This is a genomic window from Leclercia sp. W17 (assembly GCF_003336325.1).
Taxonomy (GTDB): domain Bacteria; phylum Pseudomonadota; class Gammaproteobacteria; order Enterobacterales; family Enterobacteriaceae; genus Enterobacter.
On record NZ_CP031101.1, the window covers coordinates 1205246 to 1262916 of the forward strand.

Sequence of the window (57671 nt, forward strand, 5' to 3'; positions counted from 1 at the left end):
AGTCTGGCTGGGCGATGAGTTCCGCCCTGGTGGGCTGTATCTTCGGGGCGTTGATCTCCGGCTGGTGTGCCGATAAATTTGGCCGCAAGCGTCCGCTTATCCTCTCGGCGGTGCTGTTCAGCGCCTCAGCGTGGGGCACGGCGGTGGCGGGAAGTTTTGATATGTTTGTGGTCTGGCGCATCGTCGGCGGCCTCGGCATTGGCCTGGCCTCCGCCCTCAGTCCACTCTATATCGCTGAAGTCAGCCCGGCGGAAAAGCGCGGTCGCTTCGTAGCCATTAACCAACTGACCATCGTGGTGGGCGTGCTGGCCGCACAGCTGATTAACCTGATGATTGCCGAGCCGGTAGCGGCAGGTGCCACCCAGGAGGCCATCGTTCAGACCTGGAACGGGCAGACCGGCTGGCGCTGGATGTTTGGCGCTGAGCTGGTGCCGGCCCTGGCATTCCTGGTGCTGATGTTCTTTGTCCCGGAATCGCCGCGCTGGCTGATGAAGGCGGGCAAGCCAGAGCGTGCCCGCGCCATGCTGGAGCGTATTGGCACCCCGGCGTACGCCAGTCAAACCTTAAAAGAGATCGCCCACACCCTGGAGAAAGACACCCAGAAGGTGGCGTTCTCCACGCTCCTGCAACCGCAGGTCAAACCGATTGTCATCATCGGCATCGTGCTGGCGATGTTCCAGCAGTGGTGCGGGATCAACGTGATCTTCAACTATGCCCAGGAGATCTTCGCCTCCGCCGGGTTTGATATCAACGACACCCTGAAATCGATCGTGGCGACCGGCATCATTAATCTGGTCTTTACCCTCGCCGCGCTGCCGCTGGTGGATAAGATTGGCCGCCGCAAGCTGATGCTGCTCGGCGCCTCAGGCTTAACCATTATCTACGTGCTGATTGCCAGCGCCTACGCCATGAACATCATGGGCTGGCCGGTGCTGCTGCTGGTGCTGGCGGCGATTGCCATCTACGCCGTGACGCTGGCGCCGGTCACCTGGGTACTACTGTCGGAGATCTTCCCCAACCGCGTGCGCGGCCTGGCGATGTCCGTGGGCACGCTGGCGCTGTGGATCGCCTGCTTCCTGCTAACCTACACCTTCCCGCTGCTCAATGCCGGGCTGGGTGCGGCCGGGAGCTTCCTGCTCTACGGTGTGATCTGCGCGGCGGGCTATCTCTACATCCTGCGTAAAGTGCCGGAAACCAAAGGCGTGACGCTGGAGGCGCTGGAGGCGCAGCTGGAAAAACAGCACGGCAAGGTTGCCTCCGCAAATCATGCTGAGCGCGTGCACTAATGGAAACGCTGTTGATTGAAAACGCGCATCTACGGATGCGCGTCAACCCGCAGGGCGGCGGGTTACAGGAACTCTTTTCCCTGACCTGCGGGCAGCCGGTGTTATGGGATGGGGGCGACAGCGCGCTGTTTCCGATGGTGCCGCTGGCAAACCGGGTGGCGGGGAATCGCTTCCGGTTTCAGGGGCGGGAGGTGGTGCTGCCGCATAGTCCGGTTGATGAGCGCTTCTTCCTGCACGGTGACGGCTGGCAGTCGCGTTGGCAGATAGCTTCCCATTCCGACACGGCGTGTGTCCTCACCTTGCGCAGCCAGCATCAGTGCGGTTTTGATTATCAGGCCTGGCTGCGCTACCAGCTGCGCGGGAACGTTCTGCGGGCGGAGCTGACGCTCACCCATCTTGGTCAGGCGCCAATGCTGTACGGCCTGGGCTTTCACCCGTGGTTCTGTTTTGATGCGCAAAGCCGCCTGCGCTTCTCCGCCAGCGGCTACTGGCCGGAAGGTGAACACCATTTACCGCAAGCCTGGCAGAGCGATATCCCGGCGGATATCGATTTCAGCACGCCACGCCATGGCGGCAATCGCTGGCTGAATGTCGGCTATTCCGGCTGGAAGGGGGTGGCGACGCTGGAACATGATGTGATGAATATCACAATTACAGCGCAAACTCCGTGGCTGATGCTGTTCAGAATGTCGGGGCAATCGTTCTTATGCCTTGAGCCCCAGAGCCATCCGGTCAATGCCCACCATATGGCCGGGCAGCCTGGCCTGGTGGCGTTAGGCCGGAGAGAAAGCAGCCATTTTGCGATGGAAATTGCCGTCGAAAAGGCGCTCTGAAACTGTTAAACCGCGGTTAATACTCCCTTGCGCCAGCCCGTTTTTGCCGCCAGACTATCGCCTCCAAAACGGGAGGGATTCATGGTTTTGCATTCCACACGCTGGCTGGCGCTCAGCTACTTCACCTACTTTTTTAGCTACGGTATTTTTCTGCCTTTCTGGAGCGTCTGGCTCAAGGGGATTGGCCTTACGCCGGAGATGATTGGCCTTCTGCTGGGCTCGGGCCTGGTGGCTCGTTTTCTCGGTAGCCTGCTTATTGCGCCGCGCGTCAGCGATCCCTCCCTGTTAATCAAAGCCGTACGCGTGCTGGCGCTGCTCACCCTGGTGTTTATGGCCGGTTTCTGGGTCAGCCAGCAGTTTGCCTGGCTGATGGTGGTGATGGTGGGCTTTAACCTCTTCTTCTCGCCGCTGGTTCCGCTGACCGACGCTCTCGCCAATACCTGGCAAAAGCAGATCACTATGGACTATGGCCGGGTTCGGCTGTGGGGCTCGATTGCCTTTGTGATTGGCTCGGCGCTGGTGGGCAAACTGGTGAGCCTTTACGACTATCGCGCGATTCTGGCGCTGCTGAGCGTGGGGATCCTGTCGATGCTGCTCGGCATGCTGTTACGCCCGTCGGTGATGCCGCAGGGGGAGAGCCGTCAGCAGGAGAGCGCAGGCTGGCCCGCCTGGCGATCGCTTGTCACCCAGAGCTGGCGTTTTCTGGCCTGCGTCTGTCTGCTGCAGGGGGCGCACGCCGCCTACTATGGCTTCAGCGCTATCTACTGGCAGGGAGCTGGGTATTCGGCCTCCGCTGTCGGCTATCTCTGGTCGCTGGGCGTGGTGGCGGAAGTGATCATCTTCGCCCTCAGCAACAAACTGTTTCGCCGCTTTAGCGCCCGGGACCTGCTGCTGTTATCGGCTGTCTGCGGGATTGTACGCTGGGGTCTGATGGGCTGGACCACGGCGCTGCCGTGGCTGATTTTGGCGCAGATCCTGCACTGCGGCACCTTTACGGTGTGCCACCTGGCGGCGATGCGCTATATCGCGGCGCGCGAAGGCAGCGACGTGATCCGCCTGCAGGCGGTCTACTCCGCCGTGGCGATGGGGGGCAGTATTGCCATCATGACCGTGTTTGCCGGTTTCCTTTACCAGCATCTGGGTCACGGGGTCTTCTGGGTGATGGCGCTGGTGGCGCTGCCCGCGGTTCTCCTGCGTCCGCGCGTGGCAGCGCACTAAGTTTCCAGCATGGCGCGAATATGTTCCTGCTGCTGCGCATTCAACGCCTCGACGGCATGGATGAGCGGCGGCGAGAACAGCGGCAGGGCGGTGGTATAAGGTGTGACTACCAGGGCCGCTTCGCGCGGGGCACCATCCTTTTGAAAAGACTGTAACGTCACATAGCGAATGTTCAGCGGCAGCAGGGTCAGTTCCCGGAGCTGCTGTTCAATCAGCTCCTCGCACGCTTTATCCTCACCGGTCAGTAACACCACCTGCTTTTCATGCAGATCGGTCTCCTGCATCAGCCAGGCGCCAAAGATCACCGCCACCAGGCTCGCCTCTTCCTCGGAGAAACGCAGGCCGAATTCGGACTCCAGCTCAAACAGCACCTCCCGGGTGGTACGCATCAGGCGCGGATAGAGGCGGTGGATCTCCTCCGGCAGGCTGTTGTCGATGCCAATGCCAAACAGAGAGCGGTCCAGCGCCTGGGCAAGGTGGATATAGAGCTGAGCGGTCAGTCCCTGCTCGTCACTGAAATGCATTCCCGTTTGCCCGCGGAAGCGGTCGATCATCCGGGTAATGGCGCGGCGCAGGCGCTCATCTTCCTGGTGCGCATCGCGCAGCGGATCGGGGGTACGCAACATCATAAACAGCAGAGCCAGAAACAGCTGTTCATCCGCGTGGGGAACCTGCACCACGCGGCGCTGCCAGTGGCGTACAATCTCCTGCGCCATCAGATATTCGTTACGCGACTGGGTCCAGTTACGCTGAACCATAGTAAACTGCGGCGTCTGGCCCAGATGGTGCTGGAGCAGGCAGTATTGCAGGTAGAGCTGTAAAAACTGCGCGTCACGGCATTCAAACTGCCGTTGCAGGCGGCGGGAACAGAAATTGACCAGCGCCTGCAGGTTAGTGTCGTCATATAACGTGCGGGCAATGCCGAGCTGCTTTAGCGCGATCTTCAGAGATGGGGTAAACTGCTGCGCGATGAAGTGGGGGCAGAGGCGTAACGCCCGGCGCAACCAGTGCAGCAGGCATAAGCGTTGATTAAGGTGGCTACCTTCCAGCAGGTAGCAGCCATCATGCTGTGTCGCAATGTCGAGCTGGTGATAGCGCTGGATCTCCATGCGCATCTCGTCGATATCCTGCCGGCAGAGGGCATCATCGACGCCATTGATTTCACCGATGCTTTGCAGGGTGGCGCGAAAGCCTGGCACATAGAGCATCAACAGAACCTGGCAACGGCGCTGCGAACTGGAAAGTGCAGATGGCATTTCGAGAGTCGTCATCATCTGTCGGGTTCCAGTGAGTGTGTTTGATAAGAATAGCTAAAGGATGTACGCCATAGCACGGGATGCCGGGCTTTCCTTCAGGAATGCGGGTGAACATCACAGAATTTTTGACGTGAGGATGAGATGCAAATAGTTAAACGCAGCGCAACTGCGCTTTTTTTGGCGGTTTTGTCTTTTTCCGCCGTCGCGCACCCTCACAGCTTTATCACCCTGAAAACGCAAATCATGGTGAAGGATGAGCAGGTAACCGGCCTGAAAATGCGCTGGGTGATGGACGAGCTAACATCCGCCGATCTGCTTTATGATGCCGGGAACGCAAAGCCCGGGGATAAAATCTGGAAAAAACTGGCGGCGGAGGTCATGGCCAACGTGCTCGGCCAGCACTACTTTACCGAGTTCTGGCATAACGGGGAGAAGGTGAAATTTCTTAACCGCCCCACCCAGTACGGTATGAGCCGCGTGGATCACCAGGCGGTGCTGACCTTTATTCTGCCGCTGGCGGAGCCCCAGCCGCTGGCCGGACAAAAGTACACCTTCTCGACCTTCGATCCCTCTTATTACGTCGACATGAGCTATGCCGAGGATAATGACGTGACGCTGCCTGACGGCCTGAAAAGTCAATGCGCCCTGACTATCGATACCCCGGAGCCCAGCGACGAGACGCTCAACTTTGCCAGCTCGCTGGATAAAGACGATGCCCCGCCGGAAGATATGAATCTCGGCAAACAGTTTGCCCAGACGGTGACCTTACAATGTCAGTAATGCGCGCGCGACGTGGATGGGATCTCTGGCCGCTGGCGCTGTTCCTCGTTGTGGCAGCGGCGGGGGCCGTGTGGTTATGGCAGGCGTGGCCGCAGGTGATGCGTCAGAGCATTCTCTGGCAGCGGGAGGTCAACCAGCAGATGAGCGGTTTGCTGAAAGCGGTGGCCGACAACCCGACGGCAGCAGGCGGGTCGCTGCTGATCTTCAGCTTCCTCTATGGCGTGCTGCACGCGCTGGGGCCGGGGCATGGCAAAATTGTTATCACCACCTGGCTTGCCACTCATCCTTCAAAACTGAAATCGAGTATCGGCTTAACCCTGGCCTCCTCCTTATTACAGGGGGGCGTGGCGATCGCCCTGGTGGTGGGGGTATTAATGCTGCTGCGGCTCCCGGCGCGGGATCTGCACATGAGCAGCTTCTGGCTGGAGAAGGGCAGCTACGCCCTGGTGGGCGTGCTGGGGATGATGCTCTGCTGGCGGGCGCTGAAAAAACTACGCGCCTTGCTGCGCAAACCGACCTTCAAAGCCTTTACCCCGCACCACGTTCATGACGCAAACTGCGGCTGCGGCCATCAACATTTGCCTACGCCGGGGCAGATGCAGGGCGCGGATGACTGGCGGGCGCGGCTGATGATTATCCTGTCGATGGGGATGCGGCCCTGCTCCGGGGCCATTATGGTGCTGCTGTTCAGTAAGGTGATCGGCGTATTCAGCTGGGGTGTGGCCTCGGCGCTGGCGATGGCGGCAGGAACGGGGTTAACCATCTCTTCACTGGCACTGCTGGTGCACGGCTTTCGTCATCTGGCGGTCAGGCTCAGCGGCAATAAAACGCCGGTGCTGTGGCGACAGGTCGGATGGACGACGCTGGCATTAGCGGGCGGTGTGGTGTTGCTGGTGGCGGCGGTCATCATGTGGCTGAGCGCGGTGCCGGTGGGAAGGGGGCTAAGGCCGTTTTAGTCGTCCCTGCCGGGCAAAAATCCCAAAATGGCGGGACATGATTGTCGCTTCGACAGGGATGTTTTAGTTTGCAGCTTTGCTTTGGGGTCATGACAAGGAGTCACGATGACCGATCATAATGTTACTGTTTCAACGCGCTATCTCTGGTTCGCCGCTGGGTCCGGCCTGCTGCTCGGTCTGGTTATCGTCTTCTTCTGGCCCGAACTGGCAAGCTGGTGGCCTGAAGATCTTCCCCGCATCTATTCCATTTTCTATTTTCTTATCGGTATGGGGCAAACCAGCATCGACACGCTTCCGCTCGCGATGTACGGCAAGCTGCTGGTGGCCGGTTTTGTGCTGGCGTTTCTGCATCCCGGCTACAGCAAAATACCACTCGTCGCCTGGATGCTGCATAACCAGCCTTCGGCCAGGCAATTTTTTGACTGGATAGTGCGCAGCTGGATCCTGCAGTGCGGTTTTTTTGTCATCGTTTTCTGGCGCATCGGATTTACGCAGAATCTCTCCCACGAGGCATTGCTGCGCTTTGGCGCAGCGTTCAACTATGTATGCTATTTCGCCACGCTGGTACTGGGCGTGTTACTGGTGCGCGATGCCCTGTGCTGGCGGAAAAGCGCTGAAAGTCCGCGAAGCAATATTCGCCTGCCGCTTATTTTCGCGCTGAGCTTCTATATGCCGTCACAGATCGTATGGCTACTGCTGGGCGCGCGGGAGTATGATTTGATCCTGACAGGATGGCTATTGTTTGTGCCCGTCATGATTGGCGTGCTGTTAGCCAGACTGGCGACAGGCGGTATCGCCTGTTTGCTGCATCAGTGGCTGGGGGAGGTGCGGTGTCAAAAAGGGTGGCGGTATTTTGCGCTGTTTAACGGCATGGTGGTGCTGGTGATGGTCACCAATACCTTCATTCGTATTCTGCTGCCACTGCTGAAGTAATCGTTAATGGCCTGAGGGCGGGGCGGGGCAGGAAAAGAGGCGGGTGAAGGAGCTTCACCCGCCCGCTGAGATTAACGCTTCAGCGCTTCGCTCAGTTCGTCACGCATGTTCGCCAGCATCGCTTTCACAACGCGTGGGTTACCCGCAACGATGTTGCCGGACAGCATGTAGTTGTGGCCACCGGTGAAATCGCACACCAGCGCGCCCGCTTCACGCGCGATCAGTTCGCCAGCGGCGAAGTCCCACGGCTTGAGGCCAATCTCGAAGTAACCATCAACGCGGCCAGCGGCAACGTAGGCCAGATCCAGCGCAGCGGAGCCGGTGCGGCGGAAGTCGGCGCACTCGGTGAACAGTTTGCCCAGAATTTTCATGTAGGCAGGGGCGTGCTGTTTGGCTTTGAACGGGAAGCCGGTCGCCAGGATGGTGCCGTCGAGGTCGCGAGCGTTGGTGCCGCGCAGACGGTAGCCGTTCAGCTGTGCACCCTGACCGCGGGTGGCGGTGAAGAGTTCGTTACGCATTGGATCGTAAACCACGGCCACTTCGGTACGGCCTTTGATGCGTACGGCGATAGAAACAGCGAAGTGTGGGAGACGTTTAACGAAGTTGGTGGTGCCATCCAGTGGATCGATAACCCATTGAACATCCTGATCTTCGCCTGCATGCTCACCGCTTTCTTCGGTGATGATGGTGTGCTGCGGGTAAGATTTGCGAATGGTGTCGATAATTACAGCTTCTGCCGCTTTATCAACGTTGGTCACAAAGTCATTGCTGCCTTTCTGGCTGGTTTCTACGGAATCAGGTGTTTCGTAGTGTTTGGCAATTACATTACCCGCCTTGCGCGCTGCGCGCACGGCGATGGTCAACATTGGATGTTGCATCGGTTACTCTCACTGGATGTTAAAGAACGGGGAAACGAAAACGGCGCAGAGTATAGCAGCGGGATCGGCATATGTCTTCCGTTTATGATAACATCATCGAATATTCTCCATACTCAGAAAAATTATGCTGCAAAATATCCGAATCGTGCTGGTCGAAACATCGCATACCGGCAACATGGGCTCCGTGGCCCGCGCTATGAAAACCATGGGCTTAACCAATCTCTGGCTGGTTAACCCGCTGGTCAAACCCGACTCCCAGGCCATTGCCCTCGCGGCAGGCGCCAGCGACGTAATTGGCAATGCCCAGATCGTCGACACCCTGGATGAAGCCTTAGCGGGGTGTAGCCTGGTGGTGGGCACCAGCGCGCGTTCCCGCACCCTGCCGTGGCCGATGCTCGACCCGCGTGAATGCGGGCTGAAAAGCATCAGCGAAGGCCAGCATGCGCCGGTGGCGCTGGTGTTTGGTCGCGAGCGCGTGGGGCTGACCAACGATGAGCTGCAGAAGTGCCACTATCACGTTGCCATTGCCGCCAACCCGGAGTACAGCTCGCTGAACCTGGCGATGGCTGTGCAGGTTATCGCCTATGAGGTGCGTATGGCCTGGCTGGCAACCCAGGAAAAAGATGTTCCGGCTACGCAGGAAGAGACGCCTTATCCGCTGGTGGACGATCTGGAGCGGTTCTACGGCCATCTGGAGCAGACCCTGCTCGCTACTGGCTTTATCCGCGCCGGTCATCCGGGTCAGGTGATGAACCGTCTGCGCCGCCTCTTTACTCGCGCCCGTCCGGAGAGCCAGGAGCTGAACATCCTGCGCGGTATTCTGGCGTCGATTGAGCAGAAGAATAAAGAGTAGCGCTTGCACGGGCCTACAGACCTGTAGGCCGGGTAAGCGAAGCGCCACCCGGCAAAAACAGATGAACGCACAGAAGGTTAAATACCTGACTAAATCAGTCAAGTAAATAGTTGACCATTTTAGTCAGGAATGTCAGACTTGGCCCTGCTATGCAATACCCCCACTTTACAATAAAAAACCCCGGGCAGGGGCGAGTTTGAGGTTAAGTAAGACATGAGACTGACATCTAAAGGGCGTTATGCCGTGACCGCGATGCTGGACGTTGCGCTCAACTCCGAAGCGGGCCCGGTTCCATTGGCTGATATTTCTGAACGTCAGGGAATCTCCCTCTCTTATCTGGAACAGCTTTTTTCCCGACTGCGTAAAAATGGCCTGGTTTCCAGCGTTCGCGGTCCTGGCGGTGGTTATCTGTTAGGTAAAGACGCGGGCAGTATTGCGGTTGGTGAAGTGATTAGCGCAGTTGACGAATCCGTCGACGCGACCCGTTGCCAGGGTAAAGGCGGCTGTCAGGGCGGCGACAAATGCCTGACGCACGCGCTGTGGCGCGATCTGAGCGACCGTCTGACCGGTTTCCTGAACAATATCACCCTCGGTGAGCTGGTAAATAACCAGGAAGTTCTGGACGTATCAGGCCGTCAGCACAGCCACGATTCCCATCGTAATACCCGCGCGCAGGACGCTATCGACGTCAAATTACGCGCGTAATAAAAAGATAAGTATTTCAGAATCAGGCCGGGGCGTAACGCCCCGTGTACTCGGTCGTACATCCAGCCGGTTGCCTGATTCCTTGCATTGAAGCGATGTACGGAGTTTATAGAGCAATGAAATTACCGATTTATCTCGACTACTCCGCAACCACGCCGGTGGACCCGCGTGTTGCCGAGAAAATGATGCAGTGTCTAACCCTGGACGGAAACTTTGGTAACCCAGCTTCCCGTTCACACCGTTTTGGCTGGCATGCTGAAGAGGCGGTAGATATCGCCCGTAATCAGATTGCCGAGCTGGTTGGTGCCGACCCGCGTGAAATTGTTTTCACCTCTGGCGCAACCGAATCCGATAACCTGGCGATTAAAGGTGCGGCTAATTTCTACCAGAAAAAAGGCAAGCACATCATCACCAGCAAAACTGAACACAAAGCCGTGCTGGATACCTGCCGTCAGCTGGAGCGTGAAGGGTTTGAAGTAACCTACCTCGCCCCGCAGCGCAACGGTATCATCGACCTGAAAGAGCTCGAAGCGGCAATGCGTGACGACACCATTATGGTCTCCATCATGCACGTTAACAACGAAATCGGCGTGGTGCAGGATATCGCGACAATCGGCGAGCTGTGCCGTGCGCGCGGCATTATCTATCACGTGGATGCGACCCAGAGCGTGGGCAAACTGCCTATCGATCTGAGCCAGCTGAAAGTGGATCTGATGTCCTTCTCCGGCCACAAAATCTATGGCCCGAAAGGTATCGGCGCGCTGTACGTGCGTCGTAAGCCACGTATCCGCATCGAATCCCAGATGCACGGCGGTGGTCACGAGCGCGGCATGCGTTCCGGTACGCTGCCTGTTCACCAGATCGTGGGTATGGGTGAAGCTTACCGTATCGCCAAAGAAGAGATGGAAACCGAGATGGCGCGCCTGCGTACGCTGCGCAACCGTCTGTGGGAAGGCGTGAAGGATATGGAAGAGGTCTACCTGAACGGCGATCTCGAGCAGGGCGCACCAAACATTCTCAACGTCAGCTTCAACTATGTTGAAGGCGAGTCGCTGATCATGGCCCTGAAAGACCTGGCCGTCTCTTCCGGTTCTGCGTGTACTTCCGCAAGCCTGGAGCCGTCCTACGTACTGCGTGCGCTGGGCATGACCGATGAACTGGCACACAGCTCTATCCGCTTCTCTTTAGGTCGTTTTACTACCGATGAAGAGATTGACTACACCATCCAACTGGTTCGCAACTCCATTGGCCGTCTGCGTGACCTTTCTCCACTGTGGGAAATGTACAAAGAAGGCGTGGATCTGAACAGCATTGAATGGTCACATCACTAATCGGTTTGTAAGGAGAATTCAGCATGGCATACAGCGAAAAAGTTATCGATCATTACGAGAATCCACGTAACGTGGGCTCCTTCGACAACAGCGACGACAGCGTGGGCAGCGGCATGGTGGGTGCACCAGCGTGTGGCGACGTGATGAAGTTGCAGATTAAAGTCAACAATGAAGGTATCATTGAAGACGCGCGCTTCAAGACCTACGGTTGCGGTTCCGCAATCGCGTCCAGCTCCTTGGTCACCGAGTGGGTGAAGGGCAAGTCTCTGGACGAAGCGCAGGCGATTAAAAATACCGATATTGCTGACGAACTCGAACTGCCGCCGGTGAAAATCCACTGCTCTATCCTGGCGGAAGATGCGATCAAAGCCGCAATTGCGGATTACAAAAGCAAACGTGAAGCAAAATAATTAGTTGAGGTTGTTATGTCGATTACCCTTAGCGACAGCGCTGCCGCGCGAGTAAGCGCCTTCCTGGCAAACCGTGGCAAAGGCTTTGGCCTGCGACTGGGTGTACGCACCTCCGGTTGTTCCGGTATGGCATATGTACTGGAATTTGTTGACGAACCTGCGGCGGAAGACACCGTGTTCGAAGACAAAGGCGTGAAGGTGGTGGTCGATGGTAAAAGCCTGCAGTTCCTGAACGGCACTCAGCTAGACTTTGTTAAAGAAGGTCTTAACGAAGGGTTTAAGTTCACCAACCCGAACGTGAAAGACGAGTGCGGCTGCGGCGAAAGCTTCCACGTATAATTGCGCATCACCTGTTAACCCCACCGCAGCCAGGCTGTGTGTGGGGTTTGCTTTAATCAGCTAACCCTGAGATTGTTATGGATTACTTCACCCTCTTTGGGTTACCAGCCGGGTATGAAATTGATACTCAGGCGCTGGCGGCCCGTTTCCAGGATCTGCAACGTCAGTATCACCCGGATAAATTCGCCAGCGGCACGCAGGCGGAACAACTGGCGGCGGTGCAGCACTCTGCGACCATCAATCAGGCGTGGCAAACCCTGCGCAATCCGCTGAGCCGGGCAGAATATCTGCTTTCGCGCCACGGGTTTGATCTCTCCAGTGAGCAACACACCGTCCGCGACACCGCGTTCCTGATGGAACAGCTGGAGCTGCGTGAAGAGCTGGATGAGATTGAACAGGCCAAAGATGAAGCCCGTCTGGAGCGCTTTATCAAGCGCGTAAAAGGGATGTTCGATACCCGCCATCAGCAGATGGTTGACCAATTGAATAACGAGACGTGGGACGTGGCGGCGGACAGCGTTCGCAAGCTGCGTTTTCTCGATAAACTGCGAAGCAGTGCTGAACAACTCGAAGAAAAGCTGCTCGATTTTTAATTTCGGAAGCGATTATGGCCTTATTACAAATTAGTGAGCCAGGTTTAAGTGCCGCACCGCACCAGCGTCGTCTGGCGGTGGGCATCGACTTAGGCACCACAAACTCGCTGGTGGCGACCGTGCGCAGCGGCCAGGCTGAGACGCTGGCGGATGCGCAGGGTCAACATCTGTTGCCTTCTGTGGTCCACTATCAGCCTCAGGGCCACAGCGTGGGCTTCGATGCCCGCGCCAATGCCGCGCAGGATCCTGCCAACACCATCAGCTCGGTAAAACGCATGATGGGCCGCTCGCTGGCGGACATCCAGAACCGTTATCCCCATCTGCCGTATCAGCTGCAAGCAAGTGAAAATGGCCTGCCGATGATCGCCACTGCCGCAGGGTTACTGAACCCGATCCGCGTCTCTGCCGATATCCTCAAGGCGCTGGCCGCCCGCGCTACCGCGACCCTTTCAGGCGAGCTGGATGGCGTGGTGATCACCGTGCCGGCCTATTTCGATGACGCCCAGCGTCAGGGCACCAAAGATGCCGCGCGTCTGGCGGGCCTGCATGTGCTGCGCCTGCTCAACGAGCCGACCGCGGCCGCCATTGCCTATGGTCTGGACTCCGGCCAGGAAGGGGTGATCGCGGTATTCGATCTCGGCGGCGGGACTTTTGATATCTCCATTCTGCGCCTGAGCCGCGGGGTGTTTGAAGTGCTGGCGACCGGCGGCGACTCTGCCCTCGGCGGCGACGACTTCGACCATCTGCTGGCGGATCATATCCGTGAGCAGGCGGGGATTGCCGACCGCAGCGACCTGCGCGTCCAGCGCGAGCTGCTGGATGCGGCCATCGCCGCCAAAATCGCCCTCAGCGATGCCTCCTCCGTGACCGTTGAAGTGGCGGGCTGGAAAGGCGACATCAGCCGCGAGCAGTTCAATGAACTGATTGCCCCGCTGGTGAAACGCACCCTGCTGGCCTGTCGCCGCGCGCTGAAAGATGCGGGCGTGGAAGCCGAAGAGGTGCTGGAAGTGGTGATGGTTGGCGGTTCAACCCGTGTGCCGCTGGTGCGTGAGCGCGTGGGCGAGTTCTTTGGCCGCACGCCATTAACCTCTATCGATCCGGATAAAGTGGTCGCTATCGGTGCCGCAATCCAGGCCGATATTCTGGTTGGCAACAAGCCGGACAGCGAAATGCTGCTGCTGGACGTCATCCCGCTCTCCCTCGGGTTAGAAACCATGGGCGGCCTGGTGGAGAAAGTGATCCCGCGTAACACCACCATTCCGGTGGCCCGCGCGCAGGAGTTCACCACCTTTAAAGATGGCCAGACTGCAATGTCCATCCACGTGCTGCAGGGCGAGCGCGAGCTGGTTCAGAACTGCCGTTCGCTGGCGCGTTTCGCCCTGCGCGGCATTCCGGCGCTGCCTGCAGGCGGGGCGCATATCCGTGTCACCTTCCAGGTGGATGCGGATGGCCTGCTGAGCGTCACGGCGATGGAAAAATCGACCGGTGTCGAATCCTCCATTCAGGTGAAACCGTCCTACGGTCTGACCGATAATGAGATCGCCACCATGATTCAGGACTCAATGAGTTTCGCTGAGCAGGATGTGAAGGCGCGTATGCTGGCTGAACAGAAAGTCGAAGCCGCACGCGTGCTGGAAAGCCTGAACAGCGCACTCACTGCTGATGCCGCGCTGCTAAGCGCCGCTGAACGTCAGGCCATTGACGATGCTGTCGCACAGTTGATTGCGGTGGCGGAAGGCAATGACGCTGACGCCATAGAACAAGCGATTAAAAACGTTGATAAACAAACCCAGGAGTTTGCCGCTCGTCGTATGGACCAGTCTGTCCGTACTGCGCTGAAAGGCCACTCCGTGGACGAGGTTTAATATGCCAAAGATTGTTTTTCTGCCACATGCGGACCTCTGTCCGGATGGCGCAGTTCTGGAAGCTGAGACCGGCGAAACCATCCTTAACGTTGCCCTGCGTAACGGTATTGAAGTGGAACACGCCTGTGAAAAATCCTGTGCCTGCACAACCTGCCACTGCATCGTCCGCGAGGGGTTTGACTCCCTGGCGGAGAGCACAGAGGATGAAGACGACATGCTCGATAAAGCATGGGGTCTGGAGCCGGAAAGCCGCCTGAGCTGTCAGGCGCGCGTCACCGATGAAGATCTGGTGGTCGAACTTCCGCGTTATACGCTTAACCACGCACGCGAGCATTAATATGGGACTGAAGTGGACAGACAGCCGTGAAATCGGCGAGGCGCTGTACGACGCCAACCCGGATCTCGATCCGAAGACCGTACGCTTCACCGATATGCATCAGTGGATTTGCGATCTGGAAGAGTTTGACGACGATCCCAACGCATCCAATGAAAAAATTCTGGAGGCGATTCTGTTAGTCTGGCTGGACGAAGCAGAATAAAAACGTAACGGGCTGCCTTCAGGCGGCCCGTTTGCTTGTTGCTAATAAGGAAAAATAAAATGACCGAAGCGATGAAGATTACGCTCTCTACTCAGCCTGCCGATGCGCGCTGGGGTGAAAAAGCCACTTACAGCATCAACAACGACGGTATTACCCTGCACCTGAACGGCAGCGACGATTTAGGCCTGATCCAGCGCGCGGCGCGTAAAATTGACGGCCTGGGCATTAAACATGTGTTACTCGACGGCGAAGGCTGGAACACCGATCGCAGCTGGGCATTCTGGGCCGGTTATAAAGGGCCAAAAGGTAGCCGTAAAATTGAGTGGGCAAGCCTTGACGAAGCCGGCAAGCGCGAGCTGGAAAGCCGTCTGACCATCATCGACTGGGTACGCGACACCATCAACGCCCCGGCGGAAGAGCTGGGTCCGGAGCAGCTGGCGCAGCGCGCCGTCGATCTGCTGAGCAAGGTGGCGGGCGACAACGTCTCTTACCGCATCACCAAAGGCGAAGATCTGCGCGAGCAGAACTACATGGGCATCCACACCGTGGGTCGTGGCTCTGAGCGCCCGCCGGTGCTGCTGGCGCTGGACTACAACCCAACCGGCGATAAAGCGGCCCCGGTATTCGCCTGCCTGGTCGGGAAGGGCATTACCTTTGATACCGGCGGCTACAGCCTGAAGCAGAGCGCGTTCATGGACTCCATGAAGTCCGACATGGGCGGCGCGGCGACCATCACCGGTGCGCTGGCCTTTGCCATCACCCGCGGCCTGAACAAACGCGTGAAGCTCTACCTCTGCTGCGCCGACAACATGGTCAGCGGTAACGCCTTCAAGCTCGGCGACATCATTCGCTACCGCAACGGCAAAAACGTTGAAGTGATGAACACCGACGCCGAAGGCCGTCTGGTGCTGGCGGATGGGCTGATCGATGCCTCGGCGCAAAAACCAGAGCTGATTATCGACATGGCGACCCTGACCGGGGCGGCGAAAACCGCGCTGGGCAACGACTACCACGCGCTGTTCAGCTTCGACGACAAGCTGGCAAACCGCCTGCTGGCGAGCGCCGCCGCCGAGAACGAGCCGTTCTGGCGTCTGCCGCTGGCCGAGTTCCACCGCAGCCAGCTGCCGTCGAACTTTGCCGAGCTGAACAACACCGCCAGCGCGGCCTATCCGGCTGGGGCAAGCACCGCCGCCGGTTTCCTGTCGCACTTTGTCGAGAACTATCGCGAAGGCTGGCTGCACATCGACTGCTCCGCGACCTACCGTAAAGCGGCGGTTGAGCAGTGGTCCGCGGGTGCGACCGGTCTGGGCGTGCGTACCATCGCCAACCTGCTGACGGCTGAGTAATTAGCTTGCCCGGCGGCGCTGCGCTTGCACGGGCCTACGGGTGTTGTAGGCCGGGTAAGCAAAGCGCCACCCGGCGTTTTTTGAAGTAGTGAAACTATGTCAGAAACCAAAAACGAATTAGAAACCCTGCTGGAGAAAGCGGCCACCGAGCCCGCCCATCGTCCGGCATTCTTCCGCACGCTGCTGGAGTCCACCGTCTGGGTGCCCGGTACGGCGGCGGAAGGCGAGCAGGTTGTTGAGGACAGCGCCCTGGATCTGCTGCACTGGGAAAAAGACGACGGCACCTCGGTGATCCCGTTCTTCTCCTCCCTTGAGGCCTTACAGCAAGCCGTTGAAGATGAGCAGGCGTTCGTGGTGATGCCGGTGCGCACCCTGTTTGAGATGACGCTGGGCGAAACCCTGTTTCTGAACGCCAAACTGCCGACCGGAAAAGAGTTCACCCCGCGAGAGATCAGCCATCTGATTGGCGAAGAGGGCAACCCGCTTAGCACCCAGGAGGTGCTGGAGGGCGGCGAGTCGCTGCTGCTGTCGGAAGTGGCCGAGCCACCGGCGCAGATGATCGACTCCCTGACCACCCTTTTCCAGACTATCAAGCCGGTCAAGCGCGCGTTTCTCTGCTCCATCAAAGAGCAGGCTGATGAACAGCCGGTGTTGCTGATTGGCATCGAGGCGGATGGCGAGATCGACGACATCATTCAGGCCGCGGGCAGCGTGGCGACCGACACCCTGCCGGGCGACGAGCCGATCGATATCTGCCGGGTAGTGGCGGGGGAGAAGGGCATCAGCCACTTTATCACCGAGCACATCACGCCATTCTATGAGCGCCGCTGGGGTGGCTTCCTGCGCGATTTCAAAAACAACCGTATTATCTGAGCCCGTACGGGGTGAGTTCTCACCCCGTTGCTTCCAGCAGCAGTAAATCCATCAGCAGCACCAGGTTTGATTCAAACGAGGTCACCCCTGCGGCTTCGGCGGCGAAATGCACCGCTTCGTCGTACAAAGCAAAATGCAGATCCGCCATCCCCGCCAGGCTGTTCGCCGACGCACGGGTAAAAGCCACCACCGTCATCCCCACGTTCTGTGCAATGCGCGCCTTATCCAGCACCTGTTCCGTTTCCCCGCTGCGCGAGACCGCGATGAAGACCTGATAGCGCGAGGCGTTGCTGAGAAAGATATTACGGCTGTCGCCCGGGCCTGAGATAAAGGCCGTCTTGCCCAGCACCTGCAATTTTTTGGTCAGGTACTCGGCAAAAAGATAGGAAAAGCCTGCCCCGTAGAGAAAGAAGCTCTCCTTGTCGCGTAGCAGTTCAGCGAAACGGCGGCGTTTTTCCACCGTCGCCCACTGAAAGGTCTGCTGATAGTTGGCGATAAACTGATTGAATAGCGCGGGCAGCTCCGCAGGCTGACGGCTTTCGGCGGCAATGTGCGGCGTGTCGCTCAACAGCTGCTTGCAGTGCCAGATGAACTCGCTGAAGCCGCTAAACCCCAGCTTGCGGCAGAGACGCATAATGGTGGCGGTCGAGACAAAGGTCGCCTGCGCCAGCTCCCGCACCGTGATCTGGCCCACCAGCAGTGGATGCCCGGTCAGATGGGCCAGCACGCGATATTCCGCGCGGGTCAGGGTCTCCCCGCGCGATAACAATGTCGCCAGGCGATTATCCATTATTGCGCCGGTTCAACCGGCAGATCGTCCCGGGCACCCCATTCACTCCACGCCCCGTCGTAGAGCGTCACGTCGGTTTTGCCGAGGGTAGCCAGCGCCAGGATCACCACACAGGCGGTGACGCCCGAGCCGCAGCTGGCGACGACTGGCTGATGCAGATCCACACCCTGACGGGCAAAAATCTCACGCAGCTCATCGGTGGTTTTCAGCTCGCCTTCAAACACCAGATCGCCCCAGGGCACGTTACGTGCGCCAGGGATATGGCCGCGCTTAAGGCCAGGACGCGGCTCGTCGGCCTCGGCTTTAAAGCGCGGGGCAGGGCGGGCATCGACAATCTGCGCGGTCTGTTCGTGGCTGGCCAGCAGCACGTCGGTGACGCGCTTGATCGCCCCGGCGTCGAAGGTGGCTTCAAAGTCGCTGTCCGGCAGGGAGACATCCCCCTGCTGAAGCGGTAACTCAGCCCGCTGCCACCCGGTAAGCCCGCCCGCCAGAATCGACACTTTTTCCACGCCGAAGGTTTTCAGCATCCACCACGCCCGTGGGGCGGAGAAAAGATTGCCTTCGTCGTAAATCACCAGATGCTTGTCGTGGCTGACGCCCAGCTCGCGCATGGCTACCGCAAAGGCTTCCGGGCGCGGCATCATGTGCGGCAGGGGAGAGGTGTGATCGGAGAGGGCTTCGATATCAAAAAATACCGCCCCCGGCAGATGCCCGGCGCGGTATTCCGCGGGAACGTCACGATGCTCCTGCCCTGGCGGCGCCATGCGCGCGTCGAGGATCTGGACTTCAGGATCGTCACTGTGCTCAATCAGCCAGTCGGCTGCGACAAAATATGAGGTGGACATGGTTGCCTCCATAAATGAATCCAATAATGGATTGTCGGTGTTTTTTCTGACACCGACAAGGGAACCACGTTCAACTCGCGAGCAAGCCCTTATTTTTTCACCGCTTCTCCGTCCTGCCACGCTTTCTGTAATGCAGGCCAGTATTCACGGTTAGCTTCGATCATCTCGTCCAGAATCGCTTTGGCATGCTCCATGGTCGGCACGGTGCGGTTCAGGGTGAACGCCTGCAACGCTTTCTCGTAGCTGCCTTCGATGGTGGCCTCTACCAGCAGCTGCTCCGAGGCCAGCTGCTGTTGCAGCAGGGTCTGGTGGAACAGCGGTACCTGGCCGATGCGGATCGGCTCTGGCCCTTCGCTTGTGATATAGGCCGGCACTTCAACCATGGCGTCATACGGCAGGTTAGTAATCGCCCCGCGGTTTTCCACCATCACCAGATGGCGCTGACGCAGGTTAAACGCCAGTGAGCGGGCCACATCCACGATAAATTCGCCATGCACCCCCACGTGGAACGCATCCGGCAGGATCCCGGTCTGTTTATACTCTTCCGCAGCCGCAAACAGCTTTTTCTCGCGACCGTTCATCACTTCGTTGGCGCGGGTATAGTCCGGGTTCTGGTGCTCCACAATCTGGTTTGGCATCAGGTAGTACTGCAGATAGGGGTTCGGCAGATACTCCGGGAAGTTATCCATGATCGGCTTGATGTTGCGCCAGGTTTTCACCCAGGATGGATCGGAGTGCTGCGGGTCGGTTTTAGCCGCATCTTCCGTCAGCAGGCCAAATCTGGCGACATGGCGACGCAGCTCCGGCAGTTTGTCCTCGCCATCCACCAGCACGCGGGTAAACCAGCCGAAGTGGTTCAGACCGAAGTAATCCACCTCCAGCTTGTGGCGATCCACGCCCAGAATGGCTCCCATATTGCGCATCGCCGCGACCGGCATATCGCAGATGTTCAGCACCCGGGCGTCAGGACGCAGGCGGCGCACCCCTTCCGCAACGATAGCCGCCGGGTTGGAGTAGTTAACGATCCACGCTTTTTCATGCGCATAGCGCTCGACCATGTCGATCAGTTCAACCATCGGCAGGATCGTGCGTAAGCCGTACGCCAGCCCGCCCGGGCCGCAGGTCTCCTGGCCGACCACGCCGTGACGCAGCGGGATCTTCTCATCCTGTTCGCGCATTTTGTACTGACCCACGCGCATCTGGGCGAAGACAAAATGGGCGCCGCTGAAGGCCACTTCCGGGTCGCTGGTGACGGTGAATTTGATGCTCTGACTGTGATCGCGAATCACCTTCTCCACCACCGGCGCGATGGTATCCTGCCGCGCTTCATCGATGTCGTAGAGGCGAATTTCCGCCAGCGGGAATTTGTCCAGCTGCACCATCAGGCTTTTCACAATCCCGGGCGTATAGGTGCTGCCGCCACCGGCGATAGAGAGAATGAATGGGGGTGTAATCATGTTTATCTCCTTCAGAGAACCGTCTCGACCGCTTCTCGCATTTTTTTGACATGCAGCCCGTAGACCACCTGAACGTTGTTACCTTGTTTGATAATGCCTTTCGCGCCCGTTGCCTTGAGCCGCGGCTCGTCGATGACGGCGACATCTTTCACCGTGACGCGCAGGCGGGTGTAGCAGTTATCCACTACCTCGATGTTTTCACGTCCGCCGAGGCCGACCACAATCGCCTCGCCCAGGCCATCATTGCTGCCCTTCGCCTGATACTCCTGCTTGCTGTACAGACGGGTCTCCTGATCTTCCTCCTCGCGTCCTGGCGTTTTCATGCGGAAATGCAGGATCAGAAAGCGGAAGACAACGAAGTAGACGGTGAACATGATCAGCCCGACCACGATGTACATCGGCCAGTTAGACTTCTCCGTGCCCAGCGGCAGGTTATAGAGAATGAAATCGATGATGCCGTTGGCGCCGATGGCGTGAACGCCGAACAGGGAGAAGAGCATCATGCCGATCCCGGTCAGCACCGCATGCACCACAAACAGCAGCGGGGCGACAAACAGGAAGGAGAACTCGATTGGCTCGGTAACGCCTACCAGCAACGAAGTGAGCGCCGCCGGGATCAGAATCGCTTTCGCCGCGGCTTTACGCTCCGGTTTCGCGGTGACATACATCGCCAGCGCGGCGGCAGGCAGGCCAAACATTTTGCTGATGCCGCGAGCATCCCAGACCACGGTGCTGCTGAGCTGTTTCACGTCCGGGCAGGCCATCTCGGCGAAGTAGATATTACGCGCGCCCTGGTAGGTAGCGCCGCAGACCTCCTGCGTACCGCCCAGTTCGGTATAGAGGAAGGGGGTATAAACCAGATGGTGCAGGCCGGTCGGCACCAGGATGCGCTCAAGGAAGCCGTAAATCGCCACCCCAAAAGGTCCGGAACCTTTAATGGCTAAGGCCATCGTGCTGATCCCGTGCTGGGCAAACGGCCACAGCTCGCTCATCACCACCCCCAGTAACATCGAGACCGGCAGCATAATGATGGCGACAAAGCAGTGCCCGGAGTAGATCGCCATCGCGCCGTTAAACTGCACCCCGGAGTATTTGTTATACAGGTAGCCCGACAGCGCCCCGGTGAGGATCCCGGCAAATACGCCCATCTCCAGCACCTGTACGCCGAGCACCATGCTCTGTCCGGCGGCTTTCATCTGCTCCGCTGGCGCCAGCGCCCCCTGCAGCTGCAGCGTGACGTTCATGGCGTTGATAAACACCACAAAGGTGACCAGACCAATCAGCGCCGCGTAACCTTTGTCACGCGTCGCAAGGCCGATGGGGATCCCCACGGCGAACACCAGCGCGAGGTTAACCAGCACCGAGACGGCGGATTTTGAAATCAGCTGGCCGATGCTCTGGATCAGTGGATGACCAAGGAACGGCAGGTAGCCAGCAAGACCACCGTTACCCAGCACGTTTCCAAAGGCAATAAACAGACCGACAATCGGCAGGATAAGTACCGGTCCGTATAATGATTTTCCGAAATTTTGTAGGGCGTTCACGGCTCGTTTCATCATGTTCTCTCTTATTGAACCGCGCACTCAAGGTGCGTCTGAGAGTAAAACTAGCAGTGGGAACGCCTGTTTATCCATATATCTTCTTGTTTTAAAAACAAATGACGTTAAAGGTTACATGTAACCTTATGCGCTGTGATCGCCGTAGCAGCGGAATTTTTAATGCTGATAATTATTTTGCGAGGCGCTGTCCGTAATTGGATTGAGTGCTTTTGTATTAATGAAACTTGCGGATAATACTTACCCCGACGACGACCAACAGGCCCGAGAGGCCAGGGATAAAGGATGAAACCGTTTCGCTTCGCCGCACTTTCATTAGCGCTGCTCACTTCACTGGCGCTTATCGGCTGTGACAACAGTGACGATAAGCCCAAACCCCAGGCGCCCGCTGCGGCGGCTGCATCCACCACACAGCCGACTGTCCCGGCGAAGCCTGACGGCGCCACGCTGGAAAAACTGGCAGCGCAGAGCCAGGGCAAGGCGCTGACCCTTCTGGATGCTTCAGAGCTCCAGCTCGACGGCGCGGCAGCCCTGGTGCTGACCTTCTCGGTTCCCCTCGATCCCGCCCAGGATTTTGCCCGTACCGTGCACGTGGTGGACAAAAAAAGCGGCAAGGTCGATGGGGCATGGGAGCTGGCGCCTAATCTGAAGGAGCTGCGCCTGCGCCATCTGGAGCCAAACCGGAATCTGGTGGTCACCGTCGAGGGCGCGCTGCTTGGGCTGAATAAAGCTACGCTGGGCAGCGATATCGAAAAAACCATCACCACCCGCGATATTGAGCCGACCGTGGGCTTCGCCAGCCGCGGCTCGCTGCTGCCGGGCAAGGTGGTGGAAGGGTTGCCGGTAATGGCGCTGAACGTAAACAATGTCGATGTGAATTTCTACCGGGTCAAACCCGAGTCCCTGGCCGCGTTCGTCAGCCAGTGGGAGTACCGCAGTTCGCTCACCAACTGGGAATCTGACAATCTGCTGAAGATGGCCGATCTGGTCTATACCGGCCGCTTCGACCTTAACCCGGCGCGCAATACCCGCGAGAAACTGCTGCTGCCGCTGGCGGACATCAAGCCGTTACAGCAGGCGGGGGTCTACATCGCGGTGATGAATCAGGCCGGGCACTATAACTACAGCAACGCCGCCACGCTCTTTACCCTCAGCGATATTGGTCTCTCCGCCCACCGCTACCATAACCGGCTGGATATCTTTACCCAGAGTCTGGAGAACGGCGCGGCGCAGTCGGGCATTGAGGTGCTGCTGCTTAACGATAAAGGGCAAACGCTGGCCCAGGCGTCCAGCGATGCCGACGGTCACGCGATGTTGCAGACAGATAAAGCGGCCGTGCTGCTTCTCGCCCGTAAAGATGGGCAGACCACGCTTTTGGATCTCACCCTTCCGGCGCTGGATCTGGCGGAGTTTGCCATCTCCGGCGCGCCAGGTCTGAACAAGCAGTTCTTTATGTTTGGTCCGCGCGATCTCTACCGCCCGGGCGAAACGCTGATCCTCAACGGCCTGCTGCGCGACAGCGACGGCAAACCGCTGCCCGACCAGCCGGTGAAGCTGGAGGTATTACGCCCGGACGGCCAGGTGGCACGTACCGTGGTCAGCCAGCCGGAAAACGGTCTCTATCGTTTTAACTATCCCCTTGATAGCGGGGCGCAGACCGGCATGTGGCATGTGCGCGCCAGTACCGGCGATAACCAGCAGCGGATGTGGGATTTCCATGTCGAAGACTTTATGCCAGAGCGCATGGCGCTGAATCTTACCGGGCAAAAAGCGCCGGTTGCGCCGCAGGATGATGTCGCGTTCGACGTAACGGGGTATTACCTGTACGGTGCTCCCGCCAACGGCAACAGCCTGCAAGGGCAGCTCTTTTTACGCCCGCTGCGTGACGCCGTGGCCGCACTGCCGGGCTTCCAGTTTGGCGATATCGCCGAAGAGAACCTGAGCCGCAGCCTCGACGAAGTGCAGCTGACCCTGGACGAACAAGGACGGGGTCAGGTGACCAGCGAAAGCCAGTGGAAAGAGACGCACTCTCCGCTGCAGGTTATTTTGCAGGCCAGCCTGCTGGAGTCCGGCGGACGTCCGGTGACCCGCCGGGCGGAACAGGCTATCTGGCCTGCGGCCACCCTGCCGGGCATCCGTCCGCAGTTCGCCAGCAAATCGGTCTATGACTACCGCACCGATACCACCGTCAACCAGCCGATTGTGGAGGAGAACAGCCAGGCCGGGTTCGACATTGTCTACGCTGATGCCAGCGGAGCGAAAAAAGCCGTTTCTGGCCTGCAGGTTCGCCTGATCCGCGAACGTCGGGACTACGCCTGGACCTGGTCGGAAAGTGACGGCTGGCAGTCGCAGTTTGATCAAAAAGATCTGATCGAGGGCGAGCAGGCGCTGGATCTGGCCGCGGACGAAACGGGGAAAGTGAGCTTCCCGGTGGAGTGGGGCTCCTACCGTCTGGAGGTGAAAGCCCCGGATGATGCGGTGAGCAGCGTGCGCTTCTGGGCGGGCTACAGCTGGCAGGATAACAGCGACGGCTCCGGCGCAGCGCGACCGGATCGCGTCACCCTGAAGCTGGACAAACCGGCCTATCAGCCAGGGGATACCATCAAGCTGCACATTGCCGCCCCGGCGGCAGGTAAAGGCTATGCGATGATTGAATCCAGCGAAGGGCCGCTGTGGTGGAAAGAGATCGACGTCCCGGCTGAAGGGCTGGATATGACGATCCCGGTAGATAAAGCCTGGAAACGCCACGATCTTTACCTCTCCACGCTGGTGGTTCGCCCTGGCGATAAATCCAAATCGGCTACGCCAAAACGGGCTGTAGGCTTACTGCATCTGCCGATGGGCGATGAGAACCGTCGCCTGAGCATCGCCCTGGAAAATCCGCCCAAAATGCGCCCTGACCAGACGCTGACGGTGAAGGTGAAAGCCAGCGTGAAAGAGGGGACGACCCCGCAGAAAGTTAACGTGCTGGTTTCGGCGGTGGACAGCGGCGTACTCAACATTACCGATTACGTCACCCCGGATCCGTGGCAGGCGTTCTTTGGTCAGAAGCGCTATGGCGCGGACATCTACGATATCTACGGGCAGGTCATTGAAGGCCAGGGGCGTCTGACGTCGCTGCGCTTTGGCGGCGACGGCGATGAGCTCAAGCGTGGTGGCAAACCGCCGGTTAACCACGTCACCATTATCGCCCAGCAGGCGCAGCCGGTAGAGCTGGACGCCAACGGGGAGGGCACTGTTTCGTTGCCGATTGGCGATTTTAACGGCGAGCTGCGTCTGATGGCCCAGGCCTGGACCGATGATGATTTTGGCAGCAGCGAGAGCAAAATCATCGTTGCCGCACCGGTGATCACCGAGCTGAACACGCCGCGCTTCCTGGCCAGCGGCGATAGCGCCAGGCTGACGCTGGATCTGACTAACCTCACCGATCGTCCGCAGACCCTGAACGTCGGCCTGACCGCTGGCGGTAATCTGGCGCTGGAAGGGGCCCAGCCACAGCCGGTTACACTGGCCCCGGGTGAACGCTCGACGCTGTTTATTCCGGTGCGGGCGTTGGAGGGTTACGGCGAGGGCGAAATCGTCGCGCAGGTAAACGGCCTGACGCTGCCCGGCGAAACCTTTGCCCCGCAGCAGAAGAGCTGGAAAATCGGCGTGCGTCCGGCGTTCCCGGCGCAGACGGTGAACACCGGTACCATGCTCAATCCGGGTGAAAGCTGGCATGCGCCGGAACAGCATCTGGCAAATTTCTCCCCGGTGACCTTACAGGGGCAGCTTCTGCTCAGCGGCAAGCCGCCGCTCAACCTGGCCCGCTACATTCGTGAGCTGCAGGCCTATCCGTATGGTTGTCTGGAACAGACCACCAGCGGTCTCTTCCCGTCTCTGTATACCAATGCCGCCCAGCTGAGCGCGTTAGGGATCAAGGGTGACAGCGACGAGAAACGTCGCACGGCCATTGAGATCGGTATCTCCCGCCTGCTGCAGATGCAGCGTGACAACGGTGGCTTTGCCCTGTGGGATAAAAACGGCGAGGAAGAGTACTGGCTTACTGCCTACGTTACTGATTTCCTGGTGCGGGCAGGCGAGCAGGGTTACAGCGTCCCGGCTGAGGCCATTACCAACGCTAACAACCGCCTGCTGCGCTATCTGCAGGACCCGGGCATGATGTCTGTCCGCTACAGCGAGAACACCACCGCCAGCAAATTTGCCATCCAGGCCTATGCCGCGCTGGTGCTGGCTCGTCAGCAAAAAGCGCCGCTGGGGGCGCTGCGTGAAATCTGGGATCGTCATGGTCAGGCCAAATCGGGCCTGCCGCTGATGCAGCTTGGCCTGGCGCTGAAGCTGATGGGGGATGCGCCGCGCAGCCAGCAGGCGCTGGATCTGGCCATCAAAACGCCGCGTAGCGAAACGCAAAGCTGGCTGGCCGATTACGGCAGCCCGCTTCGCGATAACGCCATGATGCTCAGCCTGCTGGAAGAGTACAAACTGCTGCCGAACGCTCAGAATACGCTGCTGAATGTGCTTTCTGAGCAGGCGTACAGCCAGCGCTGGCTCTCAACGCAGGAGAGTAACGCTCTGTTCCTGGCGGGGCGTTCCGTACAGAAACACACCGGAGAGTGGCTGGCCACCACGTCGTTTAAAGAAGGCAATATGCGGGGAGACAAACCGCAGGTGCAAAATCTTAATGCCGATCAACTGGCCGCCCTGCAGGTGACCAATACCGGCACTGCACCGCTGTGGGTGCGTCTGGACAGCAGCGGCTATCCGCAATATGCGCCGCAGCCCGCCTCGAATGTGCTGAAAATTGAACGACAGATTCTGGTCACCGACGGCAGCAGCAAGTCGCTCTCTTCCCTGAAGAGCGGGGAGCTGGTTCTGGTCTGGCTGACCGTGCGCGCCAGCAAGAACGTGCCGGATGCGCTGGTGGTGGATCTGCTGCCTGCGGGGCTGGAGCTGGAAAACCAGAACCTCGCCAGCAGTAGCGCCAGCCTGCAGGAGAGCGGCAGCGAGGTACAAAACCTGCTCAACCAGATGCAGCAGGCGGATATCCAGCATATGGAGTTCCGTGACGATCGCTTTGTCGCCGCCGTGTCGGTGAAAAATTATGAGCCAGTGACGCTGGTCTATCTGGCCCGTGCCGTCACCCCGGGAACCTACGCGGTGCCGGTGCCGATGGTGGAATCCATGTACGTACCGCAGTGGCGGGCAACGGGTGCGGCCAGCGGCCCGCTAACAGTCGTTCCGTAACGTGCAGTGCCGCTCTCTGTTACGCTCCCGCTGGCTGTGGCTGGCGGGAGCGCTTCTTCTGCTATGGGGCGCCGTCGTGGCCGCCGATCGCCTGTGGCCGCTGCCGTTACACGAGGTCAACCCTGCCCGCGTGGTGGTGGATGAAAAGGGCATTCCGTTGTGGCGATTTGCCGATCGCGACGGGATCTGGCGCTATCCGGTCACCATTGAAGAGGTTTCACCCCGCTATCTTGAGGCGCTGATCCAGTATGAAGATCGCTGGTTCTGGGATCATCCCGGCGTTAACCCGTTCTCTGTGCTGCGCGCCGCCTGGCAGGATCTGCTGGCCGGAAAGGTGATCTCGGGCGGCAGCACGCTGACCATGCAGGTGGCGCGACTGCTGGATCCGCATTCCCGTACGCTGGGGGGTAAAGTGCGCCAGCTCTGGCGGGCGCTCCAGCTGGAGTGGCACCTCTCCAAAGCTGAGATCCTGACGCTCTATCTGAACCGCGCCCCGTTTGGCGGCACGCTACAGGGTGTGGGGGCCGCCAGCTGGGCCTATCTGGGAAAATCCCCTGCGCAACTGAGCTACTCCGAAGCCGCCCTGCTTGCCGTTCTGCCGCAGGCGCCGAGCCGTTTGCGACCGGATCGCTGGCCGCAGCGGGCAGAGGCGGCACGTAATAAAGTCCTCAAACGCATGGCATCCCAGGGCGTCTGGTCCCCCCGCCAGGTCAAAGAGTCGCAGGAAGAGCCCGTCTGGCTGGCGCCACGCCAGATGCCGCAGCTGGCGCCGCTGTTCTCACGCATGATGCTGGGCAAAAGCCGCGACAGCAAAGTGGTGACGACGCTGGATGCTACGTTGCAGCGTCAGCTAGAGGATCTGGCCCTGAACTGGAAATCCCGCCTGCCGCCCCGCAGCTCACTGGCGATGATCGTCCTGGATCATACCGATATGAAGGTGCGCGGCTGGGTGGGGTCGGTCGACATCAACGACGACAGCCGCTTCAGTCATGTGGACATGATCAGCGCGATCCGATCCCCGGGATCGGTGCTGAAGCCGTTTGTCTATGGCCTGGCGATGGATGAGGGGCTGATCCATCCCGCCTCGCTGTTGCAGGATGTTCCGCGACGCACCGGCGATTACCGTCCGGGTAACTTTGATAGCGGTTTTCACGGCCCGATCAGCATGAGCGAAGCGCTGGTGCGATCCCTGAACCTGCCCGCTGTCCAGGTGCTGGAGGCCTACGGGCCGAAGAAGTTTGCCGGAATGCTGCGTAACGCCGGTTTACCGCTTCTCCTGCCTGCGGGGGCTCAGCCGAACCTGCCCCTGATTCTCGGAGGCGCCGGGGCACGTCTGGCGGATATCGCCGCGGCATACAGCGCGTTTGCCCGTCAGGGTCGGGCAGGGAAGCTGCGCCTGAAACCCGACGACCCGCTGCTGGAACGGCCTTTACTCTCGCCCGGGTCCGCGTGGATCATCCGACGCATTCTTGCCAATGAGGCGCAGCCGTTACCCGACAGCGCGCTTGCTCAGGTGGTACCGCTGGCAATAAAAACCGGCACCAGCTATGGCTATCGCGATGCGTGGGCGATTGGGCTGAATGCGCGCTACGTTATCGGGGTCTGGACCGGCAGGCCGGACGGTACCCCGGTCGCCGGGCAGTTTGGTTTTGCCAGCGCCGTGCCGGTGTTAAATCAGGTTAATAACCTGCTGCAGTCGCGATCGGCGCTGGATGAGGCGCGTCTGCCGCGCGATCCGCGCCCGGCCTCCGTTAGCCGCGGGGTGATTTGCTGGCCGGGCGGGCAGTCGCTGCCAGACGGGGACAGCAACTGCCGCCGTCGACTCGCGACGTGGCTGCTCGAAGGGAGCCAGCCGCCGACGCTGTTACTGCCGGAGCAGGAGGGCATCCGCGGCATTCATTTTCCGATCTGGCTGGATAACAGCGGTAAGCGGGTGGCGGCAGACTGCCCGCAGGCGCAGGAAAAAAGCGTCGACGTCTGGCCGCTGCCGCTGGAGCCGTGGCTGCCTCAGGCAGAGCGGCGATCTGCCCGCATCCCGCCCGCGTCTGCAACCTGTCCACCGCTCGATCAGACCTTCCCGGCGCCGCTGCTGCTCTCCGGTATTCGTCAGGGGGCTGTGATTAAGCGTCTGCCGGGCGAGTCGCGCGTCTCGTTACCTCTGCAGGTCAGCGGCAGTGACGGACCGCGCTGGTGGTTTCTGAATGGCGAACCGCTGAACGTCCAGGGGCGAATGTATACGTTGCAGCTTGAAAATGCAGGAGATTATCAGCTACTGGTATTGGATGAGGCGGGGCAGGTGGCGACCGTAGATTTTACGCTGCAATAGATAAAAGGCATTTTGAAGAGGATCTGTTGTTAATACTCGTCTTATTTTAAAAAAATGTTACATGCATCCATAGGCAATGGCGCTAATGCTCATTATAATCCGCGCCACATATTACGCATGAATGCATAACAACAGAACAAATCACAGAGGTAATCATGGCTATTGAACGTACTTTTTCCATCATCAAACCAAACGCGGTGGCAAAAAACGTTATTGGCAGCATCTTTGCGCGCTTTGAAGCGGCAGGGTTCAAAATTGTTGGTACCAAAATGCTGCATCTGACCGTTGAGCAGGCTCGCGGTTTCTATGCTGAGCACGAAGGTCGCCCATTCTTCGACGGCCTGGTTGAATTTATGACCTCTGGCCCAATCGTGGTTTCCGTTCTGGAAGGCGAAAATGCCGTTCAGCGTCACCGCGATCTGCTGGGTGCGACTAACCCGGACAACGCGCTGGCAGGTACGCTGCGTGCAGACTACGCTGACAGCTTCACCGAGAACGGCACCCACGGTTCCGACTCCGTAGAATCTGCTAAACGCGAAATCGCCTACTTCTTCGCTGAAGGCGAAGTGTGTCCACGTACCCGTTAATATAACGGTTTCGTTTACACATTATTTTCGTAAATGCCGCGTGCAAACGTGGCATCCCTGCACCAGACTTTGTACAATGTAACGCCCCGGATGAGCACACCGCTTTCCGGGGCGTTTCTTTTCAACCCTCCACGGGCCATAACGTGTAACAACGAGGCCGGAATATATTATGTCTGAATTAGTTAACACCTCCGAAGTCGCCATTCCTGCGGTTCCGAATAAAAATGGAAAAATCAACCTGCTGGATTTGAACCGTCAGCAGATGCGCGAGTTCTTCAAAGAGATGGGCGAGAAACCGTTTCGTGCCGACCAGGTCATGAAGTGGATGTATCACTATTGCAGCGACAACTTTGATGACATGACAGACATCAACAAAGTCCTGCGCAATAAACTCAAAGAAGTGGCTGAAATCCGCGCGCCGGAAGTGGTGGAAGAACAGCGTTCCGCTGACGGCACCATCAAATGGGCCATTGCGGTTGGCGATCAGCGTGTTGAAACGGTTTACATCCCGGAAGACGATCGCGCTACCCTCTGCGTCTCCTCCCAGGTGGGTTGTGCGCTGGAGTGTAAATTCTGCTCCACGGCGCAGCAGGGCTTTAACCGTAACCTGCGCGTGTCAGAAATTATCGGCCAGGTGTGGCGTGCGGCGAAAATCGTCGGTGCGGCAAAAATCACCGGCACCCGTCCAATCACCAACGTGGTGATGATGGGGATGGGCGAGCCGCTGCTGAACCTGACCAACGTGGTTCCGGCGATGGAAATCATGCTCGACGACTTCGGTTTTGGCCTGTCCAAACGTCGCGTTACGCTCTCTACCTCAGGCGTTGTTCCCGCGCTGGATAAGCTCGGCGATATGATTGACGTGGCGCTGGCGATTTCGCTGCACGCGCCAAACGATACCATCCGCGATGAGATCGTGCCCATCAACAAGAAGTACAACATTGAGACCTTCCTGAACTCGGTTCGTGGCTACATTTCGAAGTCCAACGCCAACCAGGGTCGCGTCACCATTGAGTACGTCATGCTGGATCATGTCAACGACGGTACTGAGCACGCCCACGAGCTGGCGGCACTGTTGAAAGACACGCCGTGCAAGATCAACCTGATCCCATGGAACCCGTTCCCGGGCGCGCCGTATGGCCGTAGCTCAAACAGCCGTATCGACCGCTTCTCCAAGGTTCTGATGGAGTATGGCTTTACCACTATTGTGCGTAAAACCCGCGGTGATGATATTGATGCCGCCTGTGGCCAGCTGGCTGGCGACGTTATCGACCGCACCAAGCGTACGCTGCGTAAACGCATGCAGGGCGACGCCATCGCGATCAAGTCCGTGTAATTATTATGCAGTCACGGCGCAGGAATTGCGCCGTGGCGGCTACGGATGCGAATAAACAGTCATTGCGCCGGCATATGGGTAATAATTACGGTGCGTTTTATATGACTTTGAGGCAGTATGTAACGACGCAACAACAGTTTAGCCTCACTGCCAGGCCGCCTCTGTCAACGATAACCTGACAGCGTTGGGCGGGGTCATTAGGTTAACTGACCAGAAGTTTCGCGGTGCGGGTGGCATTGTGACTCACCGGCGCCAGGATCCTCACTTTTCACGTACCAGTAGTTGTAGCGAATGAATACTGAAGCCACTCACGACCAAAATGCAGCACTTTCCACTGGCGTACGTCTTCGTAACGCCCGTGAACAACTCGGACTAAGCCAGCAAGCTGTTGCGGAGCGCTTATGTCTGAAGGTTTCCACGGTCCGCGATATTGAAGAAGATAAGGCTCCTGCCGATCTTGCTTCAACGTTTCTGCGTGGTTATATCCGCTCCTATGCGAAACTGGTTCATATCCCTGAAAACGAACTGCTGCCAATGATGGAAAAACAGGCACCGGTCAGAGCGGCGAAAGTCGCGCCGATGCAGAGTTTTTCGCTGGGCAAACGCCGTAAAAAACGTGATGGCTGGCTGATGAGTTTCACCTGGCTGGTGCTGTTTGTGGTCATTGGCCTGACAGGCGCGTGGTGGTGGCAGAACCACAAAGCGCAGCAGGAAGAGATCACCACCATGGCCGATCAAACTTCCGCCGAACTCAATAACTCAGCGGGCGACGGTGCCCAGAGCATCCCTCTGAATACCGATGCCTCTGCAAGCGCCAGCGATTCACAGACGCCAGCGACCGGCACCCAGGAGATGGCAACGGCGCAAACTGCTGCGCCAGCCGCGGATCAGACGGCGCAGGCACCGGCAGACAATGCGGTGGTGTCGCCTTCTCAGGCTAACGTCGAGACTGCGCCTGCAACCGCACCTGCAGCGACGGCGGATGCCACTCAGACCTTACCTGCCGATCCGGCAGGCGTGTCGGCAGCACCTGTTGACCCGAACGCGCTGGTGATGAACTTCACCGCCGACTGCTGGCTGGAAGTGACCGATGCGACGGGCAAAAAGCTGTTCAGCGGTCTGCAGCGTAAAGACGGTAATTTAAACCTGACAGGCCAGGCGCCGTACAAACTCAAGATTGGTGCTCCGGCTGCGGTCCAGATCCAGTTCCAGGGTAAACCTGTCGATCTGAGCCGTTTTATCAGAACTAACCAGGTTGCGCGTCTGACCGTAAATGCCGAACAATCAGCAGCACAGTAAGTAACGGACAGGCAACGCGGGAGATTTTTCATGCATAACCAGGCTCCTATTCCACGTAGAAAATCGAAACGTATTTACGTCGGGAATGTGCCAATCGGCGATGGTGCGCCCATCGCCGTTCAGTCGATGACCAACACCCGCACCACGGATGTGGAAGCGACGGTCAATCAGATCAAAGCGTTAGAACGCGTAGGCGCGGACATTGTTCGCGTTTCCGTGCCAACGATGGATGCGGCAGAAGCATTCAAACTCATCAAGCAGCAGGTCTCTGTTCCGCTGGTTGCCGATATTCACTTCGATTACCGCATCGCGCTGAAAGTGGCGGAATACGGTGTCGATTGTCTGCGTATCAACCCTGGCAATATCGGCAGCGAAGAGCGTATTCGTGCGGTGGTGGACTGCGCCCGCGATAAAAACATCCCCATCCGTATCGGCGTGAACGCCGGTTCTCTGGAAAAAGATTTGCAGGAAAAGTATGGCGAACCGACGCCGCAGGCGCTGCTGGAATCGGCCATGCGTCATGTGGATCATCTCGATCGCCTGAACTTCGATCAGTTCAAAGTCAGCGTGAAAGCCTCTGACGTTTTCCTTGCCGTTGAATCCTATCGTCTGCTGGCGAAGCAGATCGATCAGCCGCTGCACCTGGGGATCACCGAAGCCGGTGGCGCGCGCAGTGGGGCGGTGAAGTCAGCCATTGGCCTCGGCCTGCTGCTGAACGAAGGCATTGGCGATACCCTGCGCGTCTCGCTGGCCGCCGATCCGGTTGAAGAGATCAAAGTCGGTTTCGATATTTTGAAATCCCTGCGTATCCGTTCCCGTGGCATCAACTTTATCGCCTGCCCGACCTGTTCGCGTCAGGAGTTCGATGTCATCGGTACCGTGAATGCCCTTGAGCAGCGTCTGGAAGATATCATCACCCCAATGGACGTCTCGATTATCGGCTGTGTGGTAAACGGTCCGGGTGAAGCGCTGGTGTCAACGCTTGGCGTAACGGGCGGCAACAAGAAAAGTGGTCTCTATGAAGATGGCGTTCGCAAAGATCGTCTGGATAATAGCGACATGATCGATCAGCTTGAAGCCCGAATCCGCGCCAAAGCGACCATGCTTGATGAAGCGCAGCGCATCAGCGTGCACCAGGTCGAAAAATAACGTGATGGGAAGCGGTATGCTTCCTGTGTATGATTGAACCCTTCGGTTATGAACCCCAGGGTTCATTTTTGTCTATAGAAAGAGAACAAACGTGGCAAAGAATATTCAAGCCATTCGCGGCATGAACGATTATCTGCCTGCCGAGACCGCCATCTGGCAGCGCATTGAAGGCACCCTGAAGCAGGTGCTCGGCAGCTACGGTTACAGCGAAATCCGTTTGCCGATTGTAGAGCAGACCCCGTTATTCAAACGCGCTATCGGCGAAGTGACCGATGTGGTTGAAAAAGAGATGTACACCTTTGAGGATCGTAACGGCGACAGCCTGACTTTACGTCCGGAAGGTACGGCGGGCTGTGTTCGCGCCGGCATCGAGCATGGTCTCCTGTACAATCAGGAGCAACGCCTGTGGTATATCGGCCCAATGTTCCGCCACGAACGTCCGCAGAAGGGCCGCTACCGCCAGTTTAACCAGCTGGGTGTCGAAGCCTTTGGCCTGCAGGGGCCGGATATCGACGCTGAGCTGATCATGCTTACCGCGCGCTGGTGGCGTGCGCTGGGCATCGCTGAACACGTTACGCTGGAGCTGAACTCTATCGGTTCTCTTGAAGCGCGCGCCAACTACCGCGATGCGCTGGTGGCGTTCCTGGAACTGCACAAAGAGAAGCTGGACGAAGACTGCAAGCGTCGTATGTACAGCAACCCGCTGCGCGTGCTGGACTCCAAGAACCCGGACGTACAGGCGCTGCTGAACGATGCGCCTGCGCTGGGTGATTACCTGGATGACGACTCCCGCGAACACTTTGCCGGTCTGTGCAAACTGCTGGAAGCTGCTGGTATTGCTTACACCGTAAACCAGCGCCTGGTACGCGGTCTGGACTACTATAACCGCACCGTCTTTGAGTGGGTCACCACCAGCCTGGGTTCCCAGGGGACTGTCTGTGCCGGCGGTCGTTATGACGGTCTGGTTGAGCAGTTAGGCGGTCGCCCAGCACCTGCCGTTGGCTTCGCCATGGGCCTTGAGCGACTTGTTTTGTTAGTTCAGGCAGTTAATCCGGAATTTAAAGCCGATCCTGTTGTCGATATATACCTGGTAGCCTCAGGTGCGGAAACGCAGTCTGCGGCAATGCAGCTTGCCGAACGCGTGCGCGATGCGCTCCCGGAGGCTAAGCTGATGACCAACCACGGCGGCGGCAACTTTAAAAAACAGTTCGCCCGTGCCGATAAGTGGGGCGCGCGTATCGCACTGGTACTTGGCGAGTCAGAAGTGGCTAACGGCGAAGTGGTAGTGAAAGATCTGCGCTCTGGTGAACAAACAACGGTAACGCAGGACGGCGTTGCGGCGCACTTGCGCACTCTACTGGGCTAAGGAGAAGGACTGCGTGGAAATTTACGAGAACGAAAACGACCAGGTTGATGCACTTAAACGCTTCTTTGCTGAAAACGGCAAAGCCCTGGCTGTTGGGGTTATTTTAGGTATAGGCGCGCTGGTGGGCTGGCGTTACTGGAACAATCATCAGGTCGACTCTGCCCGTGGTTCTTCCTTACAGTATGAAAATACCGTGAGCGCAATCCGCGCCGATCAGCCACAAACGCTGGCAGCGGCAGAGAAATTTGCCGCAGACAACAAAAACACCTACGGTGCGCTGGCTTCCCTGGAAGTGGCTCAGCAGTTTGTTGATAAAAATGAACTGGACAAAGCGGCAGCCCAGCTGCAGCAGGGTCTGGCATCAGCAAGCGACGATAATCTGAAAGCGGTTATCAACCTGCGTCTCGCCCGTATTCAGGTTCAGCAGAAGAAAACTGACGACGCGCTGAAAACGCTGGACAGCGTTAAAGGTGAAGGTTACGCCGCCATTGTTGCCGACCTGCGTGGCGAAGCATTGCTGAGCAAAGGTGACAAACAGGGCGCGCGCAGCGCGTGGGAAGCGGGTGTGAAAAGCAACGCCTCGCCAGCGCTGAGCGAAATGATGCAGATGAAAATAAATAATTTGTCCGTCTGAGAGGGACCCGATGCAATTGCGTAAATTACTTCTGCCAGGACTGCTTTCCGTTACGTTATTGAGCGGCTGTTCACTGTTCAGCGGTGAAGAAGATGTCGTGACCATGTCGCCACTGCCGACGGTTGAAAACCAGTTTGAACCTTCTACCGCCTGGAGCACCTCCGTGGGCGACGGGATTGGTGATTTCTACTCTAACCTGCATCCGGCTTCTGCGGATGGCATTGTCTATGCGGCTGACCGCAAAGGCACGGTTAAAGCCCTGAATGCCGACGACGGCAAAGAAGTGTGGTCGGTCAACCTCGCAGAAAAAAGCGGCTGGCTGTCACGCACGCCTGCGCTGCTCTCCGGTGGTGTAACGGTTGCCGGTGGCCATGTCTATATCGGCAGCGAGAAGGCGCAGGTCTATGCTCTTAACGCCAGCGATGGTTCCATTGCCTGGCAGACCCGTGTGGCGGGCGAAACGCTCTCTCGTCCGGTCGTCAGCGACGGGATGGTGCTGGTGCATACCGCAAACGGTCAACTGCAGGCGCTGAATGAAACTGACGGCGCGGTGAAATGGACCGTGAACCTGGATATGCCTGCGCTCTCCCTGCGCGGCGAATCGGCTCCGGCTACCGCGTTTGGTGCTGCCATTGTCGGCGGCGATAACGGTCGCGTTAGCGCCGTACTGATGCAGCAAGGTCAGCTGATCTGGCAGCAGCGTATCTCTCAGGCTACCGGTCCGACCGAAATCGACCGTCTGAGCGACGTCGATACCACGCCGGTTATCGTGAATGGCGTTGTGTATGCGCTGGCCTATAACGGCAACCTGACCGCGATGGATCTGCGTAGTGGTCAGATCATGTGGAAACGTGAGCTGGGCTCGGTGAACGATTTCATCGTTGACGGCAACCGCATCTATCTGGTCGATCAGAACGATCGCGTGCTGGCCCTGAGCACCGAAGGCGGCGTGACGCTGTGGACGCAAAGCGATCTGCTGCACCGTCTGCTGACCGCGCCAGCACTCTATAACGGCAGCCTGGTGGTGGGTGATAGCGAAGGCTATATGCACTGGATTGATCCGAGCAACGGTCGTTTTGTCGCGCAGGCGAAGGTCGACAGTTCCGGATTCCTGACCGAGCCGGTATCGGTTGACGGTAAACTGCTGATCCAGGCAAAAGACGGTACGCTGTACGCGATCACGCGTTAATCACCGCGGTTGTAGTATACTCAACGGCTCCTGTTGCTTCAGGGGCCGTTTTGATTTTTTAAAAAACGCCGCAAACGCGACGTGATATCGAATTTTATGAGGCTTTAAACATGGTACCTGTGGTCGCGCTTGTCGGGCGCCCGAACGTTGGAAAATCCACTCTTTTTAACCGTTTAACACGCACCCGTGATGCGCTGGTTGCGGATTTCCCGGGGCTCACGCGTGACCGTAAGTACGGTCGTGCAGAAGTGGAAGGTCGTGAGTTTATCTGTATCGATACCGGTGGTATCGACGGTACAGAGGACGGCGTGGAAACCCGCATGGCGGAGCAATCCCTGCTGGCGATCGAAGAGGCCGATATCGTGCTGTTTATGGTTGATGCGCGCGCGGGCCTGATGCCTGCCGACTCTGCCATCGCCAAGCACCTGCGCTCGCGTGAAAAAGCAACTTTCCTGGTGGCGAACAAAACTGACGGTATCGATCCCGATCAGGCGATGGCCGATTTCTGGTCATTAGGCTTGGGCGATATCTACCCGATTGCTGCCTCTCACGGTCGTGGCGTGACCAGCCTGCTGGAAACCGCGCTGCTGCCGTTCGTTGACGAGATCAACCCGCCGGAAGAGGTCGACGAAGACGCCGAATACTGGGCACAGTTTGAAGAAGGCGAAGAGGGCGAAGAAGAAGAGCCTGAAGATGACTTCAACCCGCAGGATCTGCCGATCAAGCTGGCGATTGTGGGCCGCCCAAACGTCGGTAAGTCAACGCTTACTAACCGTATTCTCGGTGAAGACCGCGTGGTGGTGTACGACATGCCGGGCACGACCCGTGACAGCATCTACATCCCGATGCAGCGCGACGAGCGTGAATATGTGCTGATCGACACCGCGGGCGTGCGTAAGCGCGGCAAAATCACCGATGTGGTGGAAAAATTCTCGGTAATCAAAACCTTGCAGGCGATTGAAGACGCCAACGTGGTGATGCTGGTTATCGATGCCCGCGAAGGTATCTCCGATCAGGATCTCTCCCTGCTCGGCTTTATTCTCAACAGTGGGCGCTCACTGGTTATCGTCGTCAACAAGTGGGATGGCCTGAGCAATGAAGTGCGTGAGCAGGTGAAAGAGACCCTCGACTTCCGTCTGGGCTTTATCGACTTTGCTCGTGTGCATTTCATCTCTGCCCTGCACGGTAGCGGCGTCGGCAACCTGTTTGAATCCGTACGCGAAGCCTACGACAGCTCCACCCGCCGTGTCGGTACCGCGATGCTGACCCGCATCATGACCATGGCGGCAGAAGACCACCAGCCACCGCTGGTGCGTGGTCGTCGCGTGAAGCTGAAGTATGCGCACGCCGGTGGTTATAACCCACCGATCGTGGTTATCCACGGTAACCAGGTGAAGGATCTGCCGGACTCCTACAAACGTTACCTGATGAACTACTTCCGCAAATCGCTGGACGTAATGGGTACGCCGATCCGTATCCAGTTCAAGGAAGGGGATAACCCGTTTGCTAACAAACGCAACACCCTGACGCCGAACCAGATGCGTAAACGTAAGCGTTTGATTAAACACATCAAGAAAAGCAAATAATCCTTGCTGCTCTGCCAAAAAACCCGCGCCCGTCGCGGGTTTTTTTATGCCTGACAGGGACGAATAAATATTGATGTGATGTCAATCACTATTCATGTTTATCCAACATAAAATCTAAGAAATAAGACAATTGTCGAACTTTCATCTTTTGAGGGTGGGGTGGGGGCTGGACAAAAGTTGCTTCAGGTTATCAAATGGTTAAATAACATTTCGCCGGATGTAAAAAAGCCACCCGAATGCTGATGGGGCGGCTGACTTCCGGTGCTAACAAGTACGACGACACATCATCTCGGGAGAATTATGCAATCCTCTGTTAATAAAAACGAAAGCCGAACTTTCTTCGGCCATCCTTATCCGCTCGGCGCGCTGTTCTTCACGGAGATGTGGGAGCGCTTCTCGTTTTACGGTATTCGTCCGCTGCTAATTCTGTTTATGGCGGCCACCGTCTATGACGGCGGCATGGGGCTGGCGCGTGAGAATGCCTCCGCTATCGTCGGTATCTTCGCCGGAACCATGTACCTGGCCGCGCTGCCGGGCGGCTGGCTGGCGGATAACTGGCTCGGCCAGCAGAGAGCGGTCTGGTACGGCTCGATCCTGATTGCGCTCGGCCACCTGTCGATTGCGCTGTCGGCGGTGATGGGTAACAACCTGTTCTTTATCGGCCTGATGTTTATTGTCCTTGGCTCTGGCCTGTTCAAAACCTGTATCTCGGTAATGGTCGGCACCCTGTATAAGAAAGGCGATGCGCGTCGTGACGGCGGCTTCTCGCTGTTCTATATGGGCATCAACATGGGGTCGTTTATCGCGCCGCTGATCTCCGGCTGGTTGATTAAATCCCACGGCTGGCACTGGGGCTTTGGTATCGGCGGCATCGGGATGCTGGTGGCGCTGGTCATCTTCCGCCTCTTTGCCGTGCCGTCGATGAAGCGCTACGACAGCGAAGTGGGGCTGGACTCCACCTGGAACAGCCCGGTAGCGAAGAAAAAGGGTGTCGGCGGCTGGTTGCTGGCGCTGGCGGCGGGTATTGCAATTATTGTCACCCTGATTGCCCAGGGCGTGATTGTCATTAACCCGGTCGCCGTGGCCAGCGTGCTGGTGTATGTGATTGCTGCCTCCGTGGCGCTCTACTTCATCTGGCTGTTTGCCTTTGCCGGCCTGAACCGGAAAGAGCGCGCCAGACTACTGGTCTGCTTCATCCTGCTGGTCTCTGCGGCCTTCTTCTGGTCTGCGTTCGAGCAAAAGCCGACCTCGTTCAACCTGTTTGCCAATGACTACACCAATCGCATGATCGGCGATTTTGAAATCCCGGCCGTATGGTTCCAGTCGATTAACGCCCTGTTTATTATTCTGCTGGCGCCGGTCTTTAGCTGGGCGTGGCCTAAACTTGCGAAAAACAACATTCGCCCGAGCAGCATCACCAAGTTCGTGATCGGTATTCTGTGCGCGGCAGGGGGCTTTGGCCTGATGATGCTGGCGGCGCAGAATGTCCTCAGTAACGGTGGGGCGGGTGTCTCCCCGTTCTGGCTAGTGGGCAGTATTCTGATGCTGACCCTCGGTGAACTGTGCCTGAGCCCGATTGGTCTGGCGACCATGACCCTGCTGGCCCCAGAAAGAATGCGCGGTCAGATGATGGGGCTGTGGTTCTGCGCCAGTGCGCTGGGTAACCTGGCGGCGGGCCTGATTGGCGGGCACGTGAAGGCCGACCAGCTGGATATGCTGCCGGACCTCTTCGCGCGCTGCTCCATCGCCCTGCTGATTTGTGCTGCCGTTCTGACGGTGCTCATTGTTCCGGTGCGTCGTATGCTGGAAAATGCGCAAACGAAAAGTGAGCCGAAACCCGTAACCAACGCCTGAATCTGACCTTTCCTGGCCGGGGCGGGGTTTCGCCCCGGCAATGCAACGAAAGAGGTAGCAGATGCAGATTGGATTTGTTGGGCTTGGCGCGGTGGTTGAAACCGCCTACCTGCCCGCACTACAAAATACCTTTGGTGATTCACTCCACTCTCTGGGGTTTGATATCCAGCCCGCAAAGACCCTTGCTGGCATCACGCGATCTCCTGCGCTCGACAACCTCCTTGCCCGCCCCCTCGATACACTTTTTATCACGACCTCATCACTACACCATCTGGACGTGCTTGAGCAGGCGCTGGCCTCCTCCATATCGAGGATTGTGGTCGAAAAACCAATTGTCGCCACGCTTGCCCAAGCCGAAAAACTGACATCGCTGCTGGCGAGGCCGGAGGCGGCCTCCCGCGTGCTGGCGCTCGATCACTGGATGGCGCGCATTCATCTGGTACGTCTGGGGCTGATCGGCTCCTTCTCTGACATCGTCAGGATCGAGGGCTTTTTGCAGGAGCCGAGCGGGTTTAACGCGGCGGGGGAACCTGTCGCGCTTAACTTTGCCACCGGCGAGCCGGATACCCGGACGCTTCGCCACCCGGATGGGGTGATCCTCGATATTGGCACGCACGTGCTGGCGATGATGCGCGAAACGGTGCGCTATCTGGGCGGTAGTGGCGATCTGGCCTTGCAGGTGGTGACCGCCAGAGATCGGCTGGGGCGCGATATCGCTAAAGGCGACCTGACCACCGCAGAAGGCGAGGCGCATCTGCAGGGTCAGATTAGCGGCGTGCCGGTGGATATCTGGCTCAATAAGTATGCCGGGCCGTCCGGCGGGCAGAAAGGGCTGCGGCTCTATCTGCGTGACGGCCGTATCCTCAGCCACGACCGGCGCGGAGCGGAAGATGTGCTGGAGCTGATTGATAAGGGGCAGGTTGTTCAGTGCTGGCGTTTTGACGGCACGATTTACGCCCACTGTCTGGCGGAGCATATCCTGGGGGAGCAGAGCCTGTTTGTACGTGACCCGCAGGAGGTGAGCCGCACAACGCAACGTCGGCTGGAGGAAGTGACATGCCTGCTGGCATTACAGCAACAGCTACGTGGCCCCCACTGAGCGCATCGTGTTAACATCGGTGCAGAACTGAATATCCTTCAAAGGAGTCATCATGTCGATTACCTGCCCGGATTGCCATGCGGAGATTGAACCGCAAAACGGCGTGGCGCATTGTGAACACTGCAATAAAGATATTGCCCTGGAAGCGCGCTGTCCCGAGTGCCATAAGCCGCTTGAGGTATTAAAAGCCTGCGGTGCGGTGGACTATTTCTGTCAGAACGGCCATGGCCTGATCTCGAAAAAGCGCGTTGAGTTCGTCCTGCCCGGCGCTTAATCGCAGACGCAGTCTTCGCCCTTACGCCATAAATCCACCAGCGAGGGCGGGGCTTCCTGTTCCGGCACCAGCAGGATCACGTCGGTATACTGCGCCTGGTTGTGCCGGGTCCAGATGATCTGGATGCGAAAATAGCGCTGATCCCCGCGCCCCGGCGATGACGCCTGGCCTGGCGGCTGGCCGAGGTTCAGCGCCTGGTCGAGGATCGCTACCACCCGCTGGCGCTGCTGCTCGTTCAGTTCCGAGAGGGCAATACGCCGCAGGCCGCTCAGCTTAGGAATAAAAGCAACGCCGCCCTCGCGGGCCAGCTCAACCACGGCGTCATCCGTCAGTTCCGGGATCTGCATTTACAGTACTCCTGTGCTCTTCCAGGCCTGTTCAATGGCTGCCGCCACGTCGCCGCCGGCGCGTTTCTCTCCGTGATAGATGGTCAGCCGTGCAAAGGCAGCAAAATCTGCGTCCTGCGCCAGGTTGCGATCGCACACCGTATCGTACCAGGCGTAGCCAGCCTTTTCCCAGGCATAGCCCCCAATGGCGGTGGCCGCCAGGTAAAAGGCCCGGTTAGGGATGCCGGAGTTCAGATGAACGCCGCCGTTGTCCTCACGGGTTTTAATGAAATCATCCATATGCCCCGGCTGCGGATCTTTGCCCAGCAACGGATCGTCGTAGGCGCTGCCCGGCTCGGACATGGAACGCAGAGCCTTGCCGTTAACGCCCTCTGCCAGCAGGCCTTCGCCAATCAGCCAGTCGGCCTTATCGGCGGTTTGCTTAAGGTGATATTGCTTCACCAGCGCACCAAACACGTCTGATAACGACTCGTTCAGCGCCCCGGACTGTTCAAAGTAGATAAGCCCGGCTTCGGTCTCGGTGACGCCGTGGCTCAGCTCGTGGGCGACCACGTCGATGGCGATGGTAAAGCGGTTAAAAATCTCGCCGTCCCCGTCGCCAAACACCATCTGCTGCCCGTTCCAGAAGGCGTTCTGATACTCCCGGCCATAATGCACGGTACCGGTGAGGATTAGCCCTTTGTTATCGAGGGAGTCACGCTGATAGTTTTTCCAGAAAAAATCATGGGTGATGCCCAGATAATCGTAGGCTTCGTCCACCGCCACGTCGCCGTTAGAGCGCTGCCCCTCATAGCGCACCTGGGTGCCCGGCAGCTCCTGGGTCTGCCTGGCGTCGTAAATGTCCCGCTCCAGCTGCCCGGGTCTGTTCACGTGCGGCGCGACGGGTTTACCCGGCATGTGGGCCATCAGCGTCTGGACATGGGTCAGGGTCTGACGGGCGCAGCGCTGCTGCGGCTCAGAGCCGCTCTCGATAATACGGCGAAGGATATAGGGCGGGATCACGCTATAGGTTCGGGTCATGCGTCTCTCCTGTTATGGCAATGCCGAAAAAAGCAACAGCTTAAGTGTATGCCATCGCAGCAAAACGGCAGGCAAGTCGGACAAATCGCGGGGCGAAAAAGTGGCGCACCCGGCGTGCAGGGTTTAGGTTTTAACGACCCAACGCGAGGAACGGCATGAAGAAAAACCTGGCTCTGGCCATCACAGGATTTACCTTGATCGCTATCACCTATGGGATGGCGCGCTTTTCATGGGGCATCATGCTGCCGGATATCCGGCAGGCTATCCCTTTCTCGCCGCAGGCCGCGGGCCTGATTGCCGCCTGCAGCTACGGGGCCTATTGCCTGTCGGTTTTTTTCGCCTCATCTCTGACTGAGCGCTTCGGGCCGCGCTTGCCGGCGGCTCTGGCGGCCTTAACGGCGGCGGCCGGGCTGCTGATTCTGGCGTTCGCTCCTTCGCCGCCGGTGCTGGCCGCGGGCCTGTTCATTGCTGGCCTGAGTTCGGGGCTGGCGTCTCCCGCCCTGGCAGGGGCCGTAAGCCTCGGGGTTAACCCCGAGCGGCAAACTCAGGTGAACACCATTATCAATGCCGGGACCAGCGGCGGCATCATTCTGTCGGTGCCAGTGCTGTTTTTTGTGCCGGGAGGCTGGCGGATTGCCTGCGCCATCTTTGCCCTTATGGCGTTAGTCTCTCTTATTCCCGTCTGGCGCTATCTGCCCCGCGCGGGAAGGGCGGGTGAAGCGGTACCGGGCTGGCGCAGCCTGATGCATAAACCGGGGATGATTCGGCTCTCCGCTATTGCGCTGGTCAGCGGTATCGCCAGCGCCGCCTGGTGGAGCTTCGGCCCTGAGCTTTTGCAGCGCCATACCGGGCTGGATGACGCCGCCACCAACATCCTGTGGCTGGTGAGCGGCGGGGCAGGGGTGGCCGCCGTGTTTACCGGCAGCCTGGCGAAACGCATCGGCATGCGCGGGGTTTATCGCGGATCGCAGATCTTTATGGCGGGGTCGCTGATTGCCCTGGCCTTCAGCAAGGGCTTTGCCTTGTGGCTGGTGCCGGTGGTGGCGATGAGCGGAGCGGGGTATGTGATTTTATCTGGCGTGCTGCTGGTTCAGGGGGCGCGGGTCGCGGAGCCTTCGCCTGCGGCCGGGGTCAGCGTCGCCTTCCTGATGCTGGCGGTCGGGCAGATTATCGGCTCGGTGCTCTTTGGCCAGCTGTATGGATTTGTCGGCGCGGCGTGGGCGCTGCTGGCCTTCTCCGCGCTATCGCTGGCGATGCTGGCGGTGATGCCCGACGCCCGGAATTAATCGCGTCAGGCCTTTTTGCGGGCGCGGGTTTTTCTGGCTGGCGTCACGCCTTTCACTTCGCTTTCCACCCAGCCATCTGACAGCCGGGTAGTAAGCACATCACCCGCTTTAACCTGTTTCGTCTGCTTCAGCACTTTGCCGTCGGTAGCCGTGGTCACGCTGTAGCCGCGCGCCAGGGTTGAGAGCGGACTGACGGCTTCCAGGTGGGTGACCGCGTTACCAAAACGTTCGCGGGTGCTGCTCAGGCGGGCACGCAGATTCTCTGCAAGGCGATATTCCAGCTGCTGAATGCGGGTTTGTGCGCGGTAAATACGCGGCTGCGGGTTGTGCTGGTTCAGGCGCTGGGTAACGCGCTGCTGGCGCTGCACCGCCCGTTTAAGCTGGCTATCCACCGCCACGTTCATCCGCTGGCGCAGACGTTCCAGCACCGTTTGCTGGCGCGCCAGACGCAGCTGCGGGTGCTGCTGCTGCAGACGATGATGAAGCTGGGTAAAGCGGCGGGTGCGGTTGGCGAGGAAATAGTCCATCGCCATCTCCAGGCGCTGCTGGCCGTTTTGCAGCTGGCGCAGCAGCTCAAGCTGATTACGGCTCACCATCTCTGCCGCAGCGGACGGCGTCGGTGCCCGCAGGTCAGCAACAAAATCGGCGATAGTGACGTCAGTTTCGTGCCCGACGGCGCTCACTATCGGGATCCGGCTGGCAAAAATTGCCCGCGCCACCCGCTCGTCGTTAAAGCTCCAGAGATCTTCCAGCGAGCCGCCGCCGCGCCCGACAATCAGCACATCACACTCCTGACGGGCGTTAGCAAGCTCAATGGCGCGGACAATCTGCCCCGGCGCATCATCGCCCTGCACCGCGGTCGGATAGATAACGACCGGCAGGGAGGGGTCGCGGCGTTTCAGCACGTGCAGAATGTCATGCAGCGCGGCGCCGGTTTTCGAGGTGATCACCCCCACGCAGTGGGCGGGGGAGGGGAGCGGTTGTTTGTACTGCTGATCGAACAGACCCTCAGCGGAAAGCGCGGCTTTCAGCTGCTCATATTTTTGCTGAAGAAGCCCTTCACCCGCAGGCTGCATGCTCTCAACGATAATCTGATAATCACCGCGCGGCTCGTACAGCGTGATACTGGCGCGAACCAGCACCTGCTGCCCGTGCTGCGGACGGAAGGTCACCCGGCGGTTGCTGTTGCGGAACATCGCGCAGCGCACCTGGGCGGTATTGTCCTTCAGGGTGAAGTACCAGTGACCGGACGCCGGCTGGGTGAAATTGGAGATCTCTCCGCTGATCCACACCTGGCCTATTTCCTGCTCAAGCAGCAAGCGGACCGTCTGATTCAGGCGGCTGACAGTATAAATTGAGGGGGATTGGGAGGATAACATGTGAGCGGGATCAAATTCTAAATCAGCAGGTTATTCAGTCGATAGTAACCTGATAAGAGGCAATCGCAAGCATTATTTATAAAAAAGTGTGGATGCAATCGGTTACGCTCTGTATAATGCCACGGCAATATTTAACCACCCAGGTCAGAGATATTGCCCATGCTACGTATCGCTAAAGAAGCACTGACGTTTGACGACGTCCTCCTCGTTCCCGCTCATTCCACCGTTCTGCCGAATACTGCCGACCTCAGCACGCAGTTAACCAAAACCATTCGCCTGAACATTCCTATGCTCTCCGCGGCAATGGACACCGTGACTGAAGCGCGCCTGGCTATCGCCCTGGCTCAGGAAGGCGGCATTGGCTTTATTCATAAAAACATGTCTATCGAGCGTCAGGCGGAAGAAGTTCGCCGCGTGAAGAAGCATGAATCTGGCATCGTTACCGACCCACAAACCGTTCTGCCAACCACCACCCTGCGCGAAGTGAAAGAGCTGACCGAGCGTAACGGTTTTGCTGGCTATCCGGTTGTCACCTCCGATAACGAACTGGTGGGCATCATCACTGACCGTGACGTGCGTTTCGTCACCGACCTGAACCAGCCAGTCAGCGTTTATATGACCCCTAAAGAGCGTCTGGTCACCGTACGTGAAGGTGAATCCCGCGACGTGGTCTTCGCCAAAATGCACGAAAAACGTGTTGAAAAAGCGCTGGTTGTGGACGACAGCTTCCACCTGCGCGGCATGATCACCGTTAAAGACTTCCAGAAAGCAGAACGTAAACCGAACGCCTGTAAAGATGAGCATGGCCGTCTGCGCGTTGGCGCGGCGGTGGGCGCTGGTGCGGGCAACGAAGAGCGTGTTGATGCGCTGGTTGCGGCGGGCGTTGACGTGCTGCTGATCGACTCTTCTCACGGCCACTCCGAGGGCGTGCTCCAGCGTATTCGTGAGACCCGTGCTAAATACCCTGACCTGCAGATCATCGGCGGTAACGTGGCAACCGGCGCGGGCGCGCGTGCCCTGGCTGAAGCGGGCTGTAGCGCAGTGAAAGTGGGTATCGGCCCAGGCTCCATCTGTACCACCCGTATTGTGACCGGCGTGGGCGTTCCGCAGATCACTGCGGTATCCGACGCGGTAGAAGCGCTGGAAGGCACCGGTATTCCGGTTATCGCTGACGGCGGTATCCGTTTCTCTGGCGATATCGCGAAAGCGATCGCGGCCGGTGCGGCAGCGGTAATGGTGGGCTCCATGCTGGCCGGTACCGAAGAGTCTCCGGGCGAAATCGAACTGTTCCAGGGCCGTTCTTACAAATCTTACCGTGGGATGGGTTCTCTGGGCGCGATGTCCAAAGGCTCCTCCGACCGCTACTTCCAGACCGACAACGCTGCTGACAAACTGGTGCCGGAAGGTATCGAAGGCCGCGTGGCCTATAAAGGCTACCTGAAAGAGATCATCCATCAGCAGATGGGCGGCCTGCGCTCCTGTATGGGCCTGACCGGCTGTGGTACTATCGACCTGTTACGTACCAAAGCGGAGTTTGTACGTATCAGCGGTGCGGGTATCCAGGAAAGCCACGTTCACGACGTGACCATCACCAAAGAGTCCCCGAACTACCGCATGGGCTCCTGATAAATTTCCACGCCCGGCTATAAGCCGGGCGATTTTGTTTCACTTGCCTCGGAATTAGCGTCAATGACGGAAAATATTCATAAACATCGCATTCTCATTCTGGATTTCGGTTCGCAGTACACTCAGCTGGTGGCACGTCGCGTACGTGAGCTGGGCGTTTACTGTGAACTGTGGGCGTGGGATGTCACGGAAGCACAGATTCGCGAATTCAACCCAAGCGGTATCATTCTCTCTGGCGGCCCGGAAAGCACCACCGAAGATAACAGCCCGCGCGCGCCGCAGTATGTGTTCGAAGCCGGTGTGCCGGTGTTCGGCGTCTGCTACGGCATGCAGACCATGGCGATGCAGTTGGGTGGCCATGTAGAAGGTTCCAACGAACGTGAGTTCGGCTATGCACAGGTTGAAGTACAGACCGACAGCGCCCTGATCCGCGGTATCGAAGACTCCCTGACCGCCGACGGCAAAGCGCTGCTGGATGTCTGGATGAGCCACGGCGATAAAGTCACCGCTATCCCGTCCGACTTCGTGACCGTTGCCAGCACCGAAAGCTGCCCGTTTGCCATCATGGCGAACGAAGAGAAGCGCTTCTACGGCGTACAGTTCCACCCGGAAGTGACCCATACCCGTCAGGGCCTGCGCATGCTGGAGCGTTTTGTCATCGACATCTGCCAGTGTGAAGCGCTGTGGACGCCAGCAAAAATCATCGACGACGCCGTGGAACGTATCCGCCAGCAGGTGGGTGACGACAAAGTGATCCTCGGTCTGTCCGGCGGCGTTGACTCCTCCGTGACCGCGATGCTGCTGCACCGCGCTATCGGCAAAAACCTGACCTGTGTCTTCGTCGACAATGGACTGCTGCGCCTGAACGAAGCCCAGCAGGTGATGGACATGTTCGGCGACCACTTCGGTCTGAACATCGTTCACGTGGAAGGCGAACAGCGCTTCCTGGACGCGCTGGCGGGTGAAAACGATCCGGAAGCCAAACGTAAAATCATTGGCCGCGTCTTCGTTGAAGTGTTCGACGAAGAAGCGCTGAAGCTGGAAGAGGTGAAGTGGCTGGCGCAGGGCACCATCTACCCTGACGTGATCGAATCCGCGGCATCCGCCACCGGTAAAGCACACGTCATCAAATCTCACCACAACGTGGGCGGCCTGCCGAAAGAGATGAAGATGGGTCTGGTTGAACCGCTGCGTGAGCTGTTCAAAGACGAAGTGCGTAAGATCGGCCTAGAGCTTGGCCTGCCGTACGACATGCTCTACCGTCACCCGTTCCCGGGGCCAGGTCTGGGCGTTCGCGTGCTGGGCGAAGTGAAGAAAGAGTACTGCGACCTGCTGCGTCGTGCCGATGCGATCTTCATCGAAGAGCTGCACAAAGCCGACCTGTACAACAAGGTAAGCCAGGCGTTCACCGTCTTCCTGCCGGTTCGCTCTGTAGGCGTAATGGGCGATGGCCGTAAGTACGACTGGGTTGTCTCCCTGCGTGCGGTGGAAACCATCGACTTTATGACTGCCCACTGGGCGCACCTGCCGTATGACTTCCTGGGTCGCGTATCCAACCGTATTATCAACGAAGTGAACGGTATTTCCCGCGTGGTGTATGACATCAGCGGTAAGCCACCAGCGACGATTGAGTGGGAATAATTCCCGCCTGTTAAGCGCTGATAAATCAAGCCCGCATCGCGCGGGCTTTTTATTGCCTGTCTCATTTCACCGCTTGCTCAATCACCCGGGCAATCTTCTCCGGCTGACTCACCATCGACACATGGCTTGCCGCCACCTCGCTGGTTTTGGCATCAATCGCTTTCGCCATTGCCCGCTCCAGATCCGGGTTGATCATCCGGTCACTCTTGCTGACGACATACCAGCTCGGTTTATCGTGCCAGGCTGCATGCGTGACCTTTTCTGCAAAGGCATCCGCACGGATCGGGCCCTGAGTGGCGGTCAGCCTGTTTTGCTCATTAGCCTTAATGTCCGGCGCAAAATCCTGGCGTACCGATTTGGCCGGCAAATAGAGAAAACCGTCCGCGGTTTTGGCGATGCCTGCGCTGCCCGGCGGGGCGGGGTAGCTCCCCACCAGATCCGCCGTCGACTTGCCCGAGTCCGGGGCAAACGCCGCCACGTAAACCAGCGCTTTGACTCGCGCATCGTTACCCGCCTCGCTAATCACCGTCCCGCCCCATGAGTGGCCTACCAGCACCACATCCCCGTGGGCCCGGGCAACAGCGCGTTGGGTTGCGGCGACATCATCTTTCAGTGAGGTGAGCGGCAGCTGAACGGCAATGACCTCGGTATGTTGGTGTTGCAGCTTGTCGATCACGTGGTTCCAGCTGCTGCCGTCGGCAAACGCGCCGTGCACCAGAACGACGGTTTTATTATTCGCCAGCGCGGAGCCGCTGGTGGCGGCCAGCAGCAGGCCCACCGCAACGGTATGGATAGACACTTTTTTCATGGTTACGCCTCAGCGATAAATATCGGCGGTACCGGACAGGGTATTATTCCCCCCGGCGGAGGTAATACGAAACGCGCTGGCGCCCGCTTTATCGGCTTTAGCCTGCAGTTTTGCCTCCAGATCCGCCAGCGACGTCGCCCCGCTGCTGTCGGAAACGGTGCCGATCTTTTGCTCTCCCTGAGGCTGGTTAATTTCCTGGGCGGCGAAAGCGGAAGAGGCCATTGCGGCAGTGAAGGTCAGGACAGCAATCAGTAATGTTTTCATGGTTTAAATCCTCAAAAATAGGTCAGGGGTTGCGTTCAGTGCATAACCGCGGCATGCGGCGGCACGGTAAATTCAATGGTTTTACGATCAACAGGTTTATGGGTTGGGTCGGCGAGAATAAGGGTCACCTTGTGATGGCCTGCGGGCAGTCCCACCAGAATGACCGGCTCGCCGCTGGCGTCGGCCCAGTGCCAGGGGTTGTCATCCACGATGACGTGGATATGGCCGATGCGCGGCGTCACTTTCAACGCCTCGGGTCCGAACACCGGTTCAATGCGCATGTTCTCTGCGCGGTATTGAATAAAGACCGCGCCTTTACTCAGCGGACCCGCCAGCGGCGGATCCACAATCAGCTTCGCCGGAGGCTGGGGCTGTTCGAGCGGTGCGACGGCAGCAGGGCCATTCACATCCGCGGCACTAAGCCCGCTTAACGGCGCAGCCCAGGTACAGCCTGATGACAAGGCGAACAGCGTGAGCAGGATATTTCGATGCATCATCCGGGTATCTCCTCTTCAGGTAATCAGTGACGACAGGTACAGAAAACCATTTTTATGTATCGGGTCTGTTTGCTGTGGGCGGCTTTTTTGTATGGCTGCGTAAGCAGGGCGGCGTGGATACAGTGCGATACATTCCGCGCATGCGCAGGGCTGTTTCTGCTGGCATGGTGTCTGCAGAGGCACCCGGGTGGGTGCTAAAGCAAACAGGAGAACGACCATCATGAATCACGAAAAAGTAGCGTTGGTTTTCGGCGGGGCGCGCGGGATCGGAGCGGCCATTGCGGCGCGACTGGCGCACGAGGGTTATCGGGTTGCCATTACCTGGGTATCACGCCCGGACCGGGCGCAGGCGCTGGTCTCAACGATTGAGCAACAGGGCGGTCAGGCGATAGCCATTGAAGCCGACAGCGCAGACGCGAAGGCTATCCAGGCCGCGGTGGATAAGACATTACGACAGTACGGCAGGCTGGATGTCGCGGTGGTGAACGCGGGTGTGCTTCGCCTCGGTACGATTGAGGAGTATGCCATTGCTGATCTGGATACCACCCTGGCGGTCAACGTACGCGGTGTCTTCCTTGCCATTCAGGCAGCGGTGAAGCCGATGGCAGAAGGGGGGAGGATTATCACCATCGGCAGTAATACGGCGGTGCGTACCGGCCATGCGGGCAGTAGCGTGTATGCCATGAGCAAAGCGGCAGTCGCCTCGATGGTGCAGAACCTCGCGCTGGATCTGGCGCCACGGCGAATCACCATTAACAACATCCAGCCGGGGCCCATCGCCACCGATATGACCGCCGGGATGGCGGAGCAGATCGTCGGTAGCATTCCGTTGCAAAGAATGGGCGAGCCGGACGAAATCGCCTCGCTGGCGGCCTGGCTTGCCGGGACGTCATCCGGCTACATGACCGGGGCAAGCCTGACCATCGACGGTGGCTTTGTGCTCTAGTCGCTAAGGTCAGGGATGCCCTCAGCATGGCGCGATGCCTGACCCTTAACGATAGCCACCGCCAGCCCGGCAATCACCAGCGTCAGCCCCCACGACAGCCACATCGCCCCAATCGTCCCTAAAGCGCGATTCAGCCACGCATAGGCCAGCGGGGAAGCCGCCGCCATCAGCTGGGCCGGGATCAGCAGCACGCCGGTGCGTCTGGCGTACTCTTCAGGGGCAAACAGCTGCAACGGCAGCGTAGCTTTGACGATGGTCACCAGCCCATTAATCGCCCCGTAGCCCAGCACAAAACCGGCGGCAGACCAGAGGAAAAGCGTACTGCTCAGGCCGAGCATAAAGCAGACCGGCATGGCAAGCGCGGTGAGTAGCGTCAGGCGCAGCGGGGTAAGTCCCGCTCCGGCCACCACCTCCAGGAACCGCGCCCCGGTCTGCCCAATTCCCCATAACATGCCGATGGTCACCGGCAGGCCGACGCTGGCGATAAATTCCGGCAGATGGGTCGAGGTGCCGTTAGAGACAAAGGTGATGAGCGCGATAAACGCGGCGTACAGCCAGCTGTTGCGCCGATCCTCTCCCACGGCACGGGTGGCGGGTTTGTTGGCTAGAGGGTGAGTATGATTGGGTAGCGACAGGGTTAACGCGGCGCTCAGCAGGCCGAACAGAGCATAGATCAGCAGCGCTTCACGCCAGCTCATGACCATGAGCAGTGCCTCTCCCAGCGGCCAGAACACCACCGAGGCCAGCCCGCCGGCCAGCGTCACGCGGGAGATCGTTCGCCGCGCCTGTTGACCGTAAAGATTAACCAGCGCCGCAAACAGTGCGTCGTACAGCGACAGGCGCATACCGATGCCAGTTAACACCCAGGCGCTGTACCAGGTAATAAGCGAGTGCGTGTAAGCCATGAGCAGACAACTCAAGGCGATCAGCAGGGAGCCGGTCATCACCACGCGCTGGCCGCCGATCCGCGCCAGTAAGCGGGCGACAAACGGCGAGAGGGCAGCCATCACCAGCATGGCGAGCGTCAGGCCCGAGTAGATTTGCGCTGATGACCAGCCGGTATCCGCTGATATCGCCCGGGCAAAGGTGCCCGGCATATAAAAAGAGATCCCCCAATTGATAAGCTGGTTACAGCCGGTAGTGAGGGAGAGGGCGCGGGGCAGGGCAGGGTTTTTCATTATCTTTCATTCCATCAGGGCGTTATGCTGAGCATATCGGTTGCATCAGGACCCTGGCAGGCCGGTGCGTTTATGGCTCCTATAAGGGAAACTTTGTGATGACGACGCTGAATCTGGGACAGCTGGCGACCTTTCGCCTGGTGGTGCAGCGGGGCAGTTTTTCTGCCGCGGCGGATCTGCTGGGACTTTCACAACCGGCCGTCAGTCTGCAGATCCGCCAGCTGGAGCAGTTTCTGCAGGCGCGATTAATTGAGCGTACCGGGCGGGGGATTAAAGCCACGGCGGCCGGGCTGGCGCTGTTGACTCACGGCGAGCGGATCGAGCAAGCGGTGGACGAGACAATCCGGGCAGTGGCCGCGTTCAGCCATGAGGTGAGTGGAACGGTAACCATCGGAATGGGGGCTACGGCCTGTATTCATCTTTTGCCGCCTCTGTTGCAGCAGCTGCGTCAGGAACATCCGCTGCTGCGGGTTGGCGTCACCACCGGTAATACCCTGGAGATTGTTCGCGCTATCGAGGAGAACCGTCTCGATCTGGGGCTGGTGACACTCCCGGCTGCCGGTTCTGCGCTGGCGATCGCGCCGGTAATGGATGAGGAATTTGTCTTTATCGCCGCCGGGGGAGAGCAGGAAGAGTTCGGCATGCTGACCGCAGAGCATCTGCAGGATCAGCCCTTTATCGCGTTTAGTGCGGGAAGCAGCACGCGTACGGTTATCGACGCCTGGTTCCAGGCAAGCGGCGTGGAGGTGCAGCCGGTGATGCAGTCCGGCAGCATCGAAGCGATCAAGCGTATGGTTCGTGTCGGGCTGGGGTACAGCATTATTCCCCGAATGGCGGTCGCCTGCGCGCAGGACAGGCAGGGATTATGCGTACAGTCGCTTACGCCGGTATTACAGCGCCAGCTGGCTATCGTTATGCGTCAGGACAAAATACTGAGCAGAGGAATGAGCGAAATTATTCGTTTATTACAAACCGCAGAATAATTAAATTAACCAATAAAAACCAAACGATTAATTAATTGTCGATGTGGAACGCCCGGCGTAATCGACAGAGAGGCTGGATTGCTGGGCCTGTTTTTTCTCCTGATGGTGATACCAGGCACCTATAGAGGAATAGACGAAACGGCCAAGGAAAAAGAAGAAGCTGATTAGCAGTATGATACGCGTCATCCGAGTGTTAAACCGATGTCGTCTTCGCATACGTGTGGCCTGACTCACTGTTGTTTTCCTGATAATACCCTGCGGGCGGTACGCCATTAAGGCATACGGGGGGGCAGGGGTCAATTAATTGTAATGTAAAATTCCGTCAACAACTCACTTACTCAATGTTATGTATAATAATTAGTTTATTTACGCCATTGATAATTAGCACAAAAGTAGGGTTAAAAAATGTGAATCTTATTTATCGAAATTACTATTTTTGATTTAAGTCAAATGTCACTCGCCGTTGGTAACTAAAATCTTTATTCCTTTTCGTGTAATCGTTATTTCGTCTGCACGGCAACAGCGTCAGGTTGGATGCCTGTCTGAACTACCCCTGGACGAGCGGGTTTACTATGGCATCTATGACTATTTTCTCGTTATACAAAAAATACAAAGATCACTGGTGGGCGCTGCCGTTGCTTCTGCCGATCGTGCTGCTGCCCATTGCGCGCTTAGCCACTACCTACACCCAGGTTCAGGGGAGTCTGGTGGTGCTCTATTATATGCCGCTGGCGTTGTTACTTGCCTTCATGCTGTTTTATGGGTTGGCGGCAGTGCCTGGCATTATGGTTGCGCTCTTCCTGCACTATTATCCCTCGATTGGCGGCTACGAAACGGCCATTGCCATTGCGCATTTCCTGATCCCAATCTCCCTCAGTTGGGGTGGATATCGGGTCTTTACTCCCCGACGTAATATGACCGCCTATGGCGACCCACGGCTTATCGCGCAGCGGATGTTCTGGCAGATGTTCTGCCCGGCCTCGCTTTTCCTGCTGCTGTTTCAGTTCGCGGTTTACCTCGGCGTTTACCAGACGCGGTTTGACCTGGCCGGTATCAGTACCCCCCGGATCCGCTCGCTGATTAACTATCAGGGGTTAATGGTTGGCTGCCTGACGGGGGTGCCGTTCTGCTATGTGATCATCCGTATCCTCCGTCATCCCCGCTATCTGCGCAGCCTGATATCGCAGATGAGGGGCCAGATAGACCGCAAAGTATCGCTGACAGAAGTCGTCATCTGGGTGCTGATCAACAGCGCATTACTGGCCTTGCTGTTATGGCCGATCAACGAAAACAGCAGCATCTTCAGTACCAACTACACGCTGTCGCTGCTGATGCCGGTCATGCTGTGGGGATCGATGCGCTTCGGTTATAAGCTGATGTCCCTGATCTGGACGCCAGTGCTGATCGTCTCTATTCACTATTTTTACCGCTACATCCCCTGGTCACAGGGATACGATATCCAGCTCACCATTACCTCCTCCAGTTATCTGGTCTTTACCTTCGTGGTGGTCTATATGGCGGTGCTGGCGACCCGACAGCGGGCCATCAATATCCGCGCCAGACGGCTGGCGTTTCTCGACCCGGTGGTGCATATGCCTAACCTGCGGGCGCTTAACCGCGCGCTGGGCAAAAAGCCCTGGTCGGTGCTCTGTTTCTTGCGCATCCCTGAGCTGGAAGTGCTGGGGCGTAACTATGGGGTATTGCTGCGTATTCAGTACAAACAGAAGCTGGCCGCCTGGCTGAGCGACTCTCTGCAGCCGGACGAGTGCGTATATCAGATGTCGGGTCACGATCTGGTGTTGCGGCTGGATACCGAGTCACATCAGTCCCGCATTGAAGAGCTGGATCTGCAGATCAAACGTTTCCGCTTCCTCTGGGACGGCATGCCGCTTCAGCCGCAGGTAGGGGTTAGCTACTGTTATGTGCGCTCCCCGGTGGTACATCTCTATCTGCTGTTGGGTGAACTGGGTACCATTGCCGATCTCTCTCTGGCGACCAACCACCCGGAAAACCTGCAGCAGCGGGGCGCAATCAACCTGCAACGCGGTTTGAAAGACAAAGTCGCGATGATGAATCGCGTGCAGCGGGCGCTGGAAAAAGATGAGTTTACCCTACTGGCGCAGCCCGTACAGGGCATCCGCGGCGATAGCTATCACGAGATACTGCTCCGTCTGCAAAATGGTGATGCCGGGCTGATCTCGCCCGATATTTTTCTGCCTGTTGCCCAGGAGTTTGGCCTTTCGTCGCGAATTGATCTGCTGGTGCTGGAGAAGACGCTCAAGTTTATGGCGGAGAACCGCGAAGCGTTTCCGGGGCAGCGGTTTGCCATCAACCTTTCGCCAACCTCTATCTGCCGGGCCCAGCTGCCGCTTGAGGTCAGCCGGATGTTGCAAAAATATGCTATTGAGAGCTGGCAACTGATCTTCGAGATCACCGAAAGCAGCAGTTTTGGCAACGCCGGGCTGGCGATGCAGACCGTGAATCATCTGCAGCAGATGGGGTGCCGGATTGCCATTGATGATTTTGGTACCGGCTACGCCAGCTATGCGCGGCTGAAAAACGTGAATGCCGATATCCTGAAAATCGACGGCAGCTTTATTCGTAACATCGTCAGCAATAGCCTGGATTACCAGATTGTCGCCTCAATTTGTCATCTTGCGCGGATGAAAAAGATGCTGGTGGTGGCGGAGTATGTCGAAAGCGAAGAGATCCGCCACGCCGCTGAAGAACTGGGCATTGACTATTTTCAGGGCTATTTGATTGGCAAACCCGTGCCGCTGGAGAGTCTGCTTAGGGTTGAGGCGCTCGGTATGAGCGCCTGACGGGAGGATTACGCGGCGACGTGCGGGGAGTGCTCTTCTTCAATTTTCAGGCACCAACCGGTGACGGCGCTCCAGTACTGTTGCTCTTTTTCCAGATCCAGCAGTACCAGCGCGTTCTGGCTAAACCAGTCATGCGGGAAACTTAGCGTCCAGTGGTTATCGTCCGTGGTGAGCGTCAGCGTTGGTGGCGTCGTGGTCGCCTGGCGCTGGTTGTTGAGCAACACGCCCAGACGTAACAGCTGGATCAGCGGCAGGAACTGTTTTTTCTTGAACAGCGTAAAGCGCGGCAACTCGTCCAGCTTAACGGCTTTACGATGATAGCGCACCAGCGAGGCCATCATGGTCTGCTGCTCCTGGTTGAAGCCTGGCAGGTCGCTGTGTTGCAGAATGTAAGCCGAATGACGGTGCATCCCGCTGTGGTTGATATTGAGCCCCACCTCATGCAGCATCGCCGCCCATTTAAGCAGAGCCGCCAGCTGCGGATGCGCCAGTTTCGGGTTCTGGGCTTCCCACTGATCATACATTTGGGTCGTGGTTTCCAGCACGCGTCTGGCCTGTTCGCGGTCAATATTGTACTGGTTGGCGAGGCTTTGCGCGGTGCGGCTGCGAATATCCTGATGACGGAAACGGCCTTCCATCTCATACAGCACGCCTTCGCGCAGCGCGCCGTCGGAAAGACGCAGCTCACGAATGGCCAGCGCATCGAACACGCCGCACAGGATCGCCAGACCCGGCACAAACACCGCTTTGCGCTCTTCGGAGAGACCCGGCAGGCTCAGGGCGTTAAAGCTTTTATGCTTGAGCACCTCTTCCATCAGCCTGGTCAGGCGCTCAGGGGTAATAAAGCCATCTTTTTCGCCCATCTCCACCAGCACTTCGTGTGCCGCTTTGATCGTACCCGAGGCGCCAAGCGCCACGTTCCAGCCCTGCAGACGGTATTGCCAGGCGAGGGACTCCAGCTTCTGTACTGCGGCCATGCGCGCGCGCTGGAAGTTCTCCCGGCTGATTGTCCCGCCCGGGAAATAGAGTTGGGCAAAGCTGACACAGCCCATCCGGCGGCTTTCAACCAGGTGCGGTTCAAAGTTTTCGCCGATCACCAGCTCCGTCGAGCCGCCGCCAATATCAATCACCAGCTTGCGGCCTTTTTCGGGTTGCGTATGCTCCACACCCATAAAAATCAGACGGGCTTCTTCGTTACCCGAAATGATTTCGATAGGGTAGGGGATCACCTTTTCCGCGCGCTTTAAAAATTCCGTCGCGTTCGCGGCCTGGCGCAGGGTATGCGTTCC

At 58.2% G+C, this 57671-nt stretch carries 51 protein-coding genes (2 of these 51 running past the window's edge); 36 read left to right on the forward strand and 15 right to left on the reverse strand.

Annotation, left to right across the window (positions count from 1 at the left end; all coding sequences use genetic code 11):
- The 3 genes from DVA44_RS05975 to DVA44_RS05985 form a co-directional block, all read left to right on the forward strand.
- Positions 1 to 1286, forward strand: partial view of a sugar porter family MFS transporter gene (locus tag DVA44_RS05975; RefSeq protein WP_114314220.1) — the 3' portion only. It extends 157 nt beyond the left edge of the window; 1286 of the gene's 1443 nt are visible here — the last part of the coding sequence; its start codon lies beyond the left edge, outside the window; its stop codon occupies positions 1284 to 1286.
- The gene (locus tag DVA44_RS05980) at positions 1286 to 2119 is read left to right on the forward strand and encodes an aldose 1-epimerase (RefSeq protein ID WP_114385958.1); all 834 of its coding nucleotides are present in this window, start codon (positions 1286 to 1288) and stop codon (positions 2117 to 2119) included. The genes DVA44_RS05975 and DVA44_RS05980 overlap by 1 nt, the downstream gene beginning before the upstream one ends.
- Positions 2120 to 2200: 81 nt before the next feature.
- Positions 2201 to 3337 carry a 3-phenylpropionate MFS transporter gene (locus DVA44_RS05985; RefSeq protein ID WP_114385959.1) on the forward strand — a complete coding sequence of 379 codons (1137 nt, stop codon included), beginning with the start codon at positions 2201 to 2203 and terminating at the stop codon, positions 3335 to 3337.
- Here the strand turns inward: DVA44_RS05985 and csiE are convergent.
- Positions 3334 to 4611: a stationary phase inducible protein CsiE gene (csiE, locus tag DVA44_RS05990; RefSeq protein WP_114385960.1), complete on the reverse strand. Its 1278-nt coding sequence runs from the start codon at positions 4609 to 4611 to the stop codon at positions 3334 to 3336. The genes DVA44_RS05985 and csiE overlap by 4 nt on opposite strands.
- Before the next feature lie 123 nt (positions 4612 to 4734).
- Here csiE and DVA44_RS05995 point away from each other — a divergent pair, with 123 nt between their 5' ends.
- The 3 genes from DVA44_RS05995 (at position 4735) to DVA44_RS06005 (ending at position 7262) form a co-directional block, all read left to right on the forward strand.
- Positions 4735 to 5373 (forward strand): DUF1007 family protein, encoded by a 639-nt coding sequence (locus tag DVA44_RS05995; protein WP_114385961.1) that lies wholly within the window; start codon positions 4735 to 4737, stop codon positions 5371 to 5373.
- Positions 5364 to 6329, forward strand: coding sequence for a nickel/cobalt transporter (locus DVA44_RS06000; RefSeq protein ID WP_114385962.1), 966 nt, complete (start codon positions 5364 to 5366; stop codon positions 6327 to 6329). The genes DVA44_RS05995 and DVA44_RS06000 overlap by 10 nt, the downstream gene beginning before the upstream one ends.
- 105 nt (positions 6330 to 6434) lie before the next feature.
- Positions 6435 to 7262: a hypothetical protein gene (locus DVA44_RS06005; RefSeq protein ID WP_114385963.1), complete on the forward strand. Its 828-nt coding sequence runs from the start codon at positions 6435 to 6437 to the stop codon at positions 7260 to 7262.
- A gap of 71 nt (positions 7263 to 7333) precedes the next feature.
- Here DVA44_RS06005 and suhB read toward each other — a convergent pair whose 3' ends face one another.
- Positions 7334 to 8140 (reverse strand): inositol-1-monophosphatase, encoded by an 807-nt coding sequence (gene suhB / locus DVA44_RS06010; protein WP_103824616.1) that lies wholly within the window; start codon positions 8138 to 8140, stop codon positions 7334 to 7336.
- A gap of 124 nt (positions 8141 to 8264) precedes the next feature.
- Between suhB and trmJ the strand changes: the two genes are divergently transcribed.
- The 11 genes from trmJ (at position 8265) to sseB (ending at position 16994) form a co-directional block, all read left to right on the forward strand.
- Positions 8265 to 8993, forward strand: a complete 729-nt coding sequence (trmJ, locus tag DVA44_RS06015) for a tRNA (cytosine(32)/uridine(32)-2'-O)-methyltransferase TrmJ (protein ID WP_114314226.1) — start codon at positions 8265 to 8267, stop codon at positions 8991 to 8993.
- A 213-nt stretch (positions 8994 to 9206) separates the two neighbouring features.
- A complete protein-coding gene (gene iscR / locus DVA44_RS06020) occupies positions 9207 to 9698 on the forward strand; it encodes a Fe-S cluster assembly transcriptional regulator IscR (RefSeq protein ID WP_103180723.1) in 492 nt (163 codons plus the stop codon).
- Between the two features lie 116 nt (positions 9699 to 9814).
- A complete protein-coding gene (locus DVA44_RS06025) occupies positions 9815 to 11029 on the forward strand; it encodes an IscS subfamily cysteine desulfurase (RefSeq protein WP_114385964.1) in 1215 nt (404 codons plus the stop codon).
- Positions 11030 to 11052: 23 nt separating this feature from the next.
- On the forward strand, positions 11053 to 11439 hold the full coding sequence (iscU, locus tag DVA44_RS06030) for a Fe-S cluster assembly scaffold IscU (protein WP_004866383.1): 387 nt from the start codon (positions 11053 to 11055) through the stop codon (positions 11437 to 11439).
- Positions 11440 to 11454: 15 nt separating this feature from the next.
- A complete protein-coding gene (gene iscA, locus DVA44_RS06035; protein WP_103180721.1) occupies positions 11455 to 11778 on the forward strand; it encodes an iron-sulfur cluster assembly protein IscA in 324 nt (107 codons plus the stop codon).
- A gap of 77 nt (positions 11779 to 11855) precedes the next feature.
- On the forward strand, positions 11856 to 12371 hold the full coding sequence (gene hscB, locus DVA44_RS06040; protein ID WP_039029730.1) for a co-chaperone HscB: 516 nt from the start codon (positions 11856 to 11858) through the stop codon (positions 12369 to 12371).
- A 14-nt stretch (positions 12372 to 12385) separates the two neighbouring features.
- Positions 12386 to 14236, forward strand: coding sequence for a Fe-S protein assembly chaperone HscA (gene hscA / locus DVA44_RS06045; protein WP_114385965.1), 1851 nt, complete (start codon positions 12386 to 12388; stop codon positions 14234 to 14236).
- A 1-nt stretch (position 14237) separates the two neighbouring features.
- Positions 14238 to 14573 (forward strand): ISC system 2Fe-2S type ferredoxin, encoded by a 336-nt coding sequence (gene fdx / locus DVA44_RS06050; RefSeq protein WP_039029728.1) that lies wholly within the window; start codon positions 14238 to 14240, stop codon positions 14571 to 14573.
- 1 nt (position 14574) lies between these two features.
- Positions 14575 to 14775 (forward strand): Fe-S cluster assembly protein IscX, encoded by a 201-nt coding sequence (gene iscX, locus DVA44_RS06055; protein ID WP_032613119.1) that lies wholly within the window; start codon positions 14575 to 14577, stop codon positions 14773 to 14775.
- Positions 14776 to 14834: 59 nt separating this feature from the next.
- The gene (pepB, locus tag DVA44_RS06060; RefSeq protein ID WP_114385966.1) at positions 14835 to 16121 is read left to right on the forward strand and encodes an aminopeptidase PepB; all 1287 of its coding nucleotides are present in this window, start codon (positions 14835 to 14837) and stop codon (positions 16119 to 16121) included.
- A gap of 96 nt (positions 16122 to 16217) precedes the next feature.
- Entirely contained in the window at positions 16218 to 16994 is a 777-nt protein-coding gene (gene sseB / locus DVA44_RS06065) for an enhanced serine sensitivity protein SseB (protein WP_103824620.1), read from the forward strand.
- A gap of 19 nt (positions 16995 to 17013) precedes the next feature.
- On the opposite strand, the gene DVA44_RS06070 is transcribed toward sseB, so the two are convergent.
- From DVA44_RS06070 to DVA44_RS06085, 4 genes are all read right to left on the reverse strand, one after another.
- Positions 17014 to 17784: a MurR/RpiR family transcriptional regulator gene (locus tag DVA44_RS06070; protein WP_114385967.1), complete on the reverse strand. Its 771-nt coding sequence runs from the start codon at positions 17782 to 17784 to the stop codon at positions 17014 to 17016.
- Entirely contained in the window at positions 17784 to 18629 is an 846-nt protein-coding gene (gene sseA, locus DVA44_RS06075) for a 3-mercaptopyruvate sulfurtransferase (RefSeq protein WP_114385968.1), read from the reverse strand. The genes DVA44_RS06070 and sseA overlap by 1 nt, the downstream gene beginning before the upstream one ends.
- An 89-nt stretch (positions 18630 to 18718) precedes the next feature.
- Complete coding sequence (locus DVA44_RS06080; protein ID WP_114385969.1) at positions 18719 to 20086, reverse strand: 6-phospho-alpha-glucosidase; 1368 nt, start codon at positions 20084 to 20086, stop codon at positions 18719 to 18721.
- An 11-nt stretch (positions 20087 to 20097) separates the two neighbouring features.
- Positions 20098 to 21642, reverse strand: a complete 1545-nt coding sequence (locus DVA44_RS06085; protein WP_114385970.1) for a PTS transporter subunit EIIC — start codon at positions 21640 to 21642, stop codon at positions 20098 to 20100.
- Between the two features lie 285 nt (positions 21643 to 21927).
- Here DVA44_RS06085 and DVA44_RS06090 point away from each other — a divergent pair, with 285 nt between their 5' ends.
- From DVA44_RS06090 to DVA44_RS06150, 13 genes are all read left to right on the forward strand, one after another.
- On the forward strand, positions 21928 to 26886 hold the full coding sequence (locus tag DVA44_RS06090; RefSeq protein ID WP_114385971.1) for an alpha-2-macroglobulin: 4959 nt from the start codon (positions 21928 to 21930) through the stop codon (positions 26884 to 26886).
- A 1-nt stretch (position 26887) separates the two neighbouring features.
- Positions 26888 to 29212: a peptidoglycan glycosyltransferase PbpC gene (gene pbpC / locus DVA44_RS06095; RefSeq protein ID WP_114385972.1), complete on the forward strand. Its 2325-nt coding sequence runs from the start codon at positions 26888 to 26890 to the stop codon at positions 29210 to 29212.
- Positions 29213 to 29367: 155 nt separating this feature from the next.
- On the forward strand, positions 29368 to 29799 hold the full coding sequence (ndk, locus tag DVA44_RS06100) for a nucleoside-diphosphate kinase (RefSeq protein ID WP_039029721.1): 432 nt from the start codon (positions 29368 to 29370) through the stop codon (positions 29797 to 29799).
- Positions 29800 to 29968: 169 nt separating this feature from the next.
- A complete protein-coding gene (locus tag DVA44_RS06105; protein WP_114385973.1) occupies positions 29969 to 31135 on the forward strand; it encodes a bifunctional tRNA (adenosine(37)-C2)-methyltransferase TrmG/ribosomal RNA large subunit methyltransferase RlmN in 1167 nt (388 codons plus the stop codon).
- A 291-nt stretch (positions 31136 to 31426) separates the two neighbouring features.
- On the forward strand, positions 31427 to 32434 hold the full coding sequence (gene rodZ / locus DVA44_RS06110; protein WP_114385974.1) for a cytoskeleton protein RodZ: 1008 nt from the start codon (positions 31427 to 31429) through the stop codon (positions 32432 to 32434).
- Positions 32435 to 32464: 30 nt separating this feature from the next.
- On the forward strand, positions 32465 to 33583 hold the full coding sequence (ispG, locus tag DVA44_RS06115) for a flavodoxin-dependent (E)-4-hydroxy-3-methylbut-2-enyl-diphosphate synthase (RefSeq protein ID WP_103824628.1): 1119 nt from the start codon (positions 32465 to 32467) through the stop codon (positions 33581 to 33583).
- Positions 33584 to 33674: 91 nt separating this feature from the next.
- Positions 33675 to 34949, forward strand: a complete 1275-nt coding sequence (gene hisS / locus DVA44_RS06120) for a histidine--tRNA ligase (protein ID WP_114385975.1) — start codon at positions 33675 to 33677, stop codon at positions 34947 to 34949.
- Between the two features lie 13 nt (positions 34950 to 34962).
- Positions 34963 to 35583, forward strand: coding sequence for a YfgM family protein (locus tag DVA44_RS06125; RefSeq protein WP_114314238.1), 621 nt, complete (start codon positions 34963 to 34965; stop codon positions 35581 to 35583).
- A gap of 10 nt (positions 35584 to 35593) precedes the next feature.
- Positions 35594 to 36772 (forward strand): outer membrane protein assembly factor BamB, encoded by a 1179-nt coding sequence (gene bamB, locus DVA44_RS06130; RefSeq protein WP_103824631.1) that lies wholly within the window; start codon positions 35594 to 35596, stop codon positions 36770 to 36772.
- Between the two features lie 110 nt (positions 36773 to 36882).
- Complete coding sequence (der, locus tag DVA44_RS06135; protein ID WP_103824707.1) at positions 36883 to 38358, forward strand: ribosome biogenesis GTPase Der; 1476 nt, start codon at positions 36883 to 36885, stop codon at positions 38356 to 38358.
- Between the two features lie 300 nt (positions 38359 to 38658).
- Entirely contained in the window at positions 38659 to 40212 is a 1554-nt protein-coding gene (locus tag DVA44_RS06140; RefSeq protein WP_114385976.1) for a peptide MFS transporter, read from the forward strand.
- Between the two features lie 61 nt (positions 40213 to 40273).
- A complete protein-coding gene (locus tag DVA44_RS06145; RefSeq protein WP_114385977.1) occupies positions 40274 to 41311 on the forward strand; it encodes a Gfo/Idh/MocA family oxidoreductase in 1038 nt (345 codons plus the stop codon).
- A gap of 52 nt (positions 41312 to 41363) precedes the next feature.
- Positions 41364 to 41585, forward strand: coding sequence for a zinc ribbon domain-containing protein (locus DVA44_RS06150; RefSeq protein WP_114385978.1), 222 nt, complete (start codon positions 41364 to 41366; stop codon positions 41583 to 41585).
- On the opposite strand, the gene DVA44_RS06155 is transcribed toward DVA44_RS06150, so the two are convergent.
- The gene (locus tag DVA44_RS06155) at positions 41582 to 41932 is read right to left on the reverse strand and encodes a protealysin inhibitor emfourin (protein ID WP_103824635.1); all 351 of its coding nucleotides are present in this window, start codon (positions 41930 to 41932) and stop codon (positions 41582 to 41584) included. The genes DVA44_RS06150 and DVA44_RS06155 overlap by 4 nt on opposite strands.
- A complete protein-coding gene (locus DVA44_RS06160) occupies positions 41933 to 42952 on the reverse strand; it encodes a M4 family metallopeptidase (protein ID WP_103180701.1) in 1020 nt (339 codons plus the stop codon). It lies immediately after the preceding gene.
- Between the two features lie 155 nt (positions 42953 to 43107).
- Between DVA44_RS06160 and DVA44_RS06165 the strand changes: the two genes are divergently transcribed.
- Positions 43108 to 44238 (forward strand): MFS transporter, encoded by a 1131-nt coding sequence (locus DVA44_RS06165; protein ID WP_114385979.1) that lies wholly within the window; start codon positions 43108 to 43110, stop codon positions 44236 to 44238.
- Positions 44239 to 44243: 5 nt separating this feature from the next.
- Here DVA44_RS06165 and xseA read toward each other — a convergent pair whose 3' ends face one another.
- A complete protein-coding gene (gene xseA, locus DVA44_RS06170) occupies positions 44244 to 45617 on the reverse strand; it encodes an exodeoxyribonuclease VII large subunit (protein WP_114385980.1) in 1374 nt (457 codons plus the stop codon).
- Positions 45618 to 45776: 159 nt separating this feature from the next.
- Here xseA and guaB point away from each other — a divergent pair, with 159 nt between their 5' ends.
- Positions 45777 to 47243: an IMP dehydrogenase gene (gene guaB / locus DVA44_RS06175; RefSeq protein ID WP_114385981.1), complete on the forward strand. Its 1467-nt coding sequence runs from the start codon at positions 45777 to 45779 to the stop codon at positions 47241 to 47243.
- A gap of 63 nt (positions 47244 to 47306) precedes the next feature.
- Positions 47307 to 48884: a glutamine-hydrolyzing GMP synthase gene (guaA, locus tag DVA44_RS06180; protein ID WP_114385982.1), complete on the forward strand. Its 1578-nt coding sequence runs from the start codon at positions 47307 to 47309 to the stop codon at positions 48882 to 48884.
- A gap of 61 nt (positions 48885 to 48945) precedes the next feature.
- On the opposite strand, the gene DVA44_RS06185 is transcribed toward guaA, so the two are convergent.
- From DVA44_RS06185 to DVA44_RS06195, 3 genes are read right to left on the reverse strand one after another with little or no spacing between them, the layout of a single operon-like run.
- The gene (locus DVA44_RS06185) at positions 48946 to 49692 is read right to left on the reverse strand and encodes an alpha/beta fold hydrolase (protein WP_114385983.1); all 747 of its coding nucleotides are present in this window, start codon (positions 49690 to 49692) and stop codon (positions 48946 to 48948) included.
- Positions 49693 to 49701: 9 nt separating this feature from the next.
- A complete protein-coding gene (locus tag DVA44_RS06190; RefSeq protein ID WP_103180696.1) occupies positions 49702 to 49956 on the reverse strand; it encodes a DUF1471 domain-containing protein in 255 nt (84 codons plus the stop codon).
- A gap of 35 nt (positions 49957 to 49991) precedes the next feature.
- Positions 49992 to 50453 (reverse strand): DUF6130 family protein, encoded by a 462-nt coding sequence (locus DVA44_RS06195; RefSeq protein ID WP_114385984.1) that lies wholly within the window; start codon positions 50451 to 50453, stop codon positions 49992 to 49994.
- A gap of 220 nt (positions 50454 to 50673) precedes the next feature.
- On the opposite strand from DVA44_RS06195, the gene DVA44_RS06200 reads away from it, so the two are divergent.
- Entirely contained in the window at positions 50674 to 51399 is a 726-nt protein-coding gene (locus DVA44_RS06200) for an SDR family oxidoreductase (protein WP_114385985.1), read from the forward strand.
- On the opposite strand, the gene DVA44_RS06205 is transcribed toward DVA44_RS06200, so the two are convergent.
- Entirely contained in the window at positions 51396 to 52577 is a 1182-nt protein-coding gene (locus DVA44_RS06205) for an MFS transporter (RefSeq protein WP_114385986.1), read from the reverse strand. The two genes, DVA44_RS06200 and DVA44_RS06205, sit on opposite strands and share 4 nt — an antisense overlap.
- Positions 52578 to 52675: 98 nt before the next feature.
- On the opposite strand from DVA44_RS06205, the gene DVA44_RS06210 reads away from it, so the two are divergent.
- Positions 52676 to 53560 (forward strand): LysR family transcriptional regulator, encoded by an 885-nt coding sequence (locus tag DVA44_RS06210; protein WP_114385987.1) that lies wholly within the window; start codon positions 52676 to 52678, stop codon positions 53558 to 53560.
- 27 nt (positions 53561 to 53587) lie between these two features.
- Here the strand turns inward: DVA44_RS06210 and DVA44_RS06215 are convergent, their stop codons facing one another.
- Complete coding sequence (locus DVA44_RS06215; protein ID WP_103180692.1) at positions 53588 to 53794, reverse strand: YfgG family protein; 207 nt, start codon at positions 53792 to 53794, stop codon at positions 53588 to 53590.
- A gap of 347 nt (positions 53795 to 54141) precedes the next feature.
- Between DVA44_RS06215 and DVA44_RS06220 the strand changes: the two genes are divergently transcribed.
- Positions 54142 to 56382 (forward strand): EAL domain-containing protein, encoded by a 2241-nt coding sequence (locus DVA44_RS06220; protein ID WP_114385988.1) that lies wholly within the window; start codon positions 54142 to 54144, stop codon positions 56380 to 56382.
- 8 nt (positions 56383 to 56390) lie between these two features.
- Here the strand turns inward: DVA44_RS06220 and ppx are convergent, their stop codons facing one another.
- A protein-coding gene (gene ppx / locus DVA44_RS06225) for an exopolyphosphatase (RefSeq protein ID WP_114385989.1) crosses the window boundary here: on the reverse strand, positions 56391 to 57671 show its 3' portion. The gene runs 261 nt beyond the window's last position; 1281 of the gene's 1542 nt are visible here — the last part of the coding sequence; its start codon lies beyond the right edge, outside the window; the stop codon is at positions 56391 to 56393.

What these genes read in the sequence shown, in the direction of transcription:
- DVA44_RS06070 (WP_114385967.1), bottom strand. Translation starts at nt 17,784, where the DNA reads ATGGATAATCGCCTGGCGACATTGTTATCGCGCGGGGAGACCCTGACC.
- DVA44_RS06005 (WP_114385963.1), top strand. Translation starts at nt 6,435, where the DNA reads ATGACCGATCATAATGTTACTGTTTCAACGCGCTATCTCTGGTTCGCC.
- DVA44_RS06220 (WP_114385988.1), top strand. Translation starts at nt 54,142, where the DNA reads ATGACTATTTTCTCGTTATACAAAAAATACAAAGATCACTGGTGGGCG.
- iscR (WP_103180723.1), top strand. Translation starts at nt 9,207, where the DNA reads ATGAGACTGACATCTAAAGGGCGTTATGCCGTGACCGCGATGCTGGAC.
- DVA44_RS06165 (WP_114385979.1), top strand. Translation starts at nt 43,108, where the DNA reads ATGAAGAAAAACCTGGCTCTGGCCATCACAGGATTTACCTTGATCGCT.
- guaA (WP_114385982.1), top strand. Translation starts at nt 47,307, where the DNA reads ATGACGGAAAATATTCATAAACATCGCATTCTCATTCTGGATTTCGGT.
- ndk (WP_039029721.1), top strand. Translation starts at nt 29,368, where the DNA reads ATGGCTATTGAACGTACTTTTTCCATCATCAAACCAAACGCGGTGGCA.
- DVA44_RS06000 (WP_114385962.1), top strand. Translation starts at nt 5,364, where the DNA reads ATGTCAGTAATGCGCGCGCGACGTGGATGGGATCTCTGGCCGCTGGCG.
- DVA44_RS06155 (WP_103824635.1), bottom strand. Translation starts at nt 41,932, where the DNA reads ATGCAGATCCCGGAACTGACGGATGACGCCGTGGTTGAGCTGGCCCGC.
- sseB (WP_103824620.1), top strand. Translation starts at nt 16,218, where the DNA reads ATGTCAGAAACCAAAAACGAATTAGAAACCCTGCTGGAGAAAGCGGCC.
- trmJ (WP_114314226.1), top strand. Translation starts at nt 8,265, where the DNA reads ATGCTGCAAAATATCCGAATCGTGCTGGTCGAAACATCGCATACCGGC.
- csiE (WP_114385960.1), bottom strand. Translation starts at nt 4,611, where the DNA reads ATGATGACGACTCTCGAAATGCCATCTGCACTTTCCAGTTCGCAGCGC.
- sseA (WP_114385968.1), bottom strand. Translation starts at nt 18,629, where the DNA reads ATGTCCACCTCATATTTTGTCGCAGCCGACTGGCTGATTGAGCACAGT.
- der (WP_103824707.1), top strand. Translation starts at nt 36,883, where the DNA reads ATGGTACCTGTGGTCGCGCTTGTCGGGCGCCCGAACGTTGGAAAATCC.
- DVA44_RS06145 (WP_114385977.1), top strand. Translation starts at nt 40,274, where the DNA reads ATGCAGATTGGATTTGTTGGGCTTGGCGCGGTGGTTGAAACCGCCTAC.
- DVA44_RS06025 (WP_114385964.1), top strand. Translation starts at nt 9,815, where the DNA reads ATGAAATTACCGATTTATCTCGACTACTCCGCAACCACGCCGGTGGAC.
- xseA (WP_114385980.1), bottom strand. Translation starts at nt 45,617, where the DNA reads ATGTTATCCTCCCAATCCCCCTCAATTTATACTGTCAGCCGCCTGAAT.
- DVA44_RS06205 (WP_114385986.1), bottom strand. Translation starts at nt 52,577, where the DNA reads ATGAAAAACCCTGCCCTGCCCCGCGCCCTCTCCCTCACTACCGGCTGT.
- DVA44_RS06150 (WP_114385978.1), top strand. Translation starts at nt 41,364, where the DNA reads ATGTCGATTACCTGCCCGGATTGCCATGCGGAGATTGAACCGCAAAAC.
- bamB (WP_103824631.1), top strand. Translation starts at nt 35,594, where the DNA reads ATGCAATTGCGTAAATTACTTCTGCCAGGACTGCTTTCCGTTACGTTA.
- fdx (WP_039029728.1), top strand. Translation starts at nt 14,238, where the DNA reads ATGCCAAAGATTGTTTTTCTGCCACATGCGGACCTCTGTCCGGATGGC.
- ispG (WP_103824628.1), top strand. Translation starts at nt 32,465, where the DNA reads ATGCATAACCAGGCTCCTATTCCACGTAGAAAATCGAAACGTATTTAC.
- rodZ (WP_114385974.1), top strand. Translation starts at nt 31,427, where the DNA reads ATGAATACTGAAGCCACTCACGACCAAAATGCAGCACTTTCCACTGGC.
- DVA44_RS05985 (WP_114385959.1), top strand. Translation starts at nt 2,201, where the DNA reads ATGGTTTTGCATTCCACACGCTGGCTGGCGCTCAGCTACTTCACCTAC.
- iscU (WP_004866383.1), top strand. Translation starts at nt 11,053, where the DNA reads ATGGCATACAGCGAAAAAGTTATCGATCATTACGAGAATCCACGTAAC.
- DVA44_RS06195 (WP_114385984.1), bottom strand. Translation starts at nt 50,453, where the DNA reads ATGATGCATCGAAATATCCTGCTCACGCTGTTCGCCTTGTCATCAGGC.
- suhB (WP_103824616.1), bottom strand. Translation starts at nt 8,140, where the DNA reads ATGCAACATCCAATGTTGACCATCGCCGTGCGCGCAGCGCGCAAGGCG.
- DVA44_RS06085 (WP_114385970.1), bottom strand. Translation starts at nt 21,642, where the DNA reads ATGAAACGAGCCGTGAACGCCCTACAAAATTTCGGAAAATCATTATAC.
- DVA44_RS06140 (WP_114385976.1), top strand. Translation starts at nt 38,659, where the DNA reads ATGCAATCCTCTGTTAATAAAAACGAAAGCCGAACTTTCTTCGGCCAT.
- DVA44_RS05995 (WP_114385961.1), top strand. Translation starts at nt 4,735, where the DNA reads ATGCAAATAGTTAAACGCAGCGCAACTGCGCTTTTTTTGGCGGTTTTG.
- DVA44_RS06090 (WP_114385971.1), top strand. Translation starts at nt 21,928, where the DNA reads ATGAAACCGTTTCGCTTCGCCGCACTTTCATTAGCGCTGCTCACTTCA.
- DVA44_RS06185 (WP_114385983.1), bottom strand. Translation starts at nt 49,692, where the DNA reads ATGAAAAAAGTGTCTATCCATACCGTTGCGGTGGGCCTGCTGCTGGCC.
- iscX (WP_032613119.1), top strand. Translation starts at nt 14,575, where the DNA reads ATGGGACTGAAGTGGACAGACAGCCGTGAAATCGGCGAGGCGCTGTAC.
- DVA44_RS06210 (WP_114385987.1), top strand. Translation starts at nt 52,676, where the DNA reads ATGACGACGCTGAATCTGGGACAGCTGGCGACCTTTCGCCTGGTGGTG.
- DVA44_RS06200 (WP_114385985.1), top strand. Translation starts at nt 50,674, where the DNA reads ATGAATCACGAAAAAGTAGCGTTGGTTTTCGGCGGGGCGCGCGGGATC.
- iscA (WP_103180721.1), top strand. Translation starts at nt 11,455, where the DNA reads ATGTCGATTACCCTTAGCGACAGCGCTGCCGCGCGAGTAAGCGCCTTC.
- DVA44_RS05980 (WP_114385958.1), top strand. Translation starts at nt 1,286, where the DNA reads ATGGAAACGCTGTTGATTGAAAACGCGCATCTACGGATGCGCGTCAAC.
- DVA44_RS06105 (WP_114385973.1), top strand. Translation starts at nt 29,969, where the DNA reads ATGTCTGAATTAGTTAACACCTCCGAAGTCGCCATTCCTGCGGTTCCG.
- DVA44_RS06190 (WP_103180696.1), bottom strand. Translation starts at nt 49,956, where the DNA reads ATGAAAACATTACTGATTGCTGTCCTGACCTTCACTGCCGCAATGGCC.
- hscB (WP_039029730.1), top strand. Translation starts at nt 11,856, where the DNA reads ATGGATTACTTCACCCTCTTTGGGTTACCAGCCGGGTATGAAATTGAT.
- DVA44_RS06160 (WP_103180701.1), bottom strand. Translation starts at nt 42,952, where the DNA reads ATGACCCGAACCTATAGCGTGATCCCGCCCTATATCCTTCGCCGTATT.
- DVA44_RS06080 (WP_114385969.1), bottom strand. Translation starts at nt 20,086, where the DNA reads ATGATTACACCCCCATTCATTCTCTCTATCGCCGGTGGCGGCAGCACC.
- hscA (WP_114385965.1), top strand. Translation starts at nt 12,386, where the DNA reads ATGGCCTTATTACAAATTAGTGAGCCAGGTTTAAGTGCCGCACCGCAC.
- pepB (WP_114385966.1), top strand. Translation starts at nt 14,835, where the DNA reads ATGACCGAAGCGATGAAGATTACGCTCTCTACTCAGCCTGCCGATGCG.
- guaB (WP_114385981.1), top strand. Translation starts at nt 45,777, where the DNA reads ATGCTACGTATCGCTAAAGAAGCACTGACGTTTGACGACGTCCTCCTC.